This window comes from Tessaracoccus lubricantis, assembly GCF_039544535.1.
In the GTDB taxonomy this organism is placed as follows: domain Bacteria; phylum Actinomycetota; class Actinomycetes; order Propionibacteriales; family Propionibacteriaceae; genus Arachnia; species Arachnia lubricantis.
In genome coordinates, this window is the sequence record NZ_BAABLV010000019.1 from 1 (window position 1) to 56,023 (window position 56,023).

Sequence of the window (56,023 nt, forward strand, 5' to 3'; positions counted from 1 at the left end):
ACTACCGCCTCAGAATGCTCCTCATCGGCGGCGGTCTACGACTATGACCCCACGCTCAGGTACGAAGAGCCCCCATCCCGGGCACCGATAACAAGAGCGGGTCGTCGCCGTACAGGTCGGCCCAGTAGCGCGTGGCCTGGGCGGTCGCTCGAGCGATCCGCTGGTCGGCCTCGGCCATGTCGTGCAGGTGCTCGGCCACTTCCCAGGCCAGGGCGTCCAGGTCCAGGTGCCCCTCCCAGAACCCTGTCCAGGCGCGGGCTGCGGCGCGGATCGCCTCCACCCGGGCGGGCACGTCCGGGACGCCGCGGGTGTGCGCGGCGACCACCCCGGTCAGGGTGGAGCGGCGGGCGCTGCCCAGTGCGCGCAGGTCGGGCCAGCGGGTCAGCACCGCGACCGCGGTCGGCTGGGAGCCGGCGAACGCGGACCACACATCGGGAAAAGCCCACCGCGCCAACGAGATCAACCGGCGGCGAGACCGGTTGCCGTCGACGACGAGCTTCCCGCGGCGGGTCACCGCCCGGCGCAGCGCCAGCTGCGGCGGGGTGAGTGGACGTAGCGGAGCCAGGGTGAAGACCTCCCCGGCGGTGGCCAGCACGTCGGCGTCGATGACGTCGGACTTGTCCTTGCCGATGATCGCGCCGCGAAGCCGGGCCGCGTGCCGGGCACCGAGCAGGGACAGGTCCCCGCCGGCCTGGCGCATCGCGATCGAGAGCGCGAGCCACGTCATCGACGTCGGCTCCGCGACCGCAACCACGCCGGGGTAGCCGCGCAACCTGTTGCTGAGCATGTCGAGGCCGGCCAGGGTCGGCGGCGCGGTGAACCGGGACAGGCGTACCTGCCCGTCCGGCAAGATCTCACGCACGCACACGTGATGGTTGGCCACCACCGCGGCGTCGATGCCGACCTGCACCCGCACCGGCGACAGGCCGGTGACGGGGTCGGTACTGTGAATAGACACGAGGGTTCCTCCGTTCGCAAGCGATGAACGTGAACCCGGCTCCTCATCGACCACCGGCCAGTGACCTTGGAGGATCGGGCTCACCAACAGCAGCGGGAGAACCCTCGCGTCCGTGTCCCGGCACGCATCTCGCCGGCTCGTCCGCGATAAGGGCGAGCTCCCGAACCGCTGCCACCCAGCCACCACAGATGAACACCACGGCAGGCGTTCCCATGCTTGTGCGTGATCCGGTGCCTACCCGCGACCAGGGGATCCCGCGGGGCGGGACCCTGACACGGCCACCAATTCCCTGAACCGGGCCAACCTCAGCCGGGAGAGCCGACCCCGGGCCTGTCGATCTCTTTCACGAGCCCGAACACTCAGCCGAAAAGCGACACAACCCGGAGCCTTCTCCCACGGCCACCGTAGCGACCACCACCTGCAACCAGGAGGCCCTCCAAGTCATACAAGCCCTATTGCAGAGGGAGATGGCCGGTCTTCGCCACTCCGAGGTCCTTGACGACCTGCTTCTGCGGGATACCGGACTCGACCAACGCGACCGCGGCACGCTTGAACTCGTCGGTGTAGGAGATCTTCGGCATGGATGCCATCCTTTCAGCACGACCCCTCAGAATCATGCGGTCTAGTGAGCGTGTCGAGACCCTGATGAATATCGAATTTGGTGTAGGCATCTGCAAGGGGGGGTTTTTCCTGCCCAAGAAGGTGAACTCCAATGTCGAGTGGGGTGCATGGAATGACTGCAATGTCTACGGCTCTGCCTCGACCTATGTGCATTCAATCTCGGCGCAACTCTGGATGCAGACGGGAGCGTTTGCGTTCCAGAAGACCAAGCAGGAAACCGCCATGAGCCCGTTGGAATCTGTCTCGAGCAAGGTTGTGACGGCGCATCGAGTCAAGTAGTGTGACACCACCTACACCAAGGAATTTCAGATCCAGGCAGAGGTGACCTTGAAGAGCAAAAAGATGGGCATGGTCAAGAGTGACAACGTCAAGCTTGCCTGCAACTTCAAGGTGAGCTGATGACGCAACCCTTCCCCCCTTTTGGGAGGCATCGCGCGCCGTCTCCGGAGACCCTGCTCGCCATGCAGTCTGCGGCCCGCCGATTGAACGAGCACTTGGATGCTGCTGGTGGGGCCTATGCGGAGTTGCAGGAGCTAGCTCGAAGTGAGGATATGTCGCCGAGCATTGGCAACGATCTGGGGCTTGACTGGGGCTTCATGGAGTCGGTGATCCAGGGACTCACGCTCGAAGAGGCGACGGTTCATCACCACCTTCAATCCCGCGAGGGCGAGGCGCGGTAGTGGCGGTCTTGCTGCGGCCCCTCGGAGGCCACAGCCGGGGTGCGGTTACGGGGCCCTAGAATGCTAACGAGCCTAGAAGCTCCCGACCCTGGCCCGTTTATAAAAAGTAGCTGCGGCTCGTGGTAACTGTCGAGCCGCGCTTCACTCTGTGGACTTCTGCGCTCGGTAGTTTGTAGATCGGGACGCTCGGGCGGAGATTCGTCAAAGTAGGGAGTGGTTCTTCCTGCGCTGCGGTGGCGGCGCCCGGTTCGCACACATCTTGGGGCCTGGAGGGATGTCAGGGGATGCCGTGCGGTTTCGCGCTCATGCCGATGAGCGGGCGACGGCACCATCATCCCGAACTCCCCTTGGAACGACAGCGGACGTCCTCCGGCAGGCATCGGTTAGGTGTTAACTGGGGAAGGCGCTGTGGACGTGCGACTCGTCGTGCCGCGGAAGATGCGCTCATGCACTGTGCCCTAAAGCACCTTGCTATGCCCATACTCGTTGAGCAGTACGGTCGGATTCGCCTGAATGTGCTCAGGGTAGATGGAACCTTCCCAGAAAATCATAGTCCCCGATTGCTGATCCAGACCGTACACCGGACGTAGAGCCGACAGCGAGGACACGCCACTGCTGCAGCGCGCTGAGAGCCATGTCAGAAACTGCACAAGTGGGTAGCCGCCCAATTCTTTTCCCGGCGCGTGCTCCAAGAAAGCAGTCATAGGAAGATGCTTATAGGTTCCATCGGGTTGGAGTTTGGGGGCAAGTGCGGAGAAGCTCGTGCTCCAGAATCCTCGGTCGGCGATTAGGAGAGCGTCCAACTCTTCGCTCGGATGTCCGACAGCGTACCCGTCGACGCTATGAACAAGATCATCATAGAGGGTTCTGAAGTCGCCTCTGGGATCTTGGGATGAAGGCATCAACCCCGTCGATTGGCTCAGGAGGCCAAAGGGAACTGGCCCGGTCATTACCTCGGGCCAAGCGCTGCCGAACGTTCCCGCAACCGAGTTGATCATCCGCTTCTGTTCAAGAGCGTCCAGGATGTCCTTCTTCCTCAGCGTCAACTTGCACGAGAAAGCCGCTAAGACGCCGCTTATCAGGACCGTCGGTTGGTCGGTCAGCGCACTTGGGTAGTCGGGCCCCTTCTACATTCATGTAAAGCGGGTCGAAGCAAGTCGCACGCGCAAAGATCCCGCATGGCAGTGCCGGACAGTGGCCCGACGTCAACGAGTCGTTTCCCGGTCTGACCAGGCCCGACATGCTCAGTAGCGCACCGCCGTAACTCCGGGTCCCGGATCATGCGAGGTGCTAGCCGTGCCTGAACTTCCTGAGGTCGAGGTCGTGCGCCGTGGACTCGACGATCATGTCCGTGGCCGTACGATCGCCTCGGCCACTATTCTGCATCCGCGTGCGGCCCGCCGTCATGTGGGCGGTCCGGGGGATCTGGCAGTGCGGTTGGTCGGTGCGATGATCACCGGGACTGCGCGACGCGGTAAGTACTTGTGGCTGGTCCTGGACGGCGAGGACGCGCTGCTCGCGCATCTGGGGATGAGCGGGCAGATGCTCATCACCTCGCCGGAGGCGGCAGTCGCTACTCACGAGCGGGCTCGGTTCACCTTCACCGACGGCGGCCATGATCTGCGGTTCGAAGACCAGCGCACGTTCGGGCATCTGATGTACGACGAGGGCGGTGCGGTGCTGCCTTCGCCGATTGCCCACATTGCGCGGGATCCGTTCGATCCGCTGTTCGACCAGGCGGCAGCGGTCGCGCGGATCAAGACCAGGCGCACCGGGATCAAGCGCGTGCTGCTGGATCAGAGGGTGGTGTCCGGTATCGGGAACATCTACGCCGACGAGGCGCTCTGGGCTGCCAAGGTGCACGGGGAGACGGCGGCATCGTCGTTGAGCAAGCCAAGGATATCTGCGCTGATCGATGCCGCGCGGGAGGTCATGGATGCAGCGCTCGTTCAGGGCGGAACGTCGTTCGATTCCCTCTATGTCGACGTGGCCGGCAGCAGCGGGTATTTTGCCCGCAGCCTGAATGCCTACGGTCGTGCCGGCCGGCCCTGCAGGCGCTGCGGGACGCCGATCGTGCGGGAGTAGTTGATGAACGGGTCGAGCTATTCTTGCCCGCTCTGCCAGCGGAAACGCTAGTCGAGAGGTCGTCTCTCGAGTTGCAGGCGGACCGCGGTCGCAGTGGGGTTCGGCTCGATCCGCTGTACATAGATATATAGCGAGTCTCATCGCCGTGGATGGTGGACCGCGGTCAGCTCTGCTAGCTCGGCGAGTCCCGAGTGAACAGATCCGGCCCTTCTGAACCGGTCTGTCCTCGTGTCCTGACGTGGTGCTCGCCAATCGACCAAACCGAGATGTCGATGCCAGAACGGCTCCTCTGGCCATCGTCCCTGCCGCCATCCCTGAAGGGGGCAGCATCGTTGCGCAACTGCGCATCGTCGTGCGCCCTGGAACAGCGGTCTGTCGGATTCGCCGGTCGCGGCTCTCTTGTCTATACGTACCGGCAGACCTGGTCCGCGCTGCAGGTCTCGGGCTCGGGGTGCGCCGCGTCGTCCCGGAGGTTGGCGATGGTGTCGCGCAAGGCGGTGAGCTGGGCGATCTGCTGCTCGATGTCGCGCAGGCGCGCGTCGAGCAGGTCTCGGACGTGGGCGCACGGGGCGTGGCCGGCGTCGCGGATGTCCACAATCTGGCGGATCTGGGCGAGCGTGAGGCCGGCAGCCTGGCCGCGGTGGACGAAGTCGACGCGCGCGATTGCGTCCGGCGGGTAGTCGCGGTACCCCGACGACGTCCTGTCGGGCGGGGGGAGCAGCCCCTGCTCTTCGTAGAACCTCAGCGTCTTCGCCGTGGTGCCGGCCGCCTCGGCGAATTCCCCGATCCTCATGGCCTCCTCCATCCGTGTCGCGGCCGCACTTGACCTTCCTCTGTACTGGAAGGTCCAGTATGGCTGAGACGGAGCAGAAATCCAAGGACTGACAGGAGCAGCGATGCCTACCAAGTACGACCTCGCCATCATCGGATCCGGAGGCGGCGCGTTCGCCGCCGCCATCCGCGCGACCACGCTCGGCAAGTCGGTGGCGATGATCGAGCGCGGGACCTTCGGCGGCACGTGCGTGAACACCGGCTGCGTGCCGTCGAAGGCGCTCATCGCCGCCGCTGATGCCCGGCATGTTGCCGTAGACGCCTCGCAGCGGTTCCCCGGCATCGCCACGGCCGCGGGACCGGTGGACATGCCGACGCTGATCGGCGGGAAGCAGGACCTCGTCGAAGGCTTGCGGGGTGAGAAGTACGTGGACGTCGCCGAGTCGTACGGCTGGCACGTACGGCAGGGCGAAGCCGCGTTCGCCGGCACCCCTGAAGCGCCGGTCCTCGAGGTTCGGTCTGTCGAGGGCGCTGTCGAGACGATCGAGGCCGCCCAGTACCTGGTCGCCACAGGCTCCCATCCCTGGGCCCCGCCGATCGACGGGCTGGAGGAGGCCGGGTACCTGACCTCCACGACGGCGATGGAACTGACCGAGGTCCCCGAGTCGCTGCTGGTGCTCGGCGGCGGATACGTGGCGCTGGAGCAGGCCCAGCTGTTCGCCCGCCTCGGATCGAATGTCACCCTCCTGGTGCGCTCCCGGCTGGCCTCGAAGGAGGAGCCGGAGGTGTCCAAGGCGCTGGCCGAGGTCTTCGCCGACGAGGGCATCCGGGTGGTCCGCCGAGCGGTCCCGACCAGCGTGGCTCGCAGCGCCGACGGGAAGGTCATCGTGGCCGCCGACGTGTCCGGCGGTTCGCAGGAGTTCCGCGCCGACCAGCTCCTGGTCGCGCTCGGCCGCCGGCCAGTGACCGATGCCTTGAACCTGGAGGCGGTGGAGGTCAAGACCGGCGACTCCGGGCAGATCGTGGTCTCCGACCAGCTGCAGTCCTCGAACCCCCGGATCTGGGCCGCCGGCGACGTGACCGGGCACCCCGAATTCGTCTACGTCGCCGCCCACCACGGCACTCTGGTCGCCGAGAACGCCTTCGCCGACGCCGAGAGGTCGGTGGACTATGCCCGGTTGCCGCGAGTGACGTTCACCGGGCCTGCCATCGGCGCGGTCGGCATGACCGAGAAGCAGGTCCTCGACGCAGGCATCCGCTGCGACTGCCGGGTGCTGCCGCTGGAGTACGTGCCCCGCGCGCTGGTGAACCGGGACACCCGCGGGTTCATCAAGATGGTCGCCGACGCGGACACCGGAGAGATCCTCGGCCTCACCGCCGTTGCCAAGGACGCCGGAGAGCTCGCCGCTGCCGGAGTCCACGTGCTCGGCAAGAGCGTCGCGGAGGTCGCCGACGCCTGGGCCCCGTACCTGACCATGGCCGAGGGCATCCGGATCGCCGCCAAGGCCTTCACCGCCGACGTCTCGAAGCTGTCCTGCTGCGCCTGACCCGACCCGGAAGCAGCACCTGCCCGAACTCAGAATTGGAGGAAACCGAAATGTCCGACCTCAGCACGCAACTGCCCGATCGGCTCAACAGGCCCGAGGAGACCGGCCTCGACCCCGGCCTGCTGGTCCCGCTGCTGCGGCTGCTCGTCGACGGCGACCCCGTCACGATCGAGCAGCTCGCCACCGCCGCCGGCCGCACCCCTGAGCAGGTCTGCAACGGGCTGGCCGCCGTGCCCGACACTGAGTACGACGACCAGGGCCGCATCGTCGGCCAGGGCCTCACCCTGCGCCCGACCCCGCACCGATTCGCCGTGGCCGGTCAGGAGCTCTACACCTGGTGCGCCTTGGACACCCTGGTCTTCCCTGGCCTCCTCGACCGGGCGGCCCGCGTGGAGTCTGTCTCCCCGGCCAGCGGCGAGAGGATCGTCGTCGCCGTCAACGTCGACCCTGCCACCGGCGTCACCCGCGTCGAACCCGCGAGCGCCGTCGTGTCCCTGGTGAACCCGGAGCAGATCACCTCGATCCGCTCCTCGTTCTGCGACCAGGTGCACTACTTTACATCTGCAGACGACGCCGCCGGATGGCTCGCTGAGCACCCAGGGGCTCAAGCGGCGCCGGTGATCGAAGCCCATCAGATCGGCATCGAACTCGCTTCCCACCTGCTCGACCGGCTCCGGGCCGACGCCCAGACTGCCGACCGCTGCCACCGCTGCTGCTAGCCGGGCCCCGAATGAAACGAGAACACCGATGACGACCAGACGCGACGACCGACCCGGCGGCCTGGTGCTCGGGGCAGGGGTCGTGCTCCTCATGGCACTGTGCTGCGGTCTGCCGCTGCTCATCGCCGGCGGCGTGCTCGCCGGCCTCGGCGGGATCCTCGCCAACCCCTGGGTGGTAGGCACCGGCATGGCGCTCGTGGTGCTCGTCGTACTCGCCGCCGCCCACCGCCGGACCCGCAGCGACCGCACCGGCCACGACTGCTGCCCGACCATTGATTCCGATCATGCCACCGACACGAAGGAAGACCAGAACCTATGACCACCCCCCTCACCCGCCGCGCGGCCCTCTCGTTCGCAGGCCTCATGGTCGCAGGACCGCTGGTCCTGACCGCCTGCGGCAAATCTGACGACGCCGCGCCCACAGCCGATGTCGGCTCGCCCGCGGCCGTGACCAGCATCGACGGCAGGCAGGTCAGCCTGCCCGCCGCGGGGAAGCCCACCGCGGTGTTCTTCTTCTCTGTCGGCTGCGGCGAATGCGTCGGCGGGGTCCGATCCCTCGGCGAGGCCGCCGCCAGCGCGGAAGCGAACGGCACCGGTGCCGGATTCCTCGCCGTCGACATGGATCCGCGCGAAACCAAGGAGACTATCGAAGGCTTCATGAAATACGTCGAGGCTGAACGCGTCCCCGCCGCCATCGACCAGGGCGCAACCCTGTCCCAGCGATTCGACGTCGCCGCGCTATCCACGCTCATCATCGTCGATTCCGACGGCCGGGTGACTTTCCGCGCCACCGACCCCGACGCTGAGACGATCATCGGCGAGCTCGAAAAGGCCGGGGCCTGAGCCATGGGTGGACTCCTTGCCCTCGCCTTCGCTGCCGGAATGATCGCCCCGGTCAACCCCTGCGGTTTTGCACTGCTTCCGGCATGGATCACCCACGCGCTGGGCGACGCCGCATCCTCCCCGGCCCCGGTGCGCCTCCTTCGATCGCTGCGGGCAGGCCTCGCCGTGACGATCGGGTTCGCAGGCACGCTGGCGCTGGCGGGTATCGCTGTGAGTGCCGGAGCGCGGAGCCTGATCCAGGCCGCTCCAGCACTGGGGCTCGCCGTCGGCGTCGTGCTCGTCCTGTTCGGCGCGGCGATGCTGGCCGGTCGCTCGTTCTCGCTCCGGCTGCCCGGCATCCCCAACCGGGTCACGGCGCGTCCGCCGAGCACCGCACGCATGGTCGTCTTCGGGGTCGGCTACGCCGCGGCGTCGCTGTCGTGCACCTTCGGAGTGTTCCTCGCCGTCGTCGCGCAGGCGCAGGCCACAGCCAGCTTCGCCGGCCTGCTCCTCGTCTTCGCCGTCTACGCCGCGGGATCCGCGAGCGTCCTGCTGCTCGTCGCCGTCACCGCTGCCGCTGCCGGTACGGCGCTCTCGCGACGCATTGCCTCACTGGCACGCTATGGCCCCAGGGTCACCGCCGCCGTGCTCATCCTCACCGGGGCCTACCTGGCCTGGTACTGGTACCCGGCCGTCACCGGTGACGCTTCAGCGTTCGGCCGCACCAATGCCGTCGCCGCGGTCGCAACTTCGGTGTCTGACTGGGTCCAGGGGCACGTCGGCGTCGTGACCGGAGTGTCCGTCGCGGCCGTGTTCGTCGCGCTGCTGCTCGGAACCCTCGCCGGACGCCGTCCTATGTCCATCTGGAAGGCCAAGGGAGACTGCTGCGACGCCGAGCAAGCGCACTCTGCCGACGACCGGCCGAGCGCGACGACGGAGTGAGCACGACTCTGCCGGAATCTGAGGACGATTGACTCGACGTCGTAACTACCGCCGAGCGCCAAAACTACAGCGCCAAGATCATCTGGCGGCGAATATGGCGGGGAAGACTTCCGGCCCGTACCGAGAAGGTGAGTGGACGCGACGGACGCCCGCTCATCAGGACAATGATCCGAGTCTCGGTCTTGGACTAGGCGCTCGGCTCGGTCGTGCACGACGTGCACGTCCAGAAGATCGGCAAAGCTGCGCTGCGGCTGACGCGCGAACAGGCGAGGACATCACCCGGATCTTCGCTGACCACCTGCTCGAATGTGATGGCAAACGAAAATGAGGTGTCGAAGCTGGGTCTTCGCAGCAGGGATGTAATGTCCATCCGTCGATGGCAGAGGTTTCCTGGACCGTAGATCGCTTGTGGCCGGCTCTTTCCTCGACTGCGCCCGTTCCTCTCAGGCTGAAGTCCTGAGGCTCCGTTCTCGTAACATAGGCACTGTACGTCACCACGCCCGCCGGCGTGAATCCGCCGGTGAACAGTTCAGACCCCTTCGTCACACCTCCCGTAATTCATTGCTCCTATTGTGGGACGCAGGCTACGGGGTGCACCTTCTGGCTGGCTATGGGATCGCTCGACACCCGTGCGAGCGCTGCGGAACGCAGATAGTACGGAAGAAGATCATGAACCGATCGAGCCACCTCTGCCCGGTTTGCCAGCTGGAACGATAGAGGCCCTGCTTCACGCGATGAGTGTTGCTTCGACGCGCCTTGATCAATGCACGTAGGCCCCAGCATCGATCGAATACGCCCCGCCGGATGCAAGAACTCGGTGAAGTAGAACTGAACCGGACTCCGAATACCGAGGTCGCACTTTCGTGACGAAACATCTCCTGTGGGTGGCGATGTTCAGCTGTTCCAGTTTCATCACGGCTGGGCATTTCGTACGCGATGATTCTCGCCCGGCCTCGGCGAGGCGAGGTTCAGGCAGACCAGGCCGACACCGGCGACCACGAAGACGTCCGCGACGTTCCCGACGAAGAGGCTCCCGTAGGCGAGGAAGTCCGTGACGTGCCCTTGACCGGTCGCGGGCGGGTTACCGAGCCGGTCGACGAGGTTGCCGACCGCACCGCCGAGGACCATGCCCAGGGCAAGGCCCCACCGCAAGCCCCGAAGCCGCACGGCGAACACGACCACCGCCACCGAAGCGAGGACGCCGACGGCCGTGAAGATCCACGTCGATCCCGCGCCGAGCGAGAACGCGGCCCCGGGGTTGTAGACCAGGGACAGGCCGAACAAGTCGCCGAGCAGCGGGACCCGTTCGCCCGGCGTCAGCCGCGCGGCCGCGAGGGCCTTCGTCCCCTGGTCCAGAGCGAGGCCGAGCGCGCCGACGGCGAGAGCTGCGCCGACCGCCCGCCGGGTGGGAGGAGGCGGGGCCTTCTCGTCCGCGACGCCGGCGTCAGCCGTCTCGACGGCATCCGGCACGTTCACGAGGCGGTCTTCCTCGTCCTGGCGGCGCGGAGCCCGTTGAGGATCACTATCACCTCGGCGATCTCGTGCACCAGCACCACCGCTGCGAGGCCGAGCACGCCGAACAGGGCCAGCGGCAGCAGCGCGGTGATTATCAGCAGGGACAGGATGATGTTCTGGTTGATGATGTGCCTGCCGCGGCGGGCGTGGTCGAACGCGCGCGGGAGGAGCCGCAGGTCGTGGCCGGTGAAAGCGACGTCGGCGGACTCGATCGCGGCGTCGGAGCCGGTCGCGCCCATCGCGATGCCGATGTCCGCGGCGGCGAGGGCGGGGGCGTCGTTGATGCCGTCGCCGATCATCGCGACCGAGCCGTGCCTGCCCAGCTCGCTGATCGCGGCGGCCTTGTCCTCCGGGCGCAGCTCGGCGCGCACGTCCTCGATCCCGGCCTGCGCGGCCAGCGCCCGGGCGGTGCGGGCGTTGTCGCCGGTGAGCATCGTCACCCCGACGCCCTGGGCGGCGAGGGTGCGGACCACCTCGGGGACCTCGGGGCGCAGCTCGTCGCGGACGCCGATCGCGGCGACCGGGACGCCGTCGCGGTGCACGATCACGACGGTCATGCCCTGCTCCTCCAGGCCCGCGACCTGGTCCTTGAGCGTCCCGGCGTCCAGCCATCGAGGGCTGCCGACGGTGACCCGGGCCCCGTCGAGGGTGCCCTCGATGCCGTGCCCGGCCTGCTCGGTGACCTCCAGGGCGGCGGGGGCTCCGGGTGCGGCGGCGGTGATCGCGGCGGCCAGCGGGTGGGTGCTGTGCTGCTCCAGGGATGCCGCCCAGGCCAGGGCCTGCGCCTCGGTCACGCCGTCCGTGGTGAGGACGGCGGTGACGGCGGGCTCGTTGCGGGTGAGGGTGCCGGTCTTGTCGACGGCGACGTGGCGGATCACGCCGAACCGTTCGAACACGGCACCGGACTTGATGATCACGCCGAACCTGCTCGCCGAGCCGATCGCGGCGACGACGGTCAGCGGGACGGAGATCGCCAGCGCGCACGGCGACGCGGCGACGAGCACCACGAGGGCGCGGGTGATCCACAGCTCCGGGTCGCCCAGCAGCGAGCCGATGACCGCAACAAGGGCGGCGAGGATCAGCACCCCAGGCACGAGCGGACGGGCGATGCGGTCGGCCAGGCGGGCACGGTCGCCCTTCTCGGCCTGCGCCTGCTCGACCAGCTCCACAATCGTGGTCAGCGAGTTGTCGGTGCCCGCCGCGGTCGTCTCGACCTCCAGGGCACCGGCAGTGTTGATCGCCCCGGCCGACACCGCGTCGCCGGGCTCGACCTCCACCGGGATCGACTCCCCGGTGATCGCCGAGGTGTCCAGGCTCGACCGGCCCGTGCGGACGATCCCGTCGGTCGCGATCCGCTCACCCGGACGCACGAGCATCAGCTGACCAACGGCCAGATCCTTCGCGGCGACCTCCACGGACGCGCCATCCCGCCGGATGGTCGCGGTCTCCGGGACCAGCTTGAGCAGCGCCCGCAGCCCGCCACGGGCGCGGTCCATCGCCTTGTCCTCCAGCGCCTCGGCGATCGAGTACAAGAACGCCAACGCTGCGGCCTCCTCGACGTAGCCGAGGATGACCGCGCCCACCGCGCTGATCGTCATCAGCAGCCCGATGCCCAGCTTGCCCTTGAAGAACTTGCGGATCGCGCCCGGGGTGAACGTCGACGCACCCAGCAGCAGGCCGATCCAGAACGCCGCCAGCGCCGGGATCTCCGCACCCGTCCATTCCAGGACCAGGCCCGTGCCGAACGCGACGCCGGAGAGCACCGGGACCATGATCCCGCGGTCACGCCACCACGGACGCTCCCGCTCCTCCTCGCCGACCCGGGTCTCCGGCTCGTCGCAGCCGCACGCCGCGCTCACGCGCCCGCTCCCGTCCCGCAGCAGCCCGGCACCGTGCACTCGGCGTCCACGCACGGCGCGTGCTCGTCCACGGCCAGCGTCACGTCCACCAGCGCCGTGAGCGCCGCCGCGAGGTGCGGGTCGGCGATCTCGTAGCGCGTCTGCCGCCCCTCGGGCTCGGCGACCACGATCCCGCAGTCACGAAGACAGGTCAGGTGGTTCGACACGTTCGAGCGCGTCAGCTCCAGCTCGCGCGAGAGCACGGCCGGGTAGCTCGGCCCGTCCAGCAGGGTCATCAGGATCCGGGAGCGCGTCGGGTCCGCCATGGCCCGGCCCAGCCGGTTCATGACGTCGAGGCGAGAAGCAATAGTCAGCATGCACTGAACTATACAGCAATGGCTGACTTATTGGCTATTACTGATCGGGCACCGGCGCGGTCCGTGCGAAGGCCCGGAACGCGCACTCGGACCGGCACTGCTCGTCGCTGTCCGGGCAGTCGTCGACGTGGGCCTGCGCCGCGCTCAGTTGTTCCTGGAGTACGGTCAGGATGCTGATCTGCCGTTCGACGGCGGCGATCTGCTCGGCCAGCAGCGGCTGCAGCGCGACCTTGACGCCGGTGCAGGTGCCCGTGTCGGCGAGCTCCAAGAGGCGGCGGATCTCGGGCAGTTCGAGTCCGAGCCGCTTGGCTGAAGCGATGAAGTCGAGCCGCTCGAGGTGGCCCTCGTCGAAGTCCCGGTATCCGTTCGGGCTCCGGCGCGCCGCGAGGAAGCCGAGGCGCTCGTAGTAGCGCAGCGTGCTCGCCGGCACTCCGCTGCGCTCGGCGACCTCGGAGATCTTCATGCTTCGAGCCTATGCTTCGCTAGCTTGACCTTCAACCCGGGTTCAAGGTCTAACGTTTTTCTGTAGGCGGGATTGCCCGCCCTTGCACGTGTTGAGGGAGAACAGATGCAGATGAGCGTGGAATGGATGGAGCGGCACCAGGTCGCGCTCTATGTCGCGGGGCTGGCGATCGGGGCCGTCGTCGGGCTGGCCTGGCCCGTGGTCGCCTACCCGGCCGAGCTGGCGATCCACCCAGTGCTCGCGCTGCTGCTCTACGCCACGTTCCTCGGCATCCCGTTCGGCAGAATCGGGCACGCCTTCCGCGACTGGCGCTTCCTCGCCGCGATCCTCGTCGTGAACTTCGTGCTGGTGCCCGCCGTCGTCTGGCTGCTGTCGGGGATCGTGGCCCACGACCAGGTGCTCCTCGTCGGCGTGCTGTTCGTGCTGCTGACCCCGTGCATCGACTATGTGATCGTCTTCGCCGGGCTTGCCGGCGGCGACGAGGAGAAGCTCTTGGCAGCCGCCCCGCTGCTGATGCTCACCCAGATGCTCCTGCTGCCGCTGTACCTATGGCTGTTCGTCGGAGCGGAGTTCGTGGGGTCCGTGGAGTTCGCGCCGTTCGTCGAGGCCTTCGTGCTCATCATCGCCCTGCCCCTCGTGGGCGCGGCGCTGACCCAGCTGTCCGCGGCCAGATCGCGCGCCGCGCGCAGGGTCGAACAGGCGGTCATGGGCGCGATGGTGCCGCTCATGGTCGCCACGCTCGCGGTCGTCGTCGCCTCGCAGATCGCTGGCGTGAGCGCGCGGCTCGGCTCTCTGCTCCTCGCGGTGCCGGTCTACGTCCTCTTCGCCGCCGTGATGGTGCCGGTCGGGATGCTGGCGGGCAGAGTCGCGGGCCTCGACGTGCCGGGCAGACGGGCGATCGTGTTCAGCGGCGCGACCCGGAACTCACTCGTCGTGCTGCCGCTGGTGCTCGCGCTGCCCGCGGCGTTCGACCTCGCGCCCCTCGTGGTCGTCACGCAGACCCTGGTCGAGCTGGTCGTCATGGTGGTTTTCGTGCGACTGATCCCGTGGATCATCCGCGTGGCTCACGATCCTGAGATAGGACCGGCGAAGTCCGTGTCGTAGAAGCCTCGTGCAACGGGGGTGCCGGGATCCCTCAATCAGAGAAGTGCCGAAGGCGGGCCTCGGCTCTCGTCAGGGCGGCCGGCGGGCGTCGCTCAGGTCCCCACTACCAGCTGATCGAACAGAAGGCCAAGAGAAGGAGAAGTGGAGGCCGGGACTGCTTCGATGGCGAAGGTGTCCTGTGCGCACGGGTCGCGGATGCCCGATCCTTCCTTCGATCGGGCAGTTGGTAGGTTGACGTCGTGAGGCCGTACTCTGGTGTGGAGGCAGCACACATCATACGCACGTCACTTAGCGGTGAAGTAGCCTCTGACCAGCGAAAACGCCATCGTCGTACTCTCCCAGTTTTTCAATGTATCTATCGTGGGAAGTAGGGCCTTAGGATCACCAAGTCAATCTCGTTCGTCTCACCGCTCGGCCCGACAATGTACTTGCGCGTCACGATCTGGCCCAGGGGGAGCCACTTGCTTATGAGATTGACCCATGCCGCCTCGCCCTCATGGCCGGCACGTTGACTGTCTTTGTTTCGCGCGTGCTTTCGTGCAGCCTCATAATCGTCCTTGATTTCACGCGCGGCCGCGCCGATCAGAGCAATGAACTTGTCTGCACTCATAGTCAGCAATATGCCATACCCGCCCGCCGGCAACTCGCATGACGAGAACGGCGCTATGTCCGCTGGAGACGCTCGGTCATGCCGCCATGAGTCTGTCCTGCAGGTCGTGGTTGGGCAATGCTAGAAGCCGGTTGATGGCTGAAGCAGTAAGTACATCAGCCAAGCACCGGCAGCCACCATCGTGATGACTCCGGGCAAGACAGTGTTGCGTAGCTGCTGGTTGCCCAGCTTTCGAAGCCACTGCAGGACGGGGAATAGCGTCACGAATGCGCCGAAGCCGACAGCCACGCTAGCGATGAGCGCCGATGAACTAAACGGCTGACCGATCAGCGACATCGCGATCAGAAAGGCCGTCAGGACGATGAGGGCCAGACCCCATAGCGCGACAAGCACCACGAGGGGAGTCGCCCAAGAGGGGCGGACCTCTTCATGCATGCTCGCACAATAGCCTCGCTGCCACGACCGTAACGCTGGACACACGGATCTGCCGCGGACCGCGCGGACGTTCACAAGTTCCGGAGGTGGCGGATGTCGAGACGCGCTTCACTCTGTGCACTTCTGCGCTCGGTAGTTGGTAGATCGGGACGCACGGGGGGTGCCCCTATGGTTCCTGTCAAGCGGCGGCTGGTGTTCTTGGTTGGTAGTAGGTGCCGTTGCGGAGCATGGCGTGAAGGACGTCGACGCGTCGTCGGGCGAGGCAGACGAGGGCGGTGTTGTGTTTCTTCCCAGCGGCGCGTTTGCGGTCGTAGTAGGCGCGTGAATCAGGTGACCGGGGCCAAGCCAGCGTAGGCCGCGAGATGGCCTGCGGTGGGGAACGCGGAGCCGTCACCGACGTCGAGGAGGAGTCTGGCTGCGGTCCTGATGCCGACTCCAGGCATTGACATCAGGAGCTGGGAAAGAGGGTGCGCATCGAGGGCCTCCTCGACTTGTTTGGCGGCCTCAGCGCGCTGCATGAGCAGGCCCTGGAGTTGGGCTGCGAGCCGGGGCAAGACCAGCTCGGCTGTCGGGTGCCGGGGACGGTCACGGTTTGCTCTGTCAGGGCCTTCACGATGGCCTCGACAAGGCGCTCGTGCATGCGTGGCGCCAGCGCTTTGGCGGTGGTGGTGAGACGGCGCCTGCGGGGTGGCTGATGTTGCCGTCGATGGCGCGTTCGAGCGCGGGGTGGATCTGGCTCAGGAGGCCGCGGATCCGGTTGGAGACGCGGTTGACTTCGCCTGCGAGTTCCCCGAGCTCGTCTTGGCCGCATTGACGTAGTTGGTCTGGCCGAGCGCCAGCAGGTCGAACGCGACGAAGCTCGCGGGCATCGCGGCGCTGAGCTTCTTGATGCGCGACTCGGCAGGGTGGATGCGCTGCTGCAGCGCGTCGAAGTTGAGGCGGTCGCCCGACTCCGGGTCGATCATGATGATCTCGCCTGGACAACCCCGACGAGTTCCGCATCGATCTAGACCCCCAGCCCGGGCGCGACTTCGGCGACGCGATCACCGCCGCCCTCGCGCTGCGCGACGTGATGGCGGAGGCCGGGCTGAAGGCCTACGCGAAGACCTCCGGCAACCGCGGCATCCACGTCTATGCGCGCATCAAGCCCACGCACGAGTTTCAGGACGTGCGCCACGGCGTCATCGGGATCGCACGCGAGTTGGAACGCCGCATGCCGGAACTGGTGACCTCCGCGTGGTGGAAGGAGGAGCGCGGGGAGCGGGTCTTCGTTGACTTCAATCAGGCCAACCGCGACCGCACCATCGCGGCTGCCTACTCGCCGCGGCCCCTTCCCGGTGCCCCGGTGTCGACGCCGCTGAGCTGGGAGGAACTGCGGGAGGCCACGCCGTCGGATTTCACCATCGGCACCGTGCCCGAGTTGTTGCAGCAGCGGGAGTGTCCGTGGGCGGACATCGACGCTGAACCTGGTCAAGTGGCGCGTCCCACGAGTTCCAGGCACTGGGGAACAGGCTGCTCACCGCCGCAGCGGAATATGAAGCCGCCGAGGCCAACAACACGACGATCGCCAAGGGGTTCTGATGTTGCCAGTTGCACAGGCAGTGGCCTTCGCCGCGAAGATGGGCGCCGCACTAGGTGTACCCGGCCATCAGGTTGGTAGCAGTCGGCTGATCGGGGGTTTGCCGCCGAGTGCGCTGTGACGTCGTTCAGTGTTGTAGTACTCGAGCCAGGGTGCAAGGGCTGCTTGGCGTTGTTCGTTGCTGGTGAAGGGTTGGCGGTAGGCCCATTCGGTGGCGAGGGTGCGGTTGAGCCGTTCGACCTTTCCGTTTTGCCAGGGGCAGTGCGGGCGGATGAACTTTTGAACAGCACCGAGTTCGGCGCAGACTTGCTGCAGATCGGTGGAGTAGCGGTAGGCCATGGCGTTGTCGGTCATGACTCGTTCGATCCGGTCGATGCCCTTGTCGGCGAAGTAGGCCGCGGCTCGTTGCAGGAACCCGGCGCAGGTGGGGCCCTTTCTCGTCAGGGAGGATCTCGCTGTAGGCCAGGCGGGAGTGGTCATCGACCAGCGAGTGGACGAAGTCGTAGCCGATCGGGGTCTTGTTGATGCGTGCTTGATGGTTGGCTCTGGTCTGGCCGCGGGCTCGCCATCCGCCGCCGGGTGGGATCTTGCCGAGTTTCTTCACGTCCATGTGGACCAGCTCACCGGGGCGACTTCTCTCGTAGCGCACCGCGGTCTGTTTCGAGGAACGGATCACCGCGCCGGTCATCGGGTCACAGTCACGCAGGTAGGGCACCCGGTGGCGGCGCAGGATCCGCGACACTGTCCGTGCCGGCACCCCGACTTTCGGGCCCAACACGTCGGGGCCGTCACGGAGCTCGGCCCGGGCAGCCAGCACTTGGGCTTCGATCTGAGGGCTGGTCTTGGTCGGCATCGAGTGCGGCCAGGACGAGCGAGTGACCAGCCCGGCCTCGCCCTCGGCCGCGTACCGGTCGAGCCAGGTCTTGACGCACTTGCGTGAGACGCCCATCGCGGCAGCGATATGGGCCTGTTTCCAGCCAGCCTGGTGGCGTTGGACGATCAGGCGACGACCATGAACGGTCAAACGGGCAGTACCGTGGGACATGAGAACCTCTGGGTTGCTGTGGGCCTTAGACAAGCCACATCCCACCCGGGGGTTCTCCTTCGTTCAAGCCGACGCGCTGCTACCAACGTCCTGGCCGGGTACACCTAGGCCCAGGGGTCGACGACGGCGATGCCCAGCGGCCCGAAATGTCTGGTGTTGCGCGTGGCGACAGCCATGCTGCGTGACTGTGCGATGGCGGCGATGAGCGCATCATCGAGGGGCGCATGTTCGGGCACGCGGTAGGTCGCCAGCACCCGGGCGGCCTCGAGGTCGAAGGGCAGCACCCGATCGGCGAAGGCCGGGAGGACCCGGTCCTCAAACCATCGTCTGAGGAGGGTCCCCTGACGGGAATCGGTGCGCTCCTTCGCCACCACGCCACGTTCGATCTCGGCTACGGACAGTGCCGTGACGAACATGTTCGTGACGGGAATCGCGGCCGCCCATGCTTCAACGCCGGGCTGGCGACCCGGAACCCGGAGTGCCGAGATGACGTTGGTGTCGAGAACGAACCTCACAGCTCGACCGTTCTCGCGCCCACACCCAGACGCTCTGGCTCGAACTCGATGTCTGCGCCGTCGTCCATCCAGATGAGATCAACGAGGCTTGCCGGCTCCCTTCTCAACATGGCCGAGAGGATCTCCCGCGCCTCAGCCTCGACCGAGCGGTTGTGTCGGGCAGCACGAGCACGCAGGGCGGCCTTGGTGCCCGCTGGCAGGTTGCGAATCAGAATCTGCTCCATGACTGACCTCCTGATATCACCCCAACGATATCACGATGTGTGGTGTCCGCCGCCCTCGTCAACTGCCGTCGGTGGCAGAGTGGAGACACGAACTGGAGGCGCCATGTCCAAGACCACCCCCGCCCGCGTGCTCATCGTCACCACGAGCACTCCGTCGTACGAACGCGCCGGCTACCGCACCGGCCTGTGGCTCGGCGAGCTCACGCACTTCTGGGACGTGATAGAGAAGGAGGGCCACCACCTCACGGTGGCCAGCGTCGACGGCGGTCAGGTGCCCATCGACCCCGAAAGCCTCAGCACCCTCATCCTCGCCATGGGCGGCACGAAGAAGCGCTACGAGGACGCGTCGTTCATGTCGATCCTCGACGACACCCCGACGCTCGATTCCATCGTCGACGTCGCCTGGGATGCCGTCTACCTCACCGGCGGCCACGGCACCATGTTCGACTTCCCGCACAACCCCGTCCTCGCCGAGATCCTCGTCAACACCTTCGAATCCGACGGCGTGGTCTCGGCTGTGTGCCACGGCCCGGCCGGCTTCCTCGGCGCGACCCTCTCCGACGGTTCCGCCCTGGTGTCGGGACGGAAGGTGACCGGCTTCTCGTGGCCGGAGGAGAAGCTCGCCGGGCGCAACAAGGTGGTGCCCTTCCGCCTCGACGAAGCGCTCAAGGAGGAGGGCGCGAAGTACTCGAAGGCGCTGCGACCGATGGCGGAAAAGGTCGTGCGCGACGGCAACCTCGTCACCGGCCAGAACCCGATGAGCGCCGAGGGTGTCGGCAAGGCGGTCGCGAAGTTGTTGGCCCGCCGGAAGTGATCCAGGTGTCGGGGTCCGAGGCCGTGAGCCTCGGACCCCGAACGCCAGGTCAGGCGCGACGCTCGAACGCCGCCTCGGCGAGGATCGGGTAGAACCCCAACGCCTCGTTGACCGCCAGCATGTGGCGGTTCTCCTCGGCGTTCCAGGTGATGATCGACGACGCCGTCGGCACTGCCTCCTTCAGCGCGATGAGGTTGGCGGCCTTGACCGCCATCCCCAGCCGGCGGCCGCGGTGTTCGGCGAGCACGACGGTGTCCCACTGGTCGACGAACGCGTCCGGGTTCGACCGCTCCAGCATCAGTTCGTTCAACCCGACGACCGTGCCAGTGGGCTTATGTCGCACCACCGTGCGGAACATCCGGTTGGAGATCAGCCGCTCCTCGTCCGACTTACGCATCCGCTCCGCATCCCAGCGCGCTTCGGCCACCGTCATCTCGCCCGACGGCGTGTCGGTGTACATGCGCTCGCGCAGGACGGCGAGGTCGGCGAGCATGTCGTCGCCGGCCGCGCCCTCCCAGGCGACGATCTCGTACTCGTCGCCTGCGTGGGCGAGTGCCTCATCCAGAGCCGAGGCGGGATCGATCGACGGCGTGGCGAAGTCGTAGCGACTCACCCGCTCCACCTGGCCGACCGTGAACCCGTACCCCAGGGCCAGCCGGATGGCCGGATGGTTGGCCGGGACTGCGCCGGCGCCGGTGGGCGGGACCAGGGCGTCGTCGCCCGATTCGGGCACGGGGCACATGGCCCATGCCTGGTAGATGGCGTAGCCAGCGGCCCTTTCGCGGATGTGCTCGGCGAGAGCCCTGCCGATGCCGCGGCTGCGGAATTCGGGCAGGACGCAGATGTAGACGCTGGTCTTGTCTGGACTGTCGACGATGTTGACCCGGGTGTTGGCGTAACCCACGGCCTCGCCGTCGAGATAGGCGAGGTAGCGGTGGACTTCGCATTCGGAATCCGCATGGGCGGCGGCCAGGGCGGCCTCGTCAGAGACGTCCCATTGGGGGCCGCCGATGAGTTCATCGTTGTGGACGTGGCCGATGCGCTGGTAATCGCGCCAGGCGTCGTCGACGGCAGTGGGCAGGGTGATATCAGAGATGGTGAGCATGCTCAGGCTTTCGGGGAGATGTGATCAGGGATGGTTGAGGAGCCCGCCGAGCGAAGGCTCGAGGCGGGCGGCGCTGAGCGCGTTAGCTCCTGATTGTCATCATGGGCTGACCTTGCCACACGACGGGGTCGATGGCAAGGGTCTTAGAGGACTGCCTCGATCGCGCTCACTCCAAGCTTCGGGCCGCCCGCCGCGACGAAGGATTCCCGGAGGGCGTTGAGCCCCGAGCGGTCCCCGGTCATGGCGTCGTCGGCGGCCTTCCGCACCGACTCGACGGTGAACCCGCCCTTGGGCAGCACCGTCCCGGCGCCGAGTTCCTCGAGCCGGTAGGCGTTGAAGAACTGGTCGGCACCCATCGGCGTCAGCACCGGTGGCACCCCGAGGGTGACGGCGTCGGTGGCCGTCCCGAAGCCGCCGTGGGTGAAGCAGACGTCCGCGTGCTCCAGCACGTCGACCTGCGGAACGAACGCCCGCGCAATCACGTTGTCGGGTACATCGCCCAGCTTCGCCAGGCCCTCCTGGCTGCCGGTGGTGAGGACCACGAGGTGATCGGTACCCGCGAACGCCTCGGCGATGGTGCGGAAGAACGGCGTCCACGTGTTGAAGACCGTCCCGAGCGTGGCGTAGAAGACGGGGCCGTCGTGGGCGCGGAGGCGGTCGAGCGGGAAGTCCGGGTCGGGGATGCGCTGGGTGGGCGTCGGGCCCATGAACACTGCGCCGGGGAAGTCATCGGGGAACGGCTGGTACTCGCGGCTGGCGACCGTGAGGTTCAGCGTCGAGGAGCGTGGCCCGAGCAGGTTGATGAGATCGCCCAGCTGCGTTCCGAAGACGACGGCGCCGCCCACGGCCGCCGCCGCCCGGCGCAGCGCCGGCGTGCGGAACAGTCTCCGGGCGGGCGCCGGGAGGCCGGTGGAGATGGCGGCCAGGTGCTTGGCGGTGCGGTCGTTCTGGAAGAAGACGGGGGAGGCGCAGATGACGGGCCGGTCGAGGGCGCGTTCCACGCGGGGGAGCTGCGGCTGGATGCCGGTGCCCACCACGGCGTCGTACTGCGGCCCGAGCTTGATCATGGCGTCGGACATGTCGGTGAACAGGCGCTTGCCGTGGCGGATCAGTTGGCGGGGGTCGGTGAGGGGGCCGTCGAGGTAGAAGCCGAAGGGGATGAGCGTCGCGCCGGTGCGTTCGACGCGTTGACGGAAGGATTCGCCCTGCAGGAAGTCGACGGTGTGGCCGGCCTCCACGAGTGCTGCAGCCAGGGGCAGCGAGGGGTTGGCGAGGCCGAACGCCGGCAGTCCGGCCATGAGGATGCGTGCCATGCCTCGACGATACGCCTGGTTCGTTCTGGGGGTACCGCTCGGCGTCATCGGGTGCGACGATGGAGCATGACCTTCTCGTTGACGATGGACGCGGCCGACCCGGCTCGGCTCGGTGAGTTCTGGGCGCTGGCGCTCGGATACCGGCGCGAGGATCCGCCGGGTGACTTCGCCACCTGGGAGGAAGCGCTCACCAGTTGGGGGCTGTCCGAGGATCGATGGAACGACGCCAACGCGATCGTCGGCGACGGGCCGCGGATCTTCATCCAGAAGGTGCCCGAGCCCAAGACGGCCAAGAACCGCGTGCACATCGACGTCCACAGCGGTGCGGGCAACGCCATCGACGGCGACGGCAAGGACTGGTCTGTGATGCGGGCCAAGGCGGCCGAACTGGAAGCCGCGGGTGCGAAGCTCGTCGAGGAATTCAGCGAGCCCGGCCTGGGCGACTGGATCGTGATGGAAGACCCTGAAGGAAACGAATTTTGCGTCGTCTAGGAGAGGGCCTGGCCGTCGTCGGGATCCACGGCAACGGTGTCGACCACCGGATTCTGCTGGCCTTGGACGACGTGTTCGAGCAGGTCGGCGGGTTTCAACGTATCTACCTCGACCTCCCCGGGTTCGGCGGGACGCAGGCGCTCGACGGCGAGGGCGGTCTGCCGGAGCTGGCCGATTGGGTGGTGACCGAGATCCGGGACCTGGTGGGCGATCGGAAGTTCGCGGTGCTCGGAAACTCGCTCGGCGGGCTGCTGGCCCGCCACGTCAGAGCACAACTGCCGGACCAGGTGGTGGGGATGGCGTTGCTGGCCCCCGTCGTCGATCCCGATGCCGACAATCGCACGGTCCCGGAGTTCAAGGTGGTGGAGCGCGATATGGCGCTGCTGATGTCCTTGTCGGAGGAGGAACGCGAGACGTTCGTCGAACAGACGTCCAGGCAGACCCGCTCCACGTGGGAGACGTACCACGAGGTGGCGCTTCCCGGCATCCGCGCTGCCGATGAGGACGCGATGGAGCGGCTGGGGCGGAGATACTTCCTAGACGACGTGCCCGAGGAAGTGGGTGGACCGTTCGATGGGCCCACTCTCATCGTCACCGGACGAAACGACCACATCGTCGGGTTCGAGGATCAGTTCGCGCTGCTGCCCAAGTACCCGGGCGCCACGTTCGCTGTGCTCGATGGCTCCGGCCACAACGTCCACATCGACCAACCCGTCCTAGCACGCGACCTGTTGCGGCACTGGGCGCGGCGGCTCCCTCGCGGATAGTTCCCAGATAGTTATCCACAGTCCTCGAAATCGCGCTTCCTTCTGCTCCTGGCGGATAACACAGTGGGGGGATGGATCCGAACATCCTGACCTACGAGCAACTGCTGGAGGCCGGTTACACCCGGGCGTCCATTGACGATGCGCTGGAGCGTGAGGTGCTGCAACGTCTCAGACGTGGCTGGTACGCGCAACTGGGTGCTCTGCCGGATGCCGTTGCCGCGATGCGTGCCGGCTGCCATCTCGGATGCCTCTCGGGATGCCGGGCACATGGCCTGTGGGTACCTGCCTTCCACCAGGTGCATGCGGTCTATCCCCGCGGGGCCAAGCCGAAGCGCATACCGGGAGTCGTGTTCCACCATTATCGTGCGACCCCGCCGCCGGCAGCGGTCTGGCCGCTTGAAGACTGTCTCGCTCAAGTGGTCCGGAACCATGACGTGGAGTCCGCCCTGGTCGTGGTGGAGTCAGCTGTCAACAAGGGGTTCATCACTCAGGATGAGGCTGAGGCGATGGTACGAAGCTCCCGCCATGGGGACCTGCGGAGGTACCTGTCCCAGGCCAAGTCAGGAAGCGAAACCCGGGCCCGGCTCTTCTTCCAACAGCGGCGTGTCCCAGTGCGCTCGCTCGTTCAGATCCCTGGCGTGGGTGAGGTGGATCTTCTGGTGGGTGACCGACTGATCGTGGAGTGTGACAGCGAGGCCCATCACACCTCCATGGCGAACCGATTCGTTGACGGTAATCGCGATCTCAACGCACACCTCGACCGCTACCAACGCATCAGGCTCAGCTACGGACAGATCTGGGAGTCATGGGCAGGTACTCAGGTGGGGCTTGCGGCGGTCATCAAGCAACGGCGGCACACCCATCGACCCCGTCCGAGCGCTGCTCGAACGGAGCGTGGACGGGCCCGGGCCCGCGCTCGGGAGCGGACTGTGATCGACATCGGGCTCGATGGGGCACCGTTGGAAAATTAATTCTGCATTTTCGGGGGTCGAGTGTGGATAATCCACACCCAACCCCGAAAATGCAGAATTAATTTTCTCACCCATCCCGTGAGCCTCCGCTGGGCCGAGGCCGGCCGGGTGGGTCAGCGTCTCGGCCGCGCCCGGGTGAGTAGGCGATCGATTACGCCGAACACGCCGCCGATCAGCAGGCCGAAGGCGAAAATCGCCGCCACCGTGGTGAACACGGCCAGGTAACCGCGGGTACCCGCGTTCACGAACGCGTACGGGTAGGTGCCACCGATCGCGCCGCGGACGAGCATGTAGACGACCCACGCGACTGGGATCACCAGCGAAGCAGGCAGGGTGCGCCAACCGATCCAGCCGCGTGGACCCCAGACCAACCACACCACTACGGTGACCACCGGCACCACGATGTGGGTGAGCTGATTGGTGATGTGGGACCACCCGCTGACCACGGTGGTCGGGGCGAGCAGCACCGCGTAGACGATGGCCGTGATCGTGATCATCATCAGGCCGCAGAGCCGAAGGGCCCGGCGCCAGAAGGTATCGACCGTGGGTTGGAGAGCGAGCAGTGTGGTGGAGACGGCCACCACGATGTTGGACCAGATGGTGAAGTAGCTCAGCGAGTCGAGGAAACGCATCGGCGCGCCCGGCCAACCCAGGTGAGTGCCGCCGTAGAGCCCCGGTTCAACGGCGGTGCGGGCGTACCCGTCGACCGTCGAGATGAGCACGGTGAGGATGACACCCAGCCAGGCGAGGGCGGCGTTCATGCCGAAGGCGATGCGGTTCACGCGCCCAGTGTGCCTTCCGGGGAGGTCGGGAGGGTCCGCATCCGGCCGTAGCGGCCCAGGAACGGCGCGATGCCGATGAACATCAGCGCCACGCCCACCCAGATGGCGGGCACGGTGCCGATCGCGGTGCCCAGGGCGCCTGCAGTCAGGGCCGAGATGGGCATGATTCCCCACACCACGAACCGGATGGACGCGTTCATCCGGCCGAGCAGGTGCGGCGGGCAGAGCCGCTGCCGGGCGGAGACCTGGGTGATGTTGAACACGATGACGGCAAACGACTGGATGAACGCTGCTGCGATGAGCAGCGCGACGGCCGCGCGCGGGATCGTGGCGGACAGGGGGACGAGGAAGATGCCGATCGCCGCCGTCGTGGTGGACATCAGGATGACCGGCCCGTCGCCGAACTTCCGGGTGAAACGAGCCTGCGTGAGCGACGCCACCAGCCCGCCGACGGCGCCGATCGACATGATGACGCCCAGCAGCGACGGATCGAGGCCGAGGATCCGCAGCACCAGGATCGACTGAAGGGTGAATACGATCGTGGCGCCGAAGTTGGTGGTGCAGGTGTTGGCGAGGAGACGTTGCAGGAAGGGCGGGCGCAGCACGAAGCTCAGGCCCTCCCGGATCTCCGTGACGAGGGGACGACGGTTGGCGCGGTCGGCGGGCTGTTCGTCGTCCCGGATGGCGAGGAGGGTTACGGCCGAGACCGCGAATCCAACGGCGTTGATCAGCAGCAGCACCGGCGCTGAGACGAATTTCAGAAGGAGGCCGGCGACGGCGGGGCCGCCGAGCCGTGCGATCTGTGACGTCGACTCGAGTTTGCCGTTGGCATCCGCGATCGCCTCGCGCCCCACCAGGACGGGGATGTAGCTCTGGTAGGCGACGTCGAAGAACACCGTCGCCAACCCCAGAAGCGCGCCGATCACCATCAAGTGCCAGAAGGTCAGTGCGTCGGCGAACCACAGCAGCGGCGCGGCCAACATCAGCAGCACGCGGGCCAGGTCGGCGACGATCATGACGCGGCGCTTCCGCCACCGGTCCACCCACGCCCCGGCGATGAGCCCCACGAGCAGGAACGCCGCGGTGTTGGCGGCGTTGAGGTAGCCCATCTGGGCGTCGGTGGCGTGGAGCAGGTCGACGGCGATCACCGCCGTCGCGAGGCCGCCGAACTGGAAGCCGAGTTGGGCGAGGCCCTGTCCGGCCCAGAATCGCTTGAATCCTCTGTGCGCCAGTGCGCGGGCCTCGGGAGTGGTCGCGTCCATCGACCCATGATCGCAGCAACTCGCTTAGGTTTGTTAGTCACCGACAGGAGTCGTCATGACCGCCCTCGCAGATGTCCCCGCCCGCTCCGGCACCGCCAGAGCCGCTGGGAGGCGCGCCCAGCGACGGACCTAGGAGGGTGCTGAATAGTGGCCGTTTCCTGAGCCGCGAGCTCTGCGAGCGGTCGAAGGACGGATGAGTTCTCAATCGACGCCCTTGTCACTTCCGGGCCCTTCGACCGGGCGCGGGGCGCCCGGCTCAGGGAACGTGTTTGTCCAGCAGACCCCTAGGTCCCTCCTGGTCCCCTTCCCCTGCGACACTGGCACCATGGTGGACGTACTCATCGTCGAGGACGAAGTGGAGCTGGCCGCGGCGACGGCGGAATATCTCGAGGCGGCCGGGATCACGGTGGCCCACCACGCTACGGCCGAGGACGCGCTGACAGCGCTGGCCGCGACCCCGGCTCGCGTGATCCTGCTCGACGTCAACCTCCCCGGCATGAACGGCTTCACCTTCTGCCGCCAGGTGCGCGCCCAAGCGCCCACGCCCATCATCTTCGTCTCCGCCCGGGTCTCCGACGACGACCAGATCCTCGCGTTGACCGTCGGCGGCGACGACTACATCACCAAACCCTTCTCGCTCGCGGTCCTACTGGCGAAGGTGCGCCGCGCGCTGGACCGAGGGACAGCCATGACCGCGCCGTCGGCCGAGTTCGACGATGGCCGGCTCCGGGTCGAGGACGAATCAGGGCGCACGTTCCTACGCGGCGAGGAACTCCATCTGACCGCCACCGAGGATCGACTCCTGCGTCACCTCCTCCGCCACCGCGGACGGGTCGCCACCAAGACCGACATCATCGAGGACGTCTGGGGCGACCTGTTCACCTCCGACGGCACCCTCACCGTCCACATCCGCCGGCTCCGCGCCCGGATCGAGCCCGACCCCGACAAACCGACCTACATCAAGACCGTCTGGGGCCGCGGCTACCTCTTCGAGGATGGCGCGTGAGCCGCGCCCTCACCCTGCGGCTCGCGGCGGTGCTGCTGGTCGCGGCGCTGGGCGTCGCCGTCGTCTGGGCCTTCACCGCAACGGCCCGCCCCGCGCCCGACACCCCACGCCTCAACGACGCCGTCCACCGGGCGCAGGACGCTTGGCCCAGCCTCACGCCCGACCTTTTCGGCGACGCCGTCACGGTCGCCGACCTCACCGGCCGCGTGCTCGCCACCACCTCCGACGCCCGGCCGCCACCGCCCTCGACGCCGCCGCGCAACGCATGATGACCGCCCCCGTGATCGTCGACGGCGAAGCGGTGGCGCTGGTCTTCGTGCCCGACGGCAGCACGGCAGCCGACCGGCGCACCCGCGCCGCCGTCGCCTGGACTGCGACCGCCGTGATCACGGCCCTCGCGCTCGCCGCGGCGGGCCTCCTGCTCTGGGTGGAGGCGCGCATCCTCGGCCCGTTCCGCAGGCTCAGCGCCTTCGCCACCGACGTCGCCGCGGGTCGGCTCGACGCCCCGCTGGACATGGACCGTGGCAACGTCTTCGGTGCATGGAGCGAATCCTTCGACCTCATGCGCGACGAACTCGCCGACGCCCGCCGCCGGGAGGAGGAGACCAACCGTTCGAAGCAGGAGTTGGTCGCGCAGATCGGGCACGATGTTCGCACACCCGTGGCGTCGATCTCTGCCACCGCAGAGGTCCTCCGCGCCCGCACCGACGACCCCGCCGTCGGCGAACGGCTCGACGTGATCCTCACCAAGGCCGGCCAGATCCGGCAACTGATGACCGACCTCAACCAGGCCAACGTGGCGCCGTCGCGGGCGCTGAGCGTCGTGCCCACGGAGTTCGACGCCCAGCGCCTCGCCACCCTCGTGCGCGACTCCGACACCGCAGGCAGCGCCGCCGTCGGCCCCATCCCCGAGTGCCTGCTCTCCGCCGACCCGGGGCGGCTCGCGCAGGTGATCGACAACGTCGTCGCCAACGCCGCCAAGTACGCCGACGGCACCCTCCAGGTCAGCGCCCGCCTCGACGAACCCCACCTCCTGGTCGCCTTCGACGACCTCGGTCCCGGCGTTCCGGAGGACGAACTCGGCTCGGTCCTTGGTCGCGGCGTCCGCGGGTCCAATGTTGGCGACGTGCCCGGCGAAGGGCTCGGCCTGTTCACCTCAGCGCAGTTGATGGAACGGATGGGAGGCTCGCTCGACGTCGCCAACCGCCCCGGCCGTGGCTTCCGTGTGACGCTGGCCATCCCGCTGGCCGGAACTGTCGGACTTTCGTAAGGAATCTGGCAGTGGTTCGTCGGCACGCGCTCCGTAGCGTCACTGGCATGATCACCACCGACAAGCTCTCCAAGACGTTCTCCAACGCGGGCACTCAGCAGCATGTCCTGAAGAACCTCGACCTTGAGATCGAGCGCGGGTCGTTCACCGTCATCATGGGCCCCTCGGGTGCCGGGAAGTCGACGCTGCTGTATGCACTCAGCGGCATGGACCGCCCCACGCTGGGCACCGTCGAGTTCGACGGCGAGACCATCTCCGGCTACTCCGAGGACAAGCTCGCGAAGTTCCGACGGCGCCACTGCGGCTTCATGTTCCAGCAGATCCACCTGCTCGACTCGCTGTCGGTGATGGACAACGTCATGGCCGTCGGGCTGCTGACCGGGGACCGGCGAACCGTCAAGGAGCGCGGTGACAAGCTGTTCGACCTCGTCGGGCTGTCGGTGGCCGACCGTCGCAAGTTTCCCGGGATGCTGTCTGGCGGCGAGGCTGCGCGGGTCGCGCTGGTGCGGGGGCTGATCGCCGAGCCCGGGGTGCTGTTCGCCGATGAGCCGACGGGGCAGCTCAACTCCGAGTTCTCCCGCATCGTCCTCGACCTCCTCGCCGCGGTGAACGCCACCGGCCAGACCGTCGTCATGGTCACCCACGACATCCGCTCGGCCGCCTACGGCTCGCGCATCCTCTACCTGCGCGACGGCACCATCCAGGGCGAGCTCAGCCTCGCCGACCTCCCGCAGGGCGACGCCGCCGCCCGCCAGAATGCGACCGCCGAGTTCCTCGCCGAGATGGGGTGGTGACGGTGCTGCTCATGAAACGCATCCTCCGCCGCCGCCCCGGGCAGGCGTTCACGATCTTCGTGCTGACCCTGCTGGCCGCCGCCATGGCGCACACGGCGATCATCCTGTTGACCGACTACGCCGGCAACATCGAGCGCAAAGCGGAACAGTGGAACGCGCCGTCGGCCGTCTACGTCCTCAGCGACGGCGCCCCAGCGCAGCGCCTAGCGGACATGGTTGCCGAGGACGAGGCCGTCGACGCGGTCGAGACCGCGCCGTCGTTCGGTGCCATGACCACCATCGACGTCAACGGTGAGAACCTGACGTCGCTAGCCAACGTCGTCGACCTCAGCCGGGCTGGCAAGCTCGGCCCACCCGTCGTCGTCGACGCAGCCGACGGCGCCCCGGAGGGGATCTGGGTGCCGTCGTCATTGCGCGCGGCCGGCGCCTACGGCCTCGGCGACGACCTCACGTTCGACACGACGCAGGGCACATCCACCTTCCGGATCGTCGGCTTCATCGAGGACCTCTACGGGGGCGCGTCCGGCATGGGCACGCTCACCTTCGGCCTCGACGAGGCCACGTTCGCCGGCTTCGGCGCCCCCGGCTTCCAGCCCACCGTCAACCTCAAGGTGCAGGGCGACGACGTGACCGCGGCATCGGCTGCCGTCGATGCCGCGCTGGGCGAGATCCAGGGCGCCCTGGCGCCGGGCGAGACCCTCCAGCCCTGGTGGAGCCACGACCTCAACATCGCCAAGGCGGCCGCGAGCATGTCGTCGTCGATCTTCGTGGCGATGCTGGCGGCGCTCGCCGGCGTCATCGTGGTGATCGCGGCCGTGGTTACACGGTTCGTGCTGAAGAACCTGATCATCAGCGACATGGCCTCCATCGGCACCCTCCGCGCGGCCGGGTTCACGACGGCGGGGATCGTCGGGAAATTGGTCGCGGCCTACGGGGCGTTGACGGTGCTGGGGGCCGCTGTCGGATCCGCGTCGTCCTACCTGCTGCTGCCACCGATGGCGAGGTCCTTCCAGGCGCAGAACGGTCTGAGTTGGCAGCCGCGGTTCTCGTGGGTCGCGTTGGTGGTGACGGTGGCGGCTATGTTGGCGGTGGTGGTCGTGACGGCGACGTTCGCGGCCCTGCGTGTCCGCAGGGTGACGACGGTGGGCGCGCTGCGCGGCGGCATCGCGACGCATTCGTTCACCGTCGATCACTTCCCGCTGGCGACCACCGGTGGTCGGTTGTCGACGCTGCTCGGGATGAAGGCAGGGCTGCGTCAGGCGGGGCAGAACGTGTTGCTGGCGGTGACGGTGGCGATCGTCGCGTTCGCCGGCGTGTTCACCCTGGGCATGGTGGACAACCTGCTCGGGGATCGGGACAAGGCCACCGAACTGCTCGTCGGCACCGTCGAGGACGTCTCCGTCGTGCCGTCCGCTGACGCCGACCCGGTGGCGCTCCTGGGCGAGGTGAAGGCGCTGCCCGGGGTGAAGGACGCGTACTTCCACACCTTCGACGGGCTCAACGTCGACGGGTTGGCGATCGCCTTCACGGTGACGCCCGAGCCTGCGGCGCAGCGGCTGGATCCCCTCGCCCGCGGGCGGATGCCCGAGCATGACAACGAGATCGCGATCGGCGGGCGGCTGTCGAGCGTGCTCGGCCTCGACGTCGGCGACACCCACATCCTCGACCTGGGTTCCGGTGAGGCGGACTTCGTGGTGACCGGCGTCACGTCGTCGGCCCGCAACATGGGGCAGAACGTGACCATCTCGTCGGACGGCTACCGCCGGTTGACGCCCAGCTTCCGCGATTCGACGATCGCTGTGTTCGCCGACGATCCCGACCAGCTGATCGAGACCGCGAAGGAACGGCTCGGCGGACAGCTGGGGTCGGTGACGAACCAGCGCGAGAACGTGGAGGCGCAGTTGGCGAGCTACCTGTCGATGGTGCCGATCATCAGCACGTTCATGATCTCGTTCGTGGTGGTGGTGACGGTGTTGGTGGTCGGGCTCGTGGTCACCACGATGCTCGTGCAGACGCATCGGGAACTGGGCATCAAGAAGGCGATGGGATTCACCAACCGCGAGCTGAGTGGCCAGACGAGGTGGACCTACCTGCCGGCGATCGCGCTGGGGGCGGTGGTGGGTGCCGGGGCGGGTGCGCTGGCGCTCAGCCCGTTGCTGACGGTGCTGCTGAGCCAGTTGGGCATCTTGAAGGTGGATGCGGCGGCGGATTGGCTGACGACGGCGGTGATCGCGCTGGGCATCCTGGCGATCGGCGCGGGGGTGCTGTGGGTGTCGTCGTTGAGGATCGGCCGGATCAGCGCCTACGCGCTGGTGACGGAGTGAGCTGGGCCTTGGTCGCGTGCTGACCCTTCGTTGCCGACGTAGGGTTGACCATGGTCACCCACTTCTTCACGGCCTCCAGCCTCGACGGTTTCATCGCGACCCCCGAGCACTCGCTCGAGTGGCTCTTCACGCAGGACTTCGACATGGATGGGCCGATGGCAGTACGCCCCCGTGACGCTGGGGCAGGGGCAGCCGCTGCTACCGCGAGTGCTCCAGTTGGAGCTGATGGAGACAGTGCGCAACCGCGCGTTCGTCTGTGCCAGGTACCGGGTCCTGGCGGGCCGGAATTGGTGACTACGCTCAGGTGATGCGGCTGTCCCGCATCCCGTAGAAGGAACCACCATGAACCAGGCCTACCTTGACGCCTCGCGGCCCATCGACGAGCGACTCGCCGACCTCCTCTCGCGCATGACCCGCGAAGAGAAGGTGGGCCAGATGTTGCAGCTCGACGCCCGCGGCGACCTGCCCCACCTGGTCACCGACATGCACGTCGGCTCGATCCTCCACACCTCCCCGGAGCGGGTCATCGAGGCTCACCGACTCACCGAGCAGACGCGCCTGCGCATCCCGCTGCTGGTGGGCGAAGACTGCATCCACGGCCACTCCTTCTGGGAGGGGGCGACGATCTTCCCCACCCAACTCGGCATGGCCGCCACCTGGAGCCCGGACCTGCTCGAACGCGTGGCCCGAGCGACCGCCGTCGAAGCCGCCGCCACCGGCATCCACTGGACCTTCTCACCCGTGCTGTGCATCGCACGGGACCTCCGCTGGGGCCGCGTCAACGAAACCTTCGGCGAGGACCCGCACCTGATCGGCGAACTCGCCTCCGCGATGGTGAGGGGCTACCAGGGCTCCGGCCTCACCGACGACACCGCCATCCTCGCCTGCGCCAAGCACTTCGCCGGCTATTCCGAAACCCAGGGCGGCCGCGACGCCAGCGAGGCGGATATCTCCCGCCGCAAGCTCCGCTCCTGGTTCCTGCCTCCGTTCGAGCGAGTCGCGCGCGAGGGATGCCGCACGTTCATGCTCGGCTACCAGACCACCGACGGCGTCCCGATCACCATCAACGACTGGCTCCTCTCCGACGTGCTGCGCGGCGAATGGGGCTACACCGGCATGCTGATCACCGACTGGGACAACGTCGGCCGGATGGTGTGGGAGCAGAAGGTCCAGCCCGACTACGCGCACGCCGCCGCTGCTGCGGTGCTCGCTGGCAACGACATGATCATGACCACACCCAACTTCTACGACGGCGCCCTCTCGGCCATCGAGCAGGGGCTCATGAGTGAAACCGATCTCGACCGCGCCGTCGAGCGCATCCTGCGCCTCAAGTTCGAACTCGGCCTCTTCGAGAATCCCCGCCGCCCCGATTACGAACGCATCAACGCCGTGGTCGCCACCGAGGAGCATCGGGCGCTCAATCTTGAGGTCGCGCGGCGCTCGGTCGTGCTGCTGGACAATGACGGCGTGCTCCCGCTCGACGCGACGGCGCCGGCCAAGCGCATCGCCGTCGTCGGGCCATTGGCTGACGACGCCCAGAACCAGTTGGGCGACTGGGCTGGCAACTCCGGCCAGGCCGGGTGGATCCCCGACGGTCATCCGCGCGAGATGATCACCACCATTCTCGACGGGCTGCGCTCCGTCGCGCCCGATGACTGGGAGATCAACTACACCCGTGGCGCCGACATCCTCCGCCTCGCGCCCGACCCCGAGGGCGAGTTCTTCCCCGACGGCCAGCCCCGCGGCCCCGTCGTCGTTCCCATCGAGGCGGATCCTGCGGCCATCGCGGAGGCCGTTACGGCGGCTGAGGCTGCGGACGTGGTCGTCGCGGTGGTGGGCGACACCGTCGAACTCACCGGCGAAGCAGCCTCCACGGCAACCCTTGAGTTGGTCGGCGGCCAGATCGCCCTGCTCGACGCCGTGATCGCCACGGGCAAGCCGGTGGTCGTGGTGCTGCTGGCCGGCAAGCCGCTGGTGCTACCGGCGTCGGTGCAGGAGGCTGCGGCGCTGGTGTGGATCGCGAATCCCGGCATGGAGGGCGGTCGGGCTGTCGCGGAGGTGCTGTTCGGCGAGGTCGAGCCCAGTGGGCGCCTGCCCATCTCCTTTGCGGTGCACGTGGGGCAGCAGCCCACCTATTACAACCAGATCCGAGGCCAGCACGGCAACCGCTACGCCGACCTGACGCAGCGCCCGGCACATGCCTTCGGCGAAGGGCTGTCGTACACGACGGTCGAGTACCGGTCGGTGGCGGTGCGCGAGGAGCGGCTGACGGCTGACGACACTCTGGTGGTGGATGTCGAGGTCGCCAACACCGGGTCGCGCCCGGTCTTCGAGACCGTCCAGTTGTACATCCGCGACGAGGTCACCACCTACAGCTGGGCTGACAAGGAGTTGAAGGCGTACCGGCAGGTGGAGCTACAGCCGGGCGAGGCGGCGACCGTCACGCTGGAGTTGCCGGTCTCGGCCTGCACCATCGTGGACGCCGAGGGGCGTCGCGTGGTGGAACCGGGGCACTTCACCGCGTTGGTGGGACCGTCGTCGAGGGACGAGGCGCTCCAGGGCGCTGGGTTTGAGGTGCTCGTTTCCTGAGGCGCCAGATTATTGCTGCGAAATCGGTGGTTGGCTGTGGAGCCTCCACATTCAACCCCTGTTCTCGCAGCGTCAATTTTCTGACTTGGAGTTTGGCGACCTGCCCGACCGCTCAGAGCGGGTTCCAGGGGTCGGTCGACCAGTGGGCCAAGGCCGTTTCGACCTCGTCCTCGTGGACTCCGCCCAGCTGAAAGCAGTCGGCGCGGGTGGCCCGGGACTGGTCGATCTCAACAGCCAGCTTCGCCGCTCCCCGCTCGCAGCGCCCCGACGTCTTCCAGCGCAGGTGCAGGAAGCGGGTTTCCTCAGACCCGATGGTGTGGCCGCCGACTGCTGGTCGCAACCGGCTTGGTCAACGAGGACGCCTTGTCTCCCGCCCAGCAGCGGGCTGCTGCATCGCTCTTGGGGCTTCAGGCCAGCGACATTCATGAGTTGACCCTCAACAAGTGGGCTGGCGTCGCCTACTCCAACCAGCCCATCCCGGCCCGGAACAGGCCGGGGTCAGCTTGGACATGGCTGCCTCCCAGGTTCGAGTGCCCACATTGCGCCGAGTCAGGCATCGCTCACCTCGAATGGCGCCTCTCCTGGATCACGACATGCCTTGCCCACAAGGTCTTCTTGCACCCGCGCTCCACCCCGTCCCACGAGGAAGCACCGCCAGAGGACCTTGCCATCACCAAGCTCCATTCGGTGGCCTTGGCCAACTGCGACACGTCCCACTTCAAGAGATGGCGCGACTCCATTCGTATCTCAGGCGGCCTCCGGCACGGACCACGCAGCAGGGGCATTGAGCCGCCCAAGCAACGAGCAGAGACCCTACGCACAGCTGCGCCTCTAGCTATGGCCAGCACCCCCGAAGAGCGCTGTGAAATCCTCGCCACATGGTGCACAGCCATGGGCATCCGCGAACTCTGGAACGCGCTTCGGTCCAGTCTCCAAAGCCGAGAGATGATCGACGCAGCAGACGCACTGGCCGCCAGACAGTGGATCAAGCGGAGACTCGCGGCCGCGAATTGTTGATGGTCGTCGCCGCGTCATACTCGGATCCGCGCACCCACGAACTACCCGCGGCCAAACCCGTGTAACGGTCGATTGACGCCCACTGCCGACATTCCTCGATCACCGGGCAACCCGAGCACAAACGCATGGCCGGCTCCGCCGCGCTAGCAGCCTCAGCCCCATCCCGCGCAAAACGGTGGGCCACCTCTGCCGCTGTCCAAGCATTGCCAGGGACTGCACAGTGGCCGAACAAGGCCAAGACTCCGGCAAGGTCAGCGGCCGTGCGTCGTCGATAGTCACGCATGACTTGCTGCGCACGCCACCGTTCACGATTGGCCCGGAGCCTCCGTCGCGGACTCATGCACTGAACTCTCGATGAGAAACCATGCCCAAAGTGTCGCTGACAACGTACGATGCCCCCAACTTTGTGATCTATATTATATAGAGGCCCGTTTATACAAAGTAGAGCGCATCTCGACAGCTGTCGAGATGCAATGCAGTTTGTACGACAGCACGCCTGACAGCTTGTACAGGAGGGTCAGATTTCGCTAGTCGTACAAAGTAGATCACCGTGTACGGTTGACGCTTCGACCCCCCGGGCCTCCACGCATAGCCGCGGCATAGCGATCCCCCAGGCGAGATCAAGCAATCACTTCCGTTGAACCCCCTTTTGGCACGGGAGCCGCCGCGCTGAGGCGCGAGCGTCTGAGCCTCTACCAATTGGAAGAATGGCGGTAGCTACCTCTGGTCGGCTTTTCTGGCATCTGCGATGGGTAGTGCATGTGTCCACCAGCAGCGTCTGCAAACCAACCGATCCACCTATCAATGAACTCAGAGAGATCGGCTCGATCAAAAGTTCTTCAAACGGCCACGCGAGTTGCTCTGTTGTCATGGCGTTGCTAAGCGCTGAACGGGCACCATCTGGGTCACGGCTGAACGGATGCAGGGCCGGCGATGTGCTGCCAAACGTTTGCATGAAGGCGGTTTCGTACCATGCAAAGCGTCCCTGCTCCTGCGCATCAGCGAACCAGAGACTGTGACTGCGCCCTTGGTAGCCGTAGCGGCTGGGCGGCTGAGCGACCGAAATCACGGCGTGAGCAGCAACTTGGAAGGGGCCATCCAAGCGGGATGACTGCTCTGGAAAGCTCACTCCTAGCTTTCCTTTGCCCAGCTGGGCTGCGAAGGCCATCCTTCCACCGCCCGCAGGAGATTCGATTACAGCAAGCGGAGCATCCTCCTCGATGGTCGAGCGGAGGGCGGTTGTGATCGATTCGAAGGACTGCTTTGCCACTTCGAAGAGGCGAGCTCATCCTCGAGCTCCGCGCCCAAGGCTTCTCCAACGCCGAGATCGGCCGCAGACTCGGCCGCGACAGCTCGCTGATCGGCCAGATCGCCAAGGGCGCCAAACCCGGCGCGAACCTGCAGCAAGCCCTCACCGAACTCGTCTCCGGCGGCGAAGTGAAAACCCCACCATTCCACCGCACATCCTCCGACGGAACCCTGGCGAAAGTCCGCGCCACCAAAGGCCACGAATCAGTGGTGCCGCCAGCACCCCGCGGCCAACGAATCCGGACCGTCACGAAATCGACAGCGCAACCCAAGACGCTGCCCAAGAAGCGCCCCACCGGCCAACGCAACCTGCTCTCACATCAGGCGAACCGGCTCCCCAACGGGCGCGAGCTGCATCGCGTCACCGTCCCCAAGACAGACCGGGCCCGCAACCGCTCCGCCGGCTCAAAAGTCATCGCCGACGTCGTCGCCCGCGCCGCCGCCGCAGGCCGACGAATCTCCGGCACAGTGTGGGCAGAGGTACAACGCAAAGACGGCACCAGAGACCGCATCCCCGTCCAAATCGGTGGCCACGGCGGCTACAGCGCCCAATCGATCCACGACTCAATCCAGCACAACCCCGACGCCGCATTCGAATGGGTCGACGGACAGATCCAAGGCCGCTACCCCGAATTCGAAGGCGGATTCACCGTCGTCGCATTCGACCTCGACGTATGGTGACCCACCCCCCACCCCCGACACCCTGCCCAGGAACGCGTCCCTACGGGTGGGGGACCGGGGCACTGCTGGCCTGGTGGGTGACCCGACACCAGCTCCAGAAACCCCTCATCACCATCCTGGCCGCCGCCCTCGCCTTGACCACGGCCGCGATCGCCTGGCCGCTGGGAGCTTTGTCCACAGCCAGCCTCATCCTCCTAGGACCGGCGACGTTCTACGGCGCAGTCGCAGCCACCACCGTCGCAGTACATCTGATCACGCTGCGCCGCTGGGCGCGAGACGGATGGCTCGTTGGGTACTTCACCGCCGACGCCTCCCAACTGGTGCACCCCGAAGACGGGGCGTGGGTGCTCAGTGAACACCACGCCCGGCGCCGCGGACGCGGGCACGGCGCGCAGTTGCGGGCCGTGGTGTGGCCGCATCTGATTGGTGAGGCCGACCTGCTCGGCGTCACTCTTCTTATGTCCACCAGGGTGCGGAAGCTGGCAGATCAGTACCGGGTGGATCTCCCGGTACGGGGGCGTCACTGAGGCCCGGGCCATCAGCGCCACCTGCGGCGGCGTGCGCATCCACAGCCTGTACGTGCCCAACGGCCGCGAGGTGGGCTCGGACCACTACGCCTACAAACTCGACTGGTTCGACGCCCTGGCGGCCGCGGTTGCCGCGGGACCGCCGGACGTGGCGCTGTGCGGGGACATGAACGTCGCGCCCGCCGACGCCGACGTGTTCGATCCCGCCGCCTACCTCGGCCACACCCACGTGACCGGACCCGAGCGGCAGCGGCTGGAGGCCTTCGGGCTGGTCGACGTCGTGCGGGCCCGCTGGCCGGAGCGCGAACGCGTGTTCTCCTACTGGGACTACCGCGCCGGAATGTTCCACCAGGATCTGGGAATGCGGATCGACCTGGTGCTGGCGTCGCAGCCGGTGGCGGACCGGGTCACGGCCGCCTGGGTGGACCGGGCTGCCCGGAAGGGCAAGCTGCCCAGCGACCACGCGCCGGTCATCGTCGACCTCGATGAGGCCCCCGACGGCGACATCGGCCCCGTCGTGCCCCCGCCGTCGAACCCGAAACGGGGTGGCCGGACGAGGCTGCCTCAATCGAAGGACTGACGCGACGACGGCGCCGGTTCGGGGCTCATCCCTCCGAGGCTGCGGGCCGGCCGAGGCCGGTCCCGAGCCGCGCGATCCCCCGGTGCACGGCTCCCCGGAGGTTGCCGGCCCCCGACCGGTCGCCCGAGCCGATCAGGTTGGCGCTGACGATCCCGAACAGTGCGCCGACGGCCAAACGGACCGTCTCCACGTCGTCGTCGCCTGCCTCGGGAAGGACGTCGAGAACCCTGTCCCCCACCGCCACCCAGAGCTGCCACTGAGCCTCCCGGACGAAGGGCACCAGCTGGGGATGCTCCACAGCGAGCGCCGCGACCTCGGTCAGCGACCCGAAGGCACCCACCCGGATCTGGTGGTCAACCAGGTCGCTGACCAACGTGAGGGGATCGGCCGCGGTGGGCGGCTGCCACTCGCGCAGCGCCGCCTCCACCCGGTGCACGACCACCGCCGCGACCGCCGCCTCCTTGCACGAGTAGTAGTTGGAGAACGTCCGCCGCGACACCTCCGCCTCGGCCACCACGTCGTCCACCGTCACCTCGCCGAACCCGCGCTCGCGCACCTGGTCGAAGGCGGTGGCGGCGAGCCGCTGCGCCACGGCGGTGCGCTTCGCGTCGCGTAGTCCGGGTGCCATGGGTTCAGTGTCCCACCCCGGCCCCGACGGGCGCCTCCTCGCGTGGGGCGTCCTCCACCACCGCGTCGGCCACCTCTAGACGCGTGCCCTCGACGTCAACCTCGGGGAGGATCCGGTCCAGCCAACCCGGCAGCCACCAGGCGTGGTCCCCGGCCAGGTGCAGCACCGCCGGGATGAGCGCCATACGGATGACGAAGGCGTCGATGAGGATGCCGACGGCGAGCGCGAAGCCGAACTGCCGGATCATGGAATCCTCGCTGAGGACGAAGCCACCGAAGACGGAGACCATGATGATGGCCACCGCGACGACAACCCGGCTCGCGTGATGGAAGCCGTCCACCACGGCCAGCCGCGCGGTCTCGCCGTGCACGTAGGCCTCGCGGATCGACGTGCCGAGGAACACCTGGTAGTCCATCGCCAGGCCGTAGAGGATGCCGGTGGCCATGATCGGCAGGAAGCTCAGTACCGGACCGGCCCGATCCACCCCCACGAGCCAGGTGAAGCTGGGATTGCCGAAGGCCGTCACGACGAGCCCCATGGTGGCGCCGATGGACAGGAGGAAGCCGGCGGTGGCGGCCAGCGGCACCACCACGGACCGGAACACCACGAGCAGCACGATCAGCGACAAAGCGGCCACGAGGGAGAGGTAGACGGGAATGGCCTCTGCGAGCGACTCGGACAGGTCGATGTTGATGGCGGTGAGCCCCGTGACGCCGATCCGCTCAACCCCGTCGAGTTCGGCGGCGCGCACTGCGGTGACCAGATCGGCCGTGCTCTCATCGGTGGGCCCGGCGTCCGGGACGACGGTGTAGAGCACGAGCGAGCGGTCCTCGGAGGTCCCCATCAGCTGGACGTTGGCAGCCGTCTCGTGCGTGGCGAGCTCGGACTGCCAGGCCTCCAGGCGGTCCTGATCCACAGCGGCCGCATCCGACGGCGTCAGCGCGACGATGAGCGGCGCGTTCGCCCCCTCCCCGAGGGCGTGGGTCACCGAGTCGTAGGCGACCCGCTGATCCGAGCCGGGCGCGGCCACCGCCCCCGACGGCATGCCGAGCTGCATCTGCGCGGCCGGCAGCGACAGGGCGCCCAGGCCCAGGACGATGAGCACGATCGTGAGGATCGGGCGCGCGGTGACGGCCTCTACCCAGCGCTTGGCCATCCGGCCGAACCGGGAGTGCTCGTGGCCGAGGTGGGCGCGCACCGGCTGGGTGCGTGCCCGACGCCCGCGCCCGAGCAGTCCCAGCAGGGCCGGTAGCGCGGTCAGCGACAGGGCGATGGCCAGGATGACGGTGACGGCTGCCGTGACCGCCATCGTGGAGACGAACCCCATGCCGAGCGTCAGCAGCCCGAGGAGCGCGATGACGACAGTGAGCCCGGCGAACAGGACGGCGCCTCCGGCGGTGGCGACGGCGCGGGCGGTGGCCTCGACGGCGTCGAGCCCCAGCCTGGCCCGCAGGGAGCTGTGCTTGTGGATGATGAAGAGGGCGTAGTCGATCCCCACGGCCAGGCCCAGCATCAGCCCGAGCGCCGGCGTGGAGGTGGTCATCTCGAAGTTCGCGGACAGCGCGTAGGCGCCGCCCACCCCGATGAACACGCCGACCAGGGCGAGCAGGATGGGCAGGCCGGCCAGCGTGAGCGAGCCGAGGGTCAGAAGCAGCACGACGGCGGCGATGGCGAGGCCGATGGCCTCGCTCCCGCCGATGGGTGGCTCCATCGGCTGAAGGGCGCTGCTCGCGGCCACCGCGAGGCCCTTCCCCGCGACCTCTCCGTCGACGGCGGAAAGCAGGTCGTCGAGGCTGCCCTCGGGGAGATCGGAGATCTGCTCGGTGAGCTGGATGGAGGCGATGGCGACGGTGCCGTCGTCCGAGACGACGACCGTCCGACGCTCCCCGTCGGAGGCCACCAGTGAGGTTCCGCTCGGCGACGTGCCGTCCAGGAGTCCGTCCAGGCGGCCAAGGGCCTCGTCAGTGGCGGCCATGGCCGCGTCATCGACGGCCGCGGCAGGGTCGGTCATGCCCGGCTCGGGAGCCGGGAACCCGTCGACGGGGACGCCCATGGCCTGCAGCTCGGCCCGCAGCTGCCCGACCTCGGCGAAGAACGCGCCGGACTCGGCGATGAGCTGCTGGTCAGGGGCGGCGACGAGGGCGCGGGCGGTCGTCGTGACCTCGTTCAGCCGCGCGCCGAGCGCCGCCATTGATTCCTGTTGCGCCGGCGACGCGGCGGGTGCCCCGCTGGGGACTGCCCCTTCGAGGGCGGTGATCAACGACTCGAGCTGGGCACGGACCTCGTCGGCCACCTTGCCCTCGACGGTCGCGCGGACGGTGGTCTCCACCTCGGCGCGCTGCTCCTCCAGCCGGGCATCCCGGTCAAGGACGATGCCGGTGCCGACGGCCGCGTCGAGCGATCGGGAGATCGCGTCGGCGCGGTCAGGGCTGTCCACGCGCCCGCCGTCGTCGGCGGAGAAGACGAGGGTTCCCTGCGTGCCACCCGCCTCGGGGAGCGCCGCGGTGACCTCGTCCAGCACCAGCTGCGCGGGGGCGTCGTCGAGGGTGAGGCGCGAGGAGATGGACGGGGTCTGCGTGAGGAGCAGGCCGACCACGGCAGCGATGACGAGCAGCCAGGCCGCGAGGAAAGCCAACGGCCGGGTGGCCGCCGTCCTGCCGAGGCGGTAGAGGAAGGCGGACATGCGGGGCCCTTCGGTCGATGACGGAGACGTCCCCACAGTAGGTGCCTTATTGCCCATTAGGCAAATTTGCCCATTGAGCATTCGGTTGCCGTTCTGCGTGCCCTGAGCCCGCTGACAGCTACACGCGGATCACCTCGAGCGCGCCCAGCTCAGCGAGCACGTCGAACCCCGAGTCCTGAGTGACCACCGGCAGTCCGTTGGCCAGCGCCACGGCCGCGATCCACAGATCATTGATCCCCATTGATCGACCGGCCTCGTGCAGCTGCACCCGCAGCGACGCCCACTGCCTGGCCACCGCCCCGTCTACCGCCAGCGGCTCCAGGCCGGCGAGTCTCTCGACGGTGGCCAGCCTGGCCACGCGCGTCCGCGTGTCGGGCGCCGCCAACACGCCCGCCTGAAGCTCGGCGAGCGTCACGACGCAGACGTACGCCTCATCGGGAAGCGCGGCGGTGTCGAGTAGCCGACCCACTTCCCCAGCGATCCACACGCTGGTGTCCAGCAGACCGGCGCTCACCTGATGGGCCCGAGGTCTTCCGTGGAACCCGCGGAGATCCACCCGAGGTCCGCCTCAAGGGTGACGTCTACCCGCTGGGCGTGCACCAGGTCGATCAGGTCGGAGCGCTTCATTGCGACCGGCCTGCGCCTCGTGGGGCTCCGGATCTCGGCAACCGGCTCCCCATTCACCGTCACGGTGCGTGGCTTCGAGGGGGAGTGGGATTGCTACCAGGGGAAGCACTATGACAAGAGCCTGACGCCCGCGATTGCATGGCCAGAGATGCTCAAGGTCTTCCTTCTTACCGTACGCAATCCTCTCTACCGGCTGCCTTCCAAGTACAAGTTCATTGCGCCCTTTGGTCTCGGTACGAACCTGGCACACCTGATTTCTACGCCGACCGACCTGCGGACGAAGTTCCTCGAGCAGGTCCAGTCTGGCGATTCCAAGCCGTTCAAGGAGCTCAAGGAATCCATCCGAAACGCCGTGTATTCGCTTGCCAGCGCCACGGACTTCTCGATGTTCGGCTCCGTGGAGGTCCTGACGCTGCTCGACGAGCACTCGTCGACCCGGTACCATGCGGCTCGATTCGGGGGAGGACTCCCGAGCCGTCCGACGTCGTCGCCCCCGCCCACAGAGCTGCTCCCAGGGGAGTTGGTATACGTCCGCAAGCTGGTCCACGCCTACCAAGAGCGCTACACCACAGTCGGGCGTCTACCAGTGGGTGAAGACCTCGATGGGCGGCCGCTGGGCCTTCCTGACGGCCTTCTGCTACTGGTTCGTCAACCTGTTCTACTTCGCCTCGCTGCTGCCCCTGATCCTCGTCTTCGCGTCGTACCTGTTCTACGGCGAGGAGAAGCAGCTCTCCCAGCTGTGGATCACCCTGCTGTCGATCATCATCTTCGCGATCGCCACCTGGGTCTCGACGAAGGGCGCCAAGTGGATCGGCTCCGTCACCTCGATCGGCGCCACGCTGGTCCTCCTGCTGACCGGCGCCTTCATCCTCCTGTCGCTGGCCGGCCTGCTCGGCGGCGTCGAGCCCGCGACCCCGATCACCGGTGCCGCGATGACGCCCGACTTCTCGACCTTCGCGACGGCGTGGGCCTTCATGGGCACCTTGGCCTGGATCATCCAGGGCGTGGGCGGCGCTGAGTCCTCCGCCGTGTTCCTCAACGACCTCCGTGGCGGCGTGAAGGCGTTCGTCCGCACGATCGTCCTCGCCGGCATCGTCATCGGCCTGCTCTACGCCACCGCGTCGCTCCTGATGAACGTCTTCGTGCCGGTGGGCACCCTCGACTACTCCAACGGCATCTTCGTCGTCATGGGCGCCGTGGGCGAGTACTTCGGCCTCTCGGCCGGCCTCGTCACCCGCGTCGTCGGCGTGATCCTGCTGGCCGCCACCCTCGGCTCGCTGCTGATGTGGACCTCGACCCCGGTGAAGATCTTCTTCTCCGAGATCCCCAAGGGCATCTTCGGCGGCAAGCTCGTGGAGCTCAACGAGGACGGCATCCCGTGGCGCGCCGCCTGGCTGCAGTTCGCGATCGTCGTCCCGATCCTCGTGATCCCGGCGCTCGGCTCCGGCAACATCAACGACCTGCTCGGCATCGTCATCAACATGACCGCCGCCACGGCGCTGCTGCCTCCGCTGCTGATCCTGCTCGCCTACTTCGTCCTGCGCCGCAAGTACGACAACGTGGCCCGCGAGTTCCGCATGGGCAGCAAGAGCTTCGGCCTGGCCGTCGCGTCCTTCCTGCTCGTGGTGTTCGCCTTCGTGTTCATCGCCGGCACCATCCCGTTGGGCCAGGAGATCTGGCTGACCCTCGTCTACAACGTGGGCGGCGTGGTCGTGTTCCTCGGCCTGGCCATCCTCTGGTACGAGCGCTACATCAAGCGCCTGAAGGTCTCCGACCCGAAGGCCGCGGCCGACGAGCTGCGTCCCTCCGCCGAGCAGATGCTCCGCGGCGAGTACGTTCCGCCGGCAGAGCAGGGCGATCCGACGCCCGCGTCCTGACCCCTCACACGAGAGCGACCCCCGGCACCCGCCGCGGGTCGCTGTCGTGTGTCACCAGACCCAGACGGCGATGCCCCCGCGCTCGGCCTCCATCACGACCTGGTTGCCCTCGACCCGGATCCCGCTGCCGAGCGCCAGGCGGCCGGACTCGATGCCCGGCAGCAGGGCCGTCGGAACGGTCTTCTGCCCGGTCGCCTCGCGAGCGGCGACCACCAGCGCCGACCCCTGCCGCGACTCACGCACGAACGCGACGGCGTCCTCCGTCGCCCCGATCCAGCGCAGACCGCCGTGGCGGAGGGCGTGCGAGTCGCGCCGCAGCGCGCCCAGCTCGCGCACTGCCTGGAGGGTGCCGGTCGCCCACGTCTCCTCGGCCTGCCACGGGAAGGGGCGGCGCCCGTACTCGCCGGTCTCACCGACCAGACCGATCTCGTCGCCGTAGTAGACCATCGGCACGCCGGGCAGCGTGTGGGCCATGCCCAGCGCGGCGATGGCGCGACCCTCGTCGCCCACCCGCCAGCGGATCCGACCCGTGTCGTGGCTGCCCACGATGTTGAAGGACGCCGTCGTCACGGCCCAGGGGACCTGCGCCATGAACTCCGCCATCGTCTCGATCATCGCCGGTCCGTCGATCGACGGCAGCAGCCGCGTCACCGAGAAGTGGGCGTCCTCGGCATTGGTCGAAGGCCGCTCGAGCCAGCCCCACACGGGCCGGGAGAACGCTGCGTAGTTCATGGCGCCGTGCCAGGTGCTGCCGTCGACGTCGTGGTGGAGGTCGTAGAAGTGCTCGGCCACCAGCCAGCGGTCGCCCTCGGCGTCGACGGCGGCGCGGGTCCGCGCGGCGACCTCGCGGTTGAGGTCGATCCCGCCCAGGCGGCCGGTCATGTTGGCCACGTCGATGCGCCACCCGTCGAGCCCGAACCGTAGCCAGCGTCGGATTACGCCATCCTCGCCGTAGAGGCGCTCGGTGAGCCCGGGCGAGGCGTGGTTGAGCTTGGGCAGCGACTTGAACCCGAGCCAGCAGGCGTAGCCGGGGTACTCGTCGGTCCAGTAGTAGAAGTCGCGCTCGGGGGCGTTCCCATCGTTCTGCGCGGCGAGGAACCACTCGTGCGTCGCGCCGGTGTGGTTGGCGGTGAAGTCGCCCATCACCCGGATGCCGCGGGCGTGGCAGGCGTCGATGAGCCGGCGCATGGCGTCGTCGCCGCCCAGCAGGTCGTCGATCCGGTCGAACGTGCTGGCGTTGTAGCGGTGGTTGGTGTCGGCCGGGAACGCGGGTGTGAGGTAGAGCACGGTCGCGCCCAGCGAGGCGATGTGGTCGAGGCGCTCGATGATGCCGTCGAGGTCGCCGCCGTAGATCTGGCGGTGTTGCTGCTGGTCGTAGGTGCGCAGCGGCTCGTCCCAGCGGGCGCCATGTGCCCACTCGGGAGTCGGCCGCTCGTCGGCGCGGGCGCTGCGCGCGAACCGGTCGGGGAAGACCTGGTAGACGACGGCGTCGGCCACCCAGGCGGGCGCGGCGGTGGTGATGAGGCGGAAGTCGGCCGCGTCGGTGACGTCTCGACGGTGGACGCCGGAGCCGTTCAGCCAAGCGGTGCCGCCGTCGGCCATGACGAGGAACCAGCGGTACTGGAGGGTCAGGTTGTCCACCAGCACCCGCGCGGCCCACCACTCGTCGGGCCCGGGCCCGTCGGTGGGCGCGGCTGCGACGAACGCCGCCTCGCCGTCGTGCATGTGCCGCAGGTGCACCGCTGCCACCTGGCCGGCGGGCACGCGCACGCGCAGTTCGACGGTGTCGCCCCGGTGGGGGTGGGGGTCCGAGACGTAGAGCTCGGAGGGGTCGTGGTGGGGCTGGCCGAGGAAGGTCACGGCGCCACCCTAGACCAGGGCTCAGGAGTGGGCCACCGCCAGATCGACGGTCAGCGCGGCGGACCATCCGAACACCGTCGTGGCCCTCGGGGGCTTGACCCCGGTGTCGGGGCGGAAGTACTCGTTGGGTCCTTGCGCCGCGACCAGTTCGAGGGTCGCGCGCTCAAGGCGTTCGGCCTTGTCGATCAGCCCTTGGCGGCGAAGCCCCTGCGCGACGAGCCAGTTGGTGTTGACCCAGACGGGGCCGCGCCACATCCGGGTCTCGGAGAAGTCGGGGTCGCGCAATCTCAGGCGGCCTCCGGCACGGACCACGCAGCAGGGGCATTGAGCCGCCCAAGCAACGAGCAGAGACCCTACGCACAGCTGCGCCTCTAGCTTGGCCAGCACCCCCGAAGAGCGCTGTGAAATCCTCGCCACATGGTGCACAGCCATGGGCATCCGCGAACTCTGGAACGCGCTTCGGTCCAGTCTCCAAAGCCGAGAGATGATCGACGCAGCAGACGCATTGGCCGCCAGGCAGTGGATCAAGCGGAGACTCTCGGCCGCGAATTGTTGATGGTCGTCGCCGCGTCGTACTCGGATCCGCGCACCCATGAACTACCCGCGGCCAAACCCGTGTAGCGGTCGATTGACGCCCACTGCCGACATTCCTGGATCACCGGGCAGCCCGAGCACAAACGCATGGCCGGCTCCGCTGCGCTAGCAGCCTCAGCCCCGTCCCGCGCGGAACGGTGGGCCACCTCTGCCGCTGTCCAAGCATTGCCCGGGACTGCACAGTGGCCGAACAAAGCCAAGACTCCGGCAAGGTCAGCGGCCGTGCGTCGTCGATAGTCACGCATGACTTGCTGCGCACGCCACCGTTCACGATTGGCCCGGAGCCTCCGTCGCGGACTCATGTACTGAACTCTCGATGAGAAACCATGCCCAAAGTGTCGCTGACAACGGACGATGCCCCCAACTTTGTGATCTATATTATATAGAGGCCCGTTTATACAAATTAGAGCGCATCTCGACACCGACGAGGGACAGGCACCCAGACGGGAGCAACTACAGCCATGTGATTTATCCCCCGGTGTGGGTAACCCTGTGGACAACCCTGTGCATCATCAGAGGAAGCGCACCCAGTTGGGGCCCTCGCCGGTCTCCAACTGGCTCTGCAGCACGAGGTTGCCGTCGTCGTAGATCCGATACAGGGACGCCTGTCCGCTGCGCTCCCCCACCACGACGACGTACTCGCCGTCGGGCGACACGGTCAGCCCGCGCGGCTGCGTCTCGGTGTCGGTGATCACGACGGGGCCGCTCAGGCGACCGTCGGCTCCCACCGCGACCGCGCCCACCGTCGACTCCGTGCGCTCGGTGCACAACAGCCACCTGCCGCCGGCGGCCAGCGCAAGGTCGGCGCCCCACACCAGGTGGCCGGCCATGGGGTCGACCCCGAACGACGACGTGCGCAGCCCCCGCGTCACGTCGAAGGCCGGCACCTCCTCACGCCGGGTGAGGCGGCCGGACTCGCCGCGCTCGAAGTGGATGGCCTCGCCGGTGAACTCGGTCAGCAGGTAGGCGTGTTCGGCGTCCGGCGAGAAGACCAGGTGGCGCGGGCCGGTGCCGGGGGTGGCGCGGACGTGGGGCTCGGACAACTCAGTGAGCCCGCCGTCGGCCGTGGTGGCGAACTGGGCGATGAGGTCGTCGCCGAGCGAGACGAAGTAGGCGTTGTGGCCCGTCGGGTCGAACAGCGCAGCGTGCATGTTGCGGTGGTCGAGCCGCGCCGACTCCTCGACCACCACCCCGTCCACCACCTGGTAGGACGCGCCCCAGCCGCCGTGGTAGGACGCGGCGAGCAGCATGTGCCCCTTCGGTGAGACGTCGAGGTAGGCCAGCGGGTCTGACACCCCACGGCGCGAGATCTCCTCGTGCCGGCCGTGGGCGGGGTCGATGCGCATCGTCACGATGGCGGGCGACGGCTCACTGGTGGCGACGTACAGCAGGTGCCGGGCGTGGTCCACCGCAAACGTGCTGCAGCCCTTCCCGACGGTCACACCCCCGACCCAAGCCAACTGCTCGTCGCTGATCCGCAGGGTGGTCAGCGTGCCGCCCTTGGAGTTGCCGACAAGGATCAACGCGTCATTGCTCATGCCCGCGAGCTTAGCTTGATCCACCAATGAGGCGGGGTTGGGTTTTGGCGGGAGCGTGAGAATGCTCTTCTGGCTTGGGATGATACGGTTGACTGAAGGCCCGCATCTGGAGCTTAGGATGGGCATCTCGTAGATGCAACTCTCTCACACTTTCTCGATGGCTTCTGCCGCCTTCGATGAGCCGAATCTTGTGTCTGGGCTTCTCCGCAAATCGTGGACACATCCCGCTTAGGCGGCTTGCTCCGAGGTTGACGATTCAATCATCTAGTGCTCATGTTGACTGGTGACTTGTAATCGATCGAAGAGTGGCGTCGGCGACGGTTATGGATAACCTCGATCCACCGCGCGACCCCGGTACGGCTTGGGCCCGTGTGGGCCAAGTCGAACGAGGTAGATCTCGGCCTTCAACGTGGCGAAGAACGACTCGGCCATGGCGTTGTCGAAACACTAATCGGCTAATCCGATCTCAGGTGTCCACGAGGTCCGGGTAGGCCCAGTAGCGTCCGGCAGAATGGTGGGTGTAAAGAGGCGCTACACCGTGGAGGTAGCCCGACGGTGGACAGCACCGTGCGTTGCGGCGGCAGTTCGGGTGTGTGCGGGTCAACTGGGGCCCGCAGGTTCATCCTGTGGTCGAAGTTGCGCACCCGGCTCAGCGGAGTCGCTGTGGCGGTTTTGGCCCATCCGGACGCTCATTGCCAACAACGTCGCCCCTACGACTTGAGAGAACATGGAGAGACCAGCAAATGCCACCGTGGCAGGCAAAGAACTTCTGAGCCCGGTTGCCGTGGCGGTGATGGCAGTGACAGCGACGCCAGCTACCAAGAGGGCGAGGGCGATGGTCCTCAACCCCCCAGACCGCGAACTACTAGACCTCGCGGGGTCTCCCGCCACCAGTATCGCCAACAGGCACGAGCCAAATACGAGCAAAACTGTAGACACCCAGCTGGAGAGCGCCCAAAGCCAAGAGGGAACGGCGACCACGGACGGCCCTCCTCCGCCCAGCCAGATCAATACGGACAGCGACAACGCAATCGTAGCCGTCAAGCCGACTTTCACCTGCGTCCTCATTCAACTTCCCTCCTGTCACGGCTTACGGAGCGCTCGCAACCTACTATGACCACTGGCCGTACCAGTACCCGCTCAGTCCCATGATTTTGACCGACGGGTATGCGGCCACCTGCCCCCACGAGACTGTCACGTTCGTGTTGGAGCAAAGCAGCGAAACCCATCCTTCCGTGTACTTCCAATATCCCCCCGTGAGGGGAGGCGGATTGCTCACCCAAGTCTTGGTGAAGCGACGTCCTTGCCAACATGCAGTTCCACTGGAAGCAGGGTTCTGCTGTTTCACGTATGTCTTCGTGACGTCGGGGTTGCTCCGAACGAGCGCACAGTTGGCATTGTTGGCAGGAGACCAACCAGAGCCGGCAACGGCCGCGATGCTCTTAGGAGCACACGCAGCCACAGCATAGGCAGTCTCTTCCTCTGTCTGCCCAGGTATGGGAGTTCCGTTCTCGTCAACGAACACTGTGTCAGGCCGAATGTCTGATGCGATATACAGATCAGAACGCCCCAGCAAACTGGTCGGTAATTCAGAAAGGACATCTTCACCCACGTGAGGGTTCGCACGGGCCACGGCGGACTGCAATACCGCCGAATCTGAGGGGCCAATGTCTGCTTTGGCCGGCTGCACTGCACTCGCGAGTATGAGCACGAAGCCAGCGGCGACGCAGCGGCCTATCCATCGGGTCGTCATGCCTGCTCCCTTGTTTGGCACCGTTGCCGGGTGCTCTGTAGCGTACCAAAGCGGCACACTTGTGGCGGCAAAACAGATGATTTGGCCCTTCACAGATAGGATGGGGTGGCCGGTTCAACTCTGTCCATCAGACATCTCGCAGGACAGACCGCGTGACACGGTGACCCGAGAGTTGGCGCATGAACCGTTCGGGCGGCGGCCCACGACGTTGGTGGTGCGGCTGCGTCGGTATCGCTGTGTTGAGTGTGGTCACGTGTGGCGGCAAGACATGGCTCGCGGCCCGTCCCCACGTGTGGCGCAACCGCATCGAGACCGGCGCGATGGACGGGTTCACTGGCTTCAAGACCGCTGCGGCCGAAGAACTTCCCGACGTGGTGGCCGTGATGGACCCCTTCCATGTGGTGCGCCTGACCGGCGAGGCGGTCGACAAGTGCCGCCAACGTGTCCAACAGGCCACCACCGGCCACCGGGGTCGGCGCGGCGACCCGCTGTACCGGGCCCGACGCACCCTGCTGACCGGGGCGGACCTGCTCACCGACAAACAAGCCGCCCGGCTAGAGACACTCTTTCGCGCCGCCGAGCACGTCGAGGTAGAAGCGACCTGGGGCATCTACCAACGCCTCGTTCAGGCCTACCGGGTCAAAGACAAGAAGCTCGGCCGTCACCTCCTAGTGAGCTAGCTAGCTGCCTTGACGTCGAATGCGTTCACCAGGGACGAGGGCCACGGTCTCAGCGAGAGCTACCGGTTACACCTCCAAGGGTGTGGTCAGCGCGCTCCGCCTTGGCTCGCATCGTGTACGTGAGGCCCACGCGATGCAACGCTCTGGCCGGGATCCCACTGGTCAGTCAGGAGCGGCCCCGGCTATGGGGAGCGGGCGCTCCTGCGCGGCTGCTCGAGCAGTTCGGCGACGAGCGGATCCCACTCGCCCGTCTCGACGCTGGGCGCCTGGCTCAGCGGACGGGGTCGTCAGTCGTCGAAGCGCACCAGATTGTTGAACACCTCGGCGCCGCCCGCCGACTTCACGTAGGTGCGGCACGCGGCCCGACCGGTCGCGGCGGTGTCGCACTCGGTGCGCCACTGGCGAGACTGGGCGTCGGTCCAGCTGCCGGTCGTGGCCAGGTCGTTGCCTGCCCAGAGTTCGCGCTTCGACGGCTTGTAGGTCAGGTTGTTGAACACCCAGCCCTCGGTGTGCAGCTCGTAGCCGGCGATTTTCTCGACGTACTTGGCCCAGATCTCGGTGCGGCACCGCTCCGTCTGCGAGTACGGCTCGCACTCGGTGCGCCACGCGCGGCCGCCGACGGTGTGCTGGCCCTCGGTCACGTACAGCGAGACGGGGTCGATGGTGTCGGTGGCGGCGATCACGGGGCGCTGCACGTCACGCGACGCGGCCACCTGTGAGGCCCGCAGCAGGGCGGAAGCTGGCAGCAGGGTGTTGCTGATGGCAGGCACCGCGTAGCAGGAGCGGCGGGCGTCGGCGACGACCGCGCCGTCGGAGTTGCGCGTCCAGTAGCCGCAGTACGCGCCACCCGAGCCGTGCACGGTGTAGCCGCCCAGCTGGAGGCCCTCGATCGGCATCTCCGTGCCGGCCTTCATCAGCGTGAAGTGCACGTGGCGGAAGGTGCCGCGGCCACAGGTCTCGGAACCCGGCATGCCGGTCATGCCCACCTTGGTGCCCGCCGTGATCCGCTGCCCGGCGGCGAGGCCGGCGGGGATGTTCTTGAGGTGGAAGTACTGGGTCTGCCAGCCGTCCCCGTGGGTGATGACCACCTCACAGTTGGCCTTGAGGGCGGTGATGACGCCGTCGGCGGCGGCCACGACGTCGACCGGCACGTTGCCGGAGGCGCCCAGGTCCACGGAGCTTCGGACCCCGGAGGCGAAGGTGTGGGTGCCGCCGCCCTGGACGGTCAGGCCCCAGCCGACGGGGAGGAGCATGGGGAAAGTCGGAAGGGTCGCCGCCTCGGCCCTCGGACTGGTGGCGACGCTGAACACGCCAACCAGGAGCGCCACGAGCAGGGCTCCGATCACAGACTTACGCACGCAGATATCCTCAAGCTTTTCTCAGGGTTTCTCAGATTTGGGAGGCGTCCAGCGCGGAAGCCCTTGAAAACTGTAAGAGTTTTCTGAGAGTTTCCCAAATCGTCCCTGAGATTTACTCAGTTTTCTGCTATGGGCTGCTCGGCCCTCGCCGGCGCCTCCTCCTTCGCGGGGCCGACGGTGAGGGCGGCGATGCCGGTGGTGATCGGCACGCTGAGCACCAGGCCGATGGCCGAGCCGAGCGTTCGGACGGCCTCACCGGCGAACATCTCGACGCCCAGGAGGTCCAGGGGTGCACGCGTGGTGAAGTACAGGAGCAACAGCACCGCCAACGCCGAACCGGCGTAGGCGAACACGATGGTGTAGATCGTCGAGGCGATGTGGTCGCGCCCGATCCGCATGCCGGCGGTGAAGACCCTCGTCCGCGACCAGTGCGGGGCCGCCGCCCGCAACTCCCACACCGCGGAGGCCTGCGTGATCGTCACGTCGTTGAGCACGCCCAGCCCGCCCACGATGATGCCCACCATCAGCAGGTCCTGGAAGTTGATGGCCGGAGCCAGGTTGCCGAGGTCGAACTCGTTCTCGTCGGCGAACCCCGACAGCCGCGCAGCCATCACCGACACCGCACCCAGCGCCGTCGTCACCGCCAGGCCCAGCAGGGTGCCGGCCAACGCCGCCGACGTCCGCACCGAGACCCCGTGCGCCACGTAGAGCACGATGAACATGATCACCGTCGAGCCCGCCAGCGCCACGGCCATGCCGGGCTTGCCCACGATGATCGCCGGCAGCATGAAGCCGAGCAGCACGTAGGCGGCGATGCCCAGCGCAATGAGCGCCATCAGCCCGCGCCACCGCGCCACGGCCACGACGGCCACCACCAGCAGGGCCAACAGCACGCCGATCACCGGCAGCCGGTTGATCCCGCTGAACGCGAAGCGGAAGCCGTCCTCGGTGGGGAACCTCGCCAGCTCGATCGAGTCGCCCGCCTTCAGGCCGGCGTGCACCTGCGGGCCGGACAACTCGACGGCGACCTCGGCCCCCTCGTCGTCCCCGGTGTCGACCACGACGTGCGCAGTGAGGCACGGGGCGCCCTCCACCGGGCTCATGTCGGCCGACTCGCAGCCCTGCGTCACCTCACGGATCGTCGCGTCCTCGTAGGTCACCCCCGGCGACTCCGGCACCGGCGTCAGGGAGCCGTCGAGTTCCGCCCCGGTGGGCCACAACCAGATCATGCCCGCCACGGCCAGTACCCCCACGAGGGCGAGGAAGCCGATCAGGAGCGTCCGGGCGCGTTGGCCCACCTCGACTGGTGCGTGTGCGCCGTGCGAATGACCCATGCGGGCAAACCTACACAGCCGACGTACACTCGAAGGCGTGTCCACCGCCACCGAAACCAGGCGCAAGCGCCGGCCCGACGCGAAGTGCCCGCTGCGCCCCGGAGAGCCGTGCACCCTGTGCCAGGTCAACGTGACCGGCCCGCAGGATTGCGGCCTCGTCTACCTCATCATGGACGATCCCGAGGCCCGCGAGGCCTGGGCAGCCAACCGTCGCGCGCAGCGCACCTGACCCGCCGGGTACGCTCGAGGCCATGGAAATGGCCGCCCCCACCTGTTATCGGCACCCGAACGAACCCACGCGAATCTCGTGCCAGCGGTGCGGCCGCCCCATCTGCCCCCAGTGCATGATCCCCGGCTCCGTCGGGTTCCAGTGCCCCGAATGCGTCCAGCAGGGCATGCGGCAGACCCGCCAGGCTTCCCTGCCGTACGGGGGGACCCGCTCGACCAACCCGAAGGCGACGTCCATCGCGCTGGCAGTGACCAACATCGCCGTCTGGATCCTGCTCCTGCTCACCGGCGGCTACGCGGGCGTGCCGATGGGCTACCTCGCGCTGACGCCCGGCTACGTCGCCGTGAACGGGGAGTGGTGGCAGCTGCTCACCTCCGGCTTCGCGCACGTCGAGCTCTGGCACATCGGCTTCAACATGCTGGTGCTGTACCTGCTCGGGCCCAACGTCGAGCAGATGGTGGGCCGCTGGAGGTTCTTGGCCATCTACTTCATCTCACTGCTCGGCGGCTCGGCCAGCGTCATGCTGTTCACCAGCCCGTTGACCTCCACGCTCGGCGCGTCGGGCGCGATCTACGGCCTGCTCGGCGCCATGCTCATCCTCGCCATCAAACACCGCGGCGACGTGCGCGGCATCCTCACGTGGATCGGCATCAACGTGGTGGTGTCGTTCCTGTGGGCCAACGTGTCGTGGCAGGGCCATCTGGGCGGCCTCGTCGGCGGCGTGCTGGCCACGCTCGTCGTGCTGTACCTGCCGAAGGATCAGCGACGGTGGCAGTGGCCGCTGCTGGCGCTGCTCGCGGTGCTCAGCCTGGGGTTGAGCTACCTCGGCGCGATGCAGATCATGCGGTAGCGATCAGCGCCACAGCGTGTGGTTCAGGGCATCCGCGACGGTGGGTTCGCCGAAGCGGAAGCCTGCGGCCTGCAGCTTCCCCGCCGACACGTCCTGGTCGGTGTTGATCAACTGGTCGTAGCCCTCCGAGCCGAGGATCAGCTTGGGCCCGACGGAGGGCACCGGCAGCCACGCCGGCCGATTGATCACGCGGCCCAGGGCCTGCGCGAACTCGCCGTTGCTGACGGGCGAGGGCCCCACCATGTTCACCGGCCCCTGCACCGACTCCGTCGCCACCGCGTACGCGTAGGCGCGGGTCACGTCTGCCAGCCCGATCCAGCTGTTCATGCCGTGCGCCGGCGCGAGGCGGCCACCGAGACCGAGGAAGAACAACGGCAGTTGCGGCAGCAGCGCGCCACCGGCCTGGCTGAGGACGATGCCGGTGCGCATGAAGGCGACCCTCGCGCCGGCGTCGCTGGCGGCCCGGGCCGCGTCCTCCCACTGCCGCACGACGTCGGCCAGGAAGCCGTCGCCCGTGGCCGACTCCTCCGTGAGCACCTCACCCGGCCGCCGCGCACCGTACACCCCGATGCCGGAGGCCTGGATCAGCGCCGTCGAGGGGTGCCGGGCGACGGCGTCTGCCAGCGTGTGGGTGGCGTCGAGCCGCGACTGCAGGATCTTCTCCTTGTTGCCGCGCGTGAACCGGCCACCGATGGAGTGCCCGGACAGGTTGATCACCGCGTCCACACCGTCGAGGATGCCCGGGGGCAGGTGGCGGCGGGCCGGGTCCCACGGGATCGGCGTGCCGAGGGCGTAGCCGTGCTCCGGCGAGCGGACCAGCCGGCCGACGGTGTGGCCGGCGTTGACCAACAGCGCCACCAGTTGGGTGCCGATCAGCCCCGACGCGCCCGAGATCAGGATCTTGCGCCTCCGGTCCGACAGCAGTTGGTGGATGGCCAGGTCGCCGAGCATCCTGCGGGCGCGGTAGCGGAAGTCGCGGTCGTGCGATGCGTCCGAGGTGTCCTCCACCCTCTTGGGCGCCTCGAACATGATGCGGTCGAAGATCCGGGTGCCACCCCCGGGGAGGTCGCTGAGGTGGGCCTCGTGCCGCCAGCTCGTGAAGATGCCGCTGTCGATGTCGTCGGTGACCTGGACGTCGTCGCCGATGGCCACGTAACGGTAGGTGGAGAGGGGCCGCGGGAACGGGCGGTACGGCAGCTGAACCCGAACGGTGAACTCGTTGCCCACGCGGAGGTCGTCGGGATTGCCCCTGACGACGCTCACGCCGCCCTCGGGAACGAAGCGCACCAGGCCCCCGGGGCCCATGGTCAGCTGACGCACGAGGTGGCGCGGGTACGGGAAGTCCGTGACGTGCTCGTAGACCTTCATGCGGCCATCCTCGCAGCCGGAGGCGACACCCGCGGCCTAACAGCGTCGCTCGACGCCCTCCAGCAGCGGGTACCGCGCCCGCACGGCCGTCTCGATCCGGTCGTGCAGCGTTGCGCCGGCCGCGGGGCAGCCCTCGCAGGCCCCGCCGAAGTCGAGCGTCAGGGTGGTGGCGGTGGCCTCGGCGACTGTGAT

The 56,023-nt window shown here is 67.6% G+C and carries 56 protein-coding genes and 3 pseudogenes (1 of these 59 cut by a window edge); 29 read left to right on the forward strand and 30 right to left on the reverse strand.

The features are described 5' to 3' along the window. Positions 1–55: 55 nt before the first annotated feature. Together ABEA30_RS05660 and ABEA30_RS05665 are read right to left on the reverse strand one after the other, a co-directional pair. Positions 56–958 (reverse strand): IS110 family transposase, encoded by a 903-nt coding sequence (locus ABEA30_RS05660; protein ID WP_345580280.1) that lies wholly within the window; start codon positions 956–958, stop codon positions 56–58. 452 nt (positions 959–1,410) lie between these two features. Further along, positions 1,411–1,539, reverse strand: coding sequence for a hypothetical protein (locus tag ABEA30_RS05665; protein ID WP_345580544.1), 129 nt, complete (start codon positions 1,537–1,539; stop codon positions 1,411–1,413). Here ABEA30_RS05665 and ABEA30_RS05670 point away from each other — a divergent pair. After that, on the forward strand, positions 1,538–1,858 hold the full coding sequence (locus tag ABEA30_RS05670) for a hypothetical protein (RefSeq protein WP_345580282.1): 321 nt from the start codon (positions 1,538–1,540) through the stop codon (positions 1,856–1,858). The genes ABEA30_RS05665 and ABEA30_RS05670 overlap by 2 nt on opposite strands. 119 nt (positions 1,859–1,977) lie before the next feature. Further along, entirely contained in the window at positions 1,978–2,259 is a 282-nt protein-coding gene (locus ABEA30_RS05675; RefSeq protein ID WP_182781377.1) for a hypothetical protein, read from the forward strand. A gap of 458 nt (positions 2,260–2,717) precedes the next feature. Here ABEA30_RS05675 and ABEA30_RS05680 read toward each other — a convergent pair whose 3' ends face one another. After that, the gene (locus ABEA30_RS05680; RefSeq protein ID WP_143008296.1) at positions 2,718–3,305 is read right to left on the reverse strand and encodes a hypothetical protein; all 588 of its coding nucleotides are present in this window, start codon (positions 3,303–3,305) and stop codon (positions 2,718–2,720) included. Positions 3,306–3,555: 250 nt separating this feature from the next. Between ABEA30_RS05680 and mutM the strand changes: the two genes are divergently transcribed. Beyond that, positions 3,556–4,344, forward strand: coding sequence for a bifunctional DNA-formamidopyrimidine glycosylase/DNA-(apurinic or apyrimidinic site) lyase (gene mutM, locus ABEA30_RS05685; RefSeq protein ID WP_345580289.1), 789 nt, complete (start codon positions 3,556–3,558; stop codon positions 4,342–4,344). Positions 4,345–4,747: 403 nt separating this feature from the next. Here mutM and ABEA30_RS05690 read toward each other — a convergent pair whose 3' ends face one another. Then, positions 4,748–5,137: a heavy metal-responsive transcriptional regulator gene (locus tag ABEA30_RS05690; RefSeq protein WP_009378277.1), complete on the reverse strand. Its 390-nt coding sequence runs from the start codon at positions 5,135–5,137 to the stop codon at positions 4,748–4,750. A 103-nt stretch (positions 5,138–5,240) separates the two neighbouring features. Between ABEA30_RS05690 and merA the strand changes: the two genes are divergently transcribed. The 6 genes from merA (at position 5,241) to ABEA30_RS05720 (ending at position 9,862) form a co-directional block, all read left to right on the forward strand. Beyond that, positions 5,241–6,662, forward strand: a complete 1,422-nt coding sequence (merA, locus tag ABEA30_RS05695; protein WP_093252918.1) for a mercury(II) reductase — start codon at positions 5,241–5,243, stop codon at positions 6,660–6,662. 50 nt (positions 6,663–6,712) lie between these two features. Then, a complete protein-coding gene (gene merB, locus ABEA30_RS05700) occupies positions 6,713–7,381 on the forward strand; it encodes an organomercurial lyase MerB (RefSeq protein WP_345580295.1) in 669 nt (222 codons plus the stop codon). A gap of 28 nt (positions 7,382–7,409) precedes the next feature. After that, positions 7,410–7,700, forward strand: a complete 291-nt coding sequence (locus ABEA30_RS05705) for a hypothetical protein (protein WP_093252924.1) — start codon at positions 7,410–7,412, stop codon at positions 7,698–7,700. Further along, positions 7,697–8,224 (forward strand): TlpA family protein disulfide reductase, encoded by a 528-nt coding sequence (locus ABEA30_RS05710; protein ID WP_067476994.1) that lies wholly within the window; start codon positions 7,697–7,699, stop codon positions 8,222–8,224. The genes ABEA30_RS05705 and ABEA30_RS05710 overlap by 4 nt, the downstream gene beginning before the upstream one ends. A gap of 39 nt (positions 8,225–8,263) precedes the next feature. Beyond that, positions 8,264–9,145 carry a cytochrome c biogenesis CcdA family protein gene (locus ABEA30_RS05715; RefSeq protein ID WP_245701705.1) on the forward strand — a complete coding sequence of 294 codons (882 nt, stop codon included), beginning with the start codon at positions 8,264–8,266 and terminating at the stop codon, positions 9,143–9,145. Positions 9,146–9,736: 591 nt separating this feature from the next. Continuing rightward, positions 9,737–9,862, forward strand: a complete 126-nt coding sequence (locus tag ABEA30_RS05720; RefSeq protein ID WP_223289965.1) for a zinc finger domain-containing protein — start codon at positions 9,737–9,739, stop codon at positions 9,860–9,862. A gap of 195 nt (positions 9,863–10,057) precedes the next feature. Here the strand turns inward: ABEA30_RS05720 and ABEA30_RS05725 are convergent, their stop codons facing one another. Genes ABEA30_RS05725 through ABEA30_RS05740 form a run of 4 tightly spaced genes read right to left on the reverse strand, consistent with a single transcriptional unit; the run spans position 10,058 to position 13,338 of the window. Continuing rightward, complete coding sequence (locus ABEA30_RS05725; protein ID WP_345580310.1) at positions 10,058–10,621, reverse strand: signal peptidase II; 564 nt, start codon at positions 10,619–10,621, stop codon at positions 10,058–10,060. Next, positions 10,618–12,519 (reverse strand): heavy metal translocating P-type ATPase, encoded by a 1,902-nt coding sequence (locus ABEA30_RS05730; protein ID WP_345580312.1) that lies wholly within the window; start codon positions 12,517–12,519, stop codon positions 10,618–10,620. Before ABEA30_RS05730 ends, ABEA30_RS05725 begins: the two co-directional genes overlap by 4 nt. Continuing rightward, positions 12,516–12,875, reverse strand: a complete 360-nt coding sequence (gene cmtR, locus ABEA30_RS05735) for a Cd(II)/Pb(II)-sensing metalloregulatory transcriptional regulator CmtR (RefSeq protein WP_007633539.1) — start codon at positions 12,873–12,875, stop codon at positions 12,516–12,518. The genes ABEA30_RS05730 and cmtR overlap by 4 nt, the downstream gene beginning before the upstream one ends. Before the next feature lie 37 nt (positions 12,876–12,912). After that, a complete protein-coding gene (locus ABEA30_RS05740; protein WP_093252937.1) occupies positions 12,913–13,338 on the reverse strand; it encodes a MerR family transcriptional regulator in 426 nt (141 codons plus the stop codon). A gap of 105 nt (positions 13,339–13,443) precedes the next feature. On the opposite strand from ABEA30_RS05740, the gene ABEA30_RS05745 reads away from it, so the two are divergent. Then, positions 13,444–14,442 (forward strand): arsenic resistance protein, encoded by a 999-nt coding sequence (locus ABEA30_RS05745; RefSeq protein ID WP_009378305.1) that lies wholly within the window; start codon positions 13,444–13,446, stop codon positions 14,440–14,442. A gap of 355 nt (positions 14,443–14,797) precedes the next feature. Here ABEA30_RS05745 and ABEA30_RS05750 read toward each other — a convergent pair whose 3' ends face one another. The 4 genes and pseudogenes from ABEA30_RS05750 to ABEA30_RS05765 form a co-directional block, all read right to left on the reverse strand. Beyond that, positions 14,798–15,052 carry a DUF6602 domain-containing protein gene (locus tag ABEA30_RS05750; RefSeq protein ID WP_143008297.1) on the reverse strand — a complete coding sequence of 85 codons (255 nt, stop codon included), beginning with the start codon at positions 15,050–15,052 and terminating at the stop codon, positions 14,798–14,800. 120 nt (positions 15,053–15,172) lie between these two features. After that, the gene (locus ABEA30_RS05755) at positions 15,173–15,487 is read right to left on the reverse strand and encodes a hypothetical protein (protein WP_073185907.1); all 315 of its coding nucleotides are present in this window, start codon (positions 15,485–15,487) and stop codon (positions 15,173–15,175) included. Positions 15,488–15,665: 178 nt separating this feature from the next. Then, positions 15,666–16,276 (reverse strand): annotated as a pseudogene (locus ABEA30_RS05760) (transposase); the annotation flags it as partial. Then, on the reverse strand, positions 16,225–16,452 hold the full coding sequence (locus ABEA30_RS05765) for a hypothetical protein (protein WP_345580323.1): 228 nt from the start codon (positions 16,450–16,452) through the stop codon (positions 16,225–16,227). The pseudogene ABEA30_RS05760 and the gene ABEA30_RS05765, both read right to left, overlap by 52 nt. 35 nt (positions 16,453–16,487) lie before the next feature. On the opposite strand from ABEA30_RS05765, the gene ligD reads away from it, so the two are divergent. Then, entirely contained in the window at positions 16,488–17,147 is a 660-nt protein-coding gene (ligD, locus tag ABEA30_RS05770) for a non-homologous end-joining DNA ligase LigD (protein ID WP_345580541.1), read from the forward strand. Here ligD and ABEA30_RS05775 read toward each other — a convergent pair. From ABEA30_RS05775 to ABEA30_RS05785, 3 genes and pseudogenes are all read right to left on the reverse strand, one after another. Further along, positions 17,136–18,111: pseudogene (locus ABEA30_RS05775) on the reverse strand (IS481 family transposase). The gene ligD and the pseudogene ABEA30_RS05775 overlap by 12 nt on opposite strands. Positions 18,112–18,215: 104 nt before the next feature. Further along, positions 18,216–18,626 (reverse strand): type II toxin-antitoxin system VapC family toxin, encoded by a 411-nt coding sequence (locus tag ABEA30_RS05780; RefSeq protein WP_345580326.1) that lies wholly within the window; start codon positions 18,624–18,626, stop codon positions 18,216–18,218. Next, positions 18,623–18,850 (reverse strand): FitA-like ribbon-helix-helix domain-containing protein, encoded by a 228-nt coding sequence (locus tag ABEA30_RS05785; RefSeq protein WP_345580329.1) that lies wholly within the window; start codon positions 18,848–18,850, stop codon positions 18,623–18,625. Before ABEA30_RS05785 ends, ABEA30_RS05780 begins: the two co-directional genes overlap by 4 nt. Positions 18,851–18,953: 103 nt before the next feature. Here ABEA30_RS05785 and ABEA30_RS05790 point away from each other — a divergent pair, with 103 nt between their 5' ends. Next, positions 18,954–19,664, forward strand: coding sequence for a type 1 glutamine amidotransferase domain-containing protein (locus tag ABEA30_RS05790; protein WP_345580332.1), 711 nt, complete (start codon positions 18,954–18,956; stop codon positions 19,662–19,664). Between the two features lie 49 nt (positions 19,665–19,713). On the opposite strand, the gene ABEA30_RS05795 is transcribed toward ABEA30_RS05790, so the two are convergent. Together ABEA30_RS05795 and ABEA30_RS05800 are read right to left on the reverse strand one after the other, a co-directional pair. Further along, on the reverse strand, positions 19,714–20,769 hold the full coding sequence (locus ABEA30_RS05795) for a GNAT family N-acetyltransferase (RefSeq protein WP_345580335.1): 1,056 nt from the start codon (positions 20,767–20,769) through the stop codon (positions 19,714–19,716). Between the two features lie 143 nt (positions 20,770–20,912). Next, the gene (locus ABEA30_RS05800) at positions 20,913–22,082 is read right to left on the reverse strand and encodes a nucleotide disphospho-sugar-binding domain-containing protein (RefSeq protein WP_345580338.1); all 1,170 of its coding nucleotides are present in this window, start codon (positions 22,080–22,082) and stop codon (positions 20,913–20,915) included. A gap of 66 nt (positions 22,083–22,148) precedes the next feature. Between ABEA30_RS05800 and ABEA30_RS05805 the strand changes: the two genes are divergently transcribed. From ABEA30_RS05805 to ABEA30_RS05815, 3 genes are all read left to right on the forward strand, one after another. Then, positions 22,149–22,574: a VOC family protein gene (locus ABEA30_RS05805; RefSeq protein ID WP_345580341.1), complete on the forward strand. Its 426-nt coding sequence runs from the start codon at positions 22,149–22,151 to the stop codon at positions 22,572–22,574. After that, positions 22,562–23,341: an alpha/beta fold hydrolase gene (locus ABEA30_RS05810; RefSeq protein ID WP_345580344.1), complete on the forward strand. Its 780-nt coding sequence runs from the start codon at positions 22,562–22,564 to the stop codon at positions 23,339–23,341. The genes ABEA30_RS05805 and ABEA30_RS05810 overlap by 13 nt, the downstream gene beginning before the upstream one ends. A gap of 71 nt (positions 23,342–23,412) precedes the next feature. Next, positions 23,413–24,312, forward strand: a complete 900-nt coding sequence (locus ABEA30_RS05815; RefSeq protein ID WP_345580347.1) for a type IV toxin-antitoxin system AbiEi family antitoxin domain-containing protein — start codon at positions 23,413–23,415, stop codon at positions 24,310–24,312. A 113-nt stretch (positions 24,313–24,425) separates the two neighbouring features. Here ABEA30_RS05815 and ABEA30_RS05820 read toward each other — a convergent pair whose 3' ends face one another. Next, the gene (locus tag ABEA30_RS05820; protein WP_345580351.1) at positions 24,426–25,094 is read right to left on the reverse strand and encodes a Pr6Pr family membrane protein; all 669 of its coding nucleotides are present in this window, start codon (positions 25,092–25,094) and stop codon (positions 24,426–24,428) included. Further along, the gene (locus ABEA30_RS05825) at positions 25,091–26,356 is read right to left on the reverse strand and encodes an MFS transporter (RefSeq protein WP_345580354.1); all 1,266 of its coding nucleotides are present in this window, start codon (positions 26,354–26,356) and stop codon (positions 25,091–25,093) included. The genes ABEA30_RS05820 and ABEA30_RS05825 overlap by 4 nt, the downstream gene beginning before the upstream one ends. A 325-nt stretch (positions 26,357–26,681) precedes the next feature. On the opposite strand from ABEA30_RS05825, the gene ABEA30_RS05830 reads away from it, so the two are divergent. The 6 genes from ABEA30_RS05830 to ABEA30_RS05855 all read left to right on the forward strand — a co-directional run bounded on the left by ABEA30_RS05830 (position 26,682) and on the right by ABEA30_RS05855 (position 34,339). Beyond that, a complete protein-coding gene (locus tag ABEA30_RS05830) occupies positions 26,682–27,362 on the forward strand; it encodes a response regulator transcription factor (protein WP_345580357.1) in 681 nt (226 codons plus the stop codon). After that, a complete protein-coding gene (locus ABEA30_RS05835) occupies positions 27,359–27,631 on the forward strand; it encodes a hypothetical protein (protein ID WP_345580360.1) in 273 nt (90 codons plus the stop codon). The genes ABEA30_RS05830 and ABEA30_RS05835 overlap by 4 nt, the downstream gene beginning before the upstream one ends. After that, entirely contained in the window at positions 27,628–28,632 is a 1,005-nt protein-coding gene (locus tag ABEA30_RS05840; RefSeq protein ID WP_345580363.1) for a HAMP domain-containing sensor histidine kinase, read from the forward strand. Before ABEA30_RS05835 ends, ABEA30_RS05840 begins: the two co-directional genes overlap by 4 nt. A gap of 47 nt (positions 28,633–28,679) precedes the next feature. After that, on the forward strand, positions 28,680–29,426 hold the full coding sequence (locus ABEA30_RS05845) for an ABC transporter ATP-binding protein (RefSeq protein WP_345580366.1): 747 nt from the start codon (positions 28,680–28,682) through the stop codon (positions 29,424–29,426). A gap of 11 nt (positions 29,427–29,437) precedes the next feature. Then, entirely contained in the window at positions 29,438–31,750 is a 2,313-nt protein-coding gene (locus ABEA30_RS05850) for an FtsX-like permease family protein (protein WP_345580369.1), read from the forward strand. Positions 31,751–32,092: 342 nt separating this feature from the next. Next, positions 32,093–34,339 carry an exo-beta-d-1,3/1,6-glucosidase gene (locus ABEA30_RS05855; protein ID WP_345580372.1) on the forward strand — a complete coding sequence of 749 codons (2,247 nt, stop codon included), beginning with the start codon at positions 32,093–32,095 and terminating at the stop codon, positions 34,337–34,339. A gap of 112 nt (positions 34,340–34,451) precedes the next feature. Here the strand turns inward: ABEA30_RS05855 and ABEA30_RS05860 are convergent, their stop codons facing one another. Then, entirely contained in the window at positions 34,452–34,679 is a 228-nt protein-coding gene (locus tag ABEA30_RS05860) for a hypothetical protein (RefSeq protein ID WP_345580375.1), read from the reverse strand. A 23-nt stretch (positions 34,680–34,702) separates the two neighbouring features. Between ABEA30_RS05860 and ABEA30_RS15935 the strand changes: the two genes are divergently transcribed. The 4 genes from ABEA30_RS15935 to ABEA30_RS05875 all read left to right on the forward strand — a co-directional run bounded on the left by ABEA30_RS15935 (position 34,703) and on the right by ABEA30_RS05875 (position 38,452). After that, positions 34,703–35,356: a TniQ family protein gene (locus ABEA30_RS15935; RefSeq protein WP_386084823.1), complete on the forward strand. Its 654-nt coding sequence runs from the start codon at positions 34,703–34,705 to the stop codon at positions 35,354–35,356. 1,263 nt (positions 35,357–36,619) lie between these two features. Further along, positions 36,620–37,345: a helix-turn-helix domain-containing protein gene (locus ABEA30_RS05865; protein ID WP_345580378.1), complete on the forward strand. Its 726-nt coding sequence runs from the start codon at positions 36,620–36,622 to the stop codon at positions 37,343–37,345. A gap of 77 nt (positions 37,346–37,422) precedes the next feature. Next, positions 37,423–37,872, forward strand: a complete 450-nt coding sequence (locus ABEA30_RS05870; protein ID WP_345580381.1) for a hypothetical protein — start codon at positions 37,423–37,425, stop codon at positions 37,870–37,872. Between the two features lie 31 nt (positions 37,873–37,903). Continuing rightward, entirely contained in the window at positions 37,904–38,452 is a 549-nt protein-coding gene (locus ABEA30_RS05875; protein WP_345580384.1) for an exodeoxyribonuclease III, read from the forward strand. A gap of 25 nt (positions 38,453–38,477) precedes the next feature. On the opposite strand, the gene ABEA30_RS05880 is transcribed toward ABEA30_RS05875, so the two are convergent. The 3 genes from ABEA30_RS05880 to ABEA30_RS05890 form a co-directional block, all read right to left on the reverse strand. Then, entirely contained in the window at positions 38,478–39,080 is a 603-nt protein-coding gene (locus ABEA30_RS05880) for a TetR/AcrR family transcriptional regulator (protein ID WP_345580387.1), read from the reverse strand. 4 nt (positions 39,081–39,084) lie between these two features. After that, a complete protein-coding gene (locus ABEA30_RS05885) occupies positions 39,085–41,763 on the reverse strand; it encodes an MMPL family transporter (protein WP_345580390.1) in 2,679 nt (892 codons plus the stop codon). A 118-nt stretch (positions 41,764–41,881) separates the two neighbouring features. Then, on the reverse strand, positions 41,882–42,277 hold the full coding sequence (locus tag ABEA30_RS05890) for a type II toxin-antitoxin system VapC family toxin (protein ID WP_345580393.1): 396 nt from the start codon (positions 42,275–42,277) through the stop codon (positions 41,882–41,884). A 556-nt stretch (positions 42,278–42,833) separates the two neighbouring features. On the opposite strand from ABEA30_RS05890, the gene ABEA30_RS05895 reads away from it, so the two are divergent. Beyond that, positions 42,834–44,267: an amino acid permease gene (locus ABEA30_RS05895; RefSeq protein ID WP_345580396.1), complete on the forward strand. Its 1,434-nt coding sequence runs from the start codon at positions 42,834–42,836 to the stop codon at positions 44,265–44,267. A 51-nt stretch (positions 44,268–44,318) separates the two neighbouring features. Here ABEA30_RS05895 and ABEA30_RS05900 read toward each other — a convergent pair whose 3' ends face one another. The 3 genes from ABEA30_RS05900 to ABEA30_RS05910 form a co-directional block, all read right to left on the reverse strand. Continuing rightward, positions 44,319–46,127 carry a glycoside hydrolase family 13 protein gene (locus ABEA30_RS05900; protein WP_345580399.1) on the reverse strand — a complete coding sequence of 603 codons (1,809 nt, stop codon included), beginning with the start codon at positions 46,125–46,127 and terminating at the stop codon, positions 44,319–44,321. 21 nt (positions 46,128–46,148) lie between these two features. Further along, positions 46,149–46,412 (reverse strand): MGH1-like glycoside hydrolase domain-containing protein, encoded by a 264-nt coding sequence (locus tag ABEA30_RS05905; RefSeq protein WP_345580402.1) that lies wholly within the window; start codon positions 46,410–46,412, stop codon positions 46,149–46,151. A gap of 821 nt (positions 46,413–47,233) precedes the next feature. After that, a complete protein-coding gene (locus ABEA30_RS05910; protein ID WP_345580405.1) occupies positions 47,234–48,259 on the reverse strand; it encodes a lactonase family protein in 1,026 nt (341 codons plus the stop codon). A gap of 1,889 nt (positions 48,260–50,148) precedes the next feature. Here ABEA30_RS05910 and ABEA30_RS05920 point away from each other — a divergent pair. Continuing rightward, positions 50,149–50,683: pseudogene (locus ABEA30_RS05920) on the forward strand (ISL3 family transposase); the annotation flags it as partial. Positions 50,684–50,979: 296 nt separating this feature from the next. On the opposite strand, the gene ABEA30_RS05925 reads toward ABEA30_RS05920, so the two are convergent. After that, positions 50,980–52,050, reverse strand: coding sequence for a M23 family metallopeptidase (locus tag ABEA30_RS05925; RefSeq protein ID WP_345580408.1), 1,071 nt, complete (start codon positions 52,048–52,050; stop codon positions 50,980–50,982). 116 nt (positions 52,051–52,166) lie between these two features. Beyond that, complete coding sequence (locus ABEA30_RS05930) at positions 52,167–53,384, reverse strand: YibE/F family protein (protein WP_345580410.1); 1,218 nt, start codon at positions 53,382–53,384, stop codon at positions 52,167–52,169. Between the two features lie 37 nt (positions 53,385–53,421). Between ABEA30_RS05930 and ABEA30_RS05935 the strand changes: the two genes are divergently transcribed. Further along, a complete protein-coding gene (locus ABEA30_RS05935; RefSeq protein WP_345580413.1) occupies positions 53,422–53,613 on the forward strand; it encodes a DUF6767 domain-containing protein in 192 nt (63 codons plus the stop codon). A gap of 22 nt (positions 53,614–53,635) precedes the next feature. Continuing rightward, positions 53,636–54,463 carry a rhomboid family intramembrane serine protease gene (locus ABEA30_RS05940; protein WP_345580416.1) on the forward strand — a complete coding sequence of 276 codons (828 nt, stop codon included), beginning with the start codon at positions 53,636–53,638 and terminating at the stop codon, positions 54,461–54,463. Positions 54,464–54,466: 3 nt separating this feature from the next. On the opposite strand, the gene ABEA30_RS05945 is transcribed toward ABEA30_RS05940, so the two are convergent. Together ABEA30_RS05945 and ABEA30_RS05950 are read right to left on the reverse strand one after the other, a co-directional pair. Next, the gene (locus tag ABEA30_RS05945) at positions 54,467–55,831 is read right to left on the reverse strand and encodes a TIGR01777 family oxidoreductase (RefSeq protein ID WP_345580418.1); all 1,365 of its coding nucleotides are present in this window, start codon (positions 55,829–55,831) and stop codon (positions 54,467–54,469) included. 36 nt (positions 55,832–55,867) lie between these two features. Continuing rightward, on the reverse strand, positions 55,868–56,023 hold the 3' end of the coding sequence (locus tag ABEA30_RS05950; protein WP_345580421.1) for a NifU family protein. It continues 354 nt past the right edge of the window; only the last 156 of its 510 coding nucleotides appear in the window; its start codon lies beyond the right edge, outside the window; the stop codon is at positions 55,868–55,870.

Bases quoted from the DNA above. Each gene is read 5' to 3' on its own strand.
- ABEA30_RS05825 (WP_345580354.1), bottom strand. From the start codon at position 26,356: ATGGACGCGACCACTCCCGAGGCCCGCGCACTGGCGCACAGAGGATTC.
- ABEA30_RS05880 (WP_345580387.1), bottom strand. From the start codon at position 39,080: ATGGCACCCGGACTACGCGACGCGAAGCGCACCGCCGTGGCGCAGCGG.
- ABEA30_RS05790 (WP_345580332.1), top strand. From the start codon at position 18,954: ATGTCCAAGACCACCCCCGCCCGCGTGCTCATCGTCACCACGAGCACT.
- ABEA30_RS05800 (WP_345580338.1), bottom strand. From the start codon at position 22,082: ATGGCACGCATCCTCATGGCCGGACTGCCGGCGTTCGGCCTCGCCAAC.
- ABEA30_RS05830 (WP_345580357.1), top strand. From the start codon at position 26,682: ATGGTGGACGTACTCATCGTCGAGGACGAAGTGGAGCTGGCCGCGGCG.
- ABEA30_RS05940 (WP_345580416.1), top strand. From the start codon at position 53,636: ATGGAAATGGCCGCCCCCACCTGTTATCGGCACCCGAACGAACCCACG.
- ABEA30_RS05795 (WP_345580335.1), bottom strand. From the start codon at position 20,769: ATGCTCACCATCTCTGATATCACCCTGCCCACTGCCGTCGACGACGCC.
- merA (WP_093252918.1), top strand. From the start codon at position 5,241: ATGCCTACCAAGTACGACCTCGCCATCATCGGATCCGGAGGCGGCGCG.
- ABEA30_RS05670 (WP_345580282.1), top strand. From the start codon at position 1,538: ATGGATGCCATCCTTTCAGCACGACCCCTCAGAATCATGCGGTCTAGT.
- ABEA30_RS05715 (WP_245701705.1), top strand. From the start codon at position 8,264: ATGATCGCCCCGGTCAACCCCTGCGGTTTTGCACTGCTTCCGGCATGG.
- ABEA30_RS05855 (WP_345580372.1), top strand. From the start codon at position 32,093: ATGAACCAGGCCTACCTTGACGCCTCGCGGCCCATCGACGAGCGACTC.
- ABEA30_RS05815 (WP_345580347.1), top strand. From the start codon at position 23,413: ATGGATCCGAACATCCTGACCTACGAGCAACTGCTGGAGGCCGGTTAC.
- ABEA30_RS05910 (WP_345580405.1), bottom strand. From the start codon at position 48,259: ATGAGCAATGACGCGTTGATCCTTGTCGGCAACTCCAAGGGCGGCACG.
- ABEA30_RS05710 (WP_067476994.1), top strand. From the start codon at position 7,697: ATGACCACCCCCCTCACCCGCCGCGCGGCCCTCTCGTTCGCAGGCCTC.
- ABEA30_RS05705 (WP_093252924.1), top strand. From the start codon at position 7,410: ATGACGACCAGACGCGACGACCGACCCGGCGGCCTGGTGCTCGGGGCA.
- ABEA30_RS05755 (WP_073185907.1), bottom strand. From the start codon at position 15,487: ATGCATGAAGAGGTCCGCCCCTCTTGGGCGACTCCCCTCGTGGTGCTT.
- ABEA30_RS05850 (WP_345580369.1), top strand. From the start codon at position 29,438: ATGAAACGCATCCTCCGCCGCCGCCCCGGGCAGGCGTTCACGATCTTC.
- ABEA30_RS05675 (WP_182781377.1), top strand. From the start codon at position 1,978: ATGACGCAACCCTTCCCCCCTTTTGGGAGGCATCGCGCGCCGTCTCCG.
- ABEA30_RS05805 (WP_345580341.1), top strand. From the start codon at position 22,149: ATGACCTTCTCGTTGACGATGGACGCGGCCGACCCGGCTCGGCTCGGT.
- ABEA30_RS05740 (WP_093252937.1), bottom strand. From the start codon at position 13,338: ATGAAGATCTCCGAGGTCGCCGAGCGCAGCGGAGTGCCGGCGAGCACG.
- ABEA30_RS05885 (WP_345580390.1), bottom strand. From the start codon at position 41,763: ATGTCCGCCTTCCTCTACCGCCTCGGCAGGACGGCGGCCACCCGGCCG.
- ABEA30_RS05785 (WP_345580329.1), bottom strand. From the start codon at position 18,850: ATGGAGCAGATTCTGATTCGCAACCTGCCAGCGGGCACCAAGGCCGCC.
- ABEA30_RS05930 (WP_345580410.1), bottom strand. From the start codon at position 53,384: ATGGGTCATTCGCACGGCGCACACGCACCAGTCGAGGTGGGCCAACGC.
- cmtR (WP_007633539.1), bottom strand. From the start codon at position 12,875: ATGCTGACTATTGCTTCTCGCCTCGACGTCATGAACCGGCTGGGCCGG.
- ABEA30_RS05845 (WP_345580366.1), top strand. From the start codon at position 28,680: ATGATCACCACCGACAAGCTCTCCAAGACGTTCTCCAACGCGGGCACT.
- merB (WP_345580295.1), top strand. From the start codon at position 6,713: ATGTCCGACCTCAGCACGCAACTGCCCGATCGGCTCAACAGGCCCGAG.
- ABEA30_RS05840 (WP_345580363.1), top strand. From the start codon at position 27,628: ATGATGACCGCCCCCGTGATCGTCGACGGCGAAGCGGTGGCGCTGGTC.
- ABEA30_RS05750 (WP_143008297.1), bottom strand. From the start codon at position 15,052: ATGAGTGCAGACAAGTTCATTGCTCTGATCGGCGCGGCCGCGCGTGAA.
- ABEA30_RS05765 (WP_345580323.1), bottom strand. From the start codon at position 16,452: ATGATCGACCCGGAGTCGGGCGACCGCCTCAACTTCGACGCGCTGCAG.
- ABEA30_RS05745 (WP_009378305.1), top strand. From the start codon at position 13,444: ATGCAGATGAGCGTGGAATGGATGGAGCGGCACCAGGTCGCGCTCTAT.
- ABEA30_RS05690 (WP_009378277.1), bottom strand. From the start codon at position 5,137: ATGAGGATCGGGGAATTCGCCGAGGCGGCCGGCACCACGGCGAAGACG.
- ABEA30_RS05895 (WP_345580396.1), top strand. From the start codon at position 42,834: ATGCGGCTCGATTCGGGGGAGGACTCCCGAGCCGTCCGACGTCGTCGC.
- ABEA30_RS05665 (WP_345580544.1), bottom strand. From the start codon at position 1,539: ATGCCGAAGATCTCCTACACCGACGAGTTCAAGCGTGCCGCGGTCGCG.
- ABEA30_RS05945 (WP_345580418.1), bottom strand. From the start codon at position 55,831: ATGAAGGTCTACGAGCACGTCACGGACTTCCCGTACCCGCGCCACCTC.